The sequence below is a fragment of the Gleimia hominis genome, assembly GCF_032085515.1.
Classification (GTDB): domain Bacteria; phylum Actinomycetota; class Actinomycetes; order Actinomycetales; family Actinomycetaceae; genus Gleimia; species Gleimia hominis.
The window spans coordinates 81229-137938 of sequence record NZ_JASXSX010000001.1; the positions used below are offsets into that span (position 1 = coordinate 81229).

Sequence of the window (56710 nt, forward strand, 5' to 3'; positions counted from 1 at the left end):
CTGTAGTTGACTTAAAGCTTGAGGCGCAGTGCCTTGCGAACCTCTAGTTGCAAACGTTATCAAGATGTTACAAACTTGTTCGTAAGCTGATGAGCTTTAAAAACATAAACGGCCACACGGCAGATTTGTGTGATGGTGTTTTTGCGAAGGATGCTTTTAGCGCTATCGAAAGGATTCCAGATGAAGTGTTAGCTAAAAACGATCCTCAGGCTCTAAAAGCTTGGTATGAGTCGCTCGGTCAAGATCGTGTTAATTGGATTGCTTGTGGATCGGCTATTGGGTTAGCAATCGTCACGAACTTTACGCCAGCAAAAATTGTTAAAATAAAGTCTGCAATTAAGACACTCGGTGGTGCTGTTACTTTCGCAAAGAAAGTATACTCTCTTTACAAAAAAGCACGAGCAGGCGGCCTTACGGCAAAAACTGCCTTAAATGCAGCCATTACTGGAGGAGCTCAAGCGGCTGGGCCAGATGTTAAAGAAGCCTTGCTGGATTTGTTTGGGGTTGGAGCAGTAATAGGTGCGTGTGGTATAGGAGATTAAATGCGTGTAACTAACATAGTGGGCTGGTTGCTTTGCGTCGTGGGTATCGTTCTACTGTGGTTGGATATTTCTCATGCCGAGTTCTTGTGCTTGGCTGGTTTTCTTGTGGCTTTAGCTGAATTGATTTACTCGAAAGCAACATCGAAGAACCGCGATGTTTCTGATAGATGATCTTATTTGTCTAGATTCTTCTGTAGGTTCGATTTTTCATATCCGATGGGCATCTGTCGTGTGGCAGGTGCCCATCTTCATGCTTGCTCTTCTAGGAGGTGAGAAATGGGTTTATTGAATTGGCTGCGTGGCGACACCACCCACACCACTGACGATCATGCGATCAGCTCTGGCTACAGCTTCTTTTTCGGAGCGACGTCGTCTGGTCGTCCGGTGACGGAACGCAGCGCGATACAGATGACGGCCGTCTACTCCTGCGTGCACACTTTGGCCGAGGCGATCGCTGGCCTGCCGTTGCACGTCTACCAGCACAGCGGGGATGGTGCGAAGGTGAAAGCGCTCTATCATCCACTCTACCGGCTTCTTCATGATGAGCCGAACCCGGAGATGACGAGCTTTGTGTTCCGTGAAACCCTGGTGACGCATCTGTTGTTGTGGGGTAATGCGTTTGCTCAAGTACTGCGCAACGGCCGTGATGAGGTGGCTGGCCTTTAACCGTTCATGCCTAACCGCATGACCGTAGGCAGAGACGAGGCTGGACGGCTCTATTACGAGTATCAACGCTCGTGGGATGAGCCCACCGGCAGGTTCGAGACGGTGCGGCTCACACCGCATTAGGTGTTGCATATTCCAGGGCTCGGCTTCGACGGCCTGGTTGGCTATAGCCCGATTGCGATGGCGAAAAACGCTATCGGCCTCGCCCCAGGCCACCGAGGGCTACGGGGCGAGCTTTTTCGCTAATGGTGCGGCTCCGGGTGGTGTGTTGGAACTTCCGGGCACGATCAAGAACCCGGCGCGGGTGCGTGAGTCGTGGCAGTCGACATTCGGTAGTGGGAGGAACGGGAATAAGATCACGGTGTTGGAAGAGGGCATGAAATACACGCCGATCTCTGTTTCCCCGGAGCAGGCGCAGTTTTTGGAGACCCGCAAGTTTCAGATGGGTGAGATTGCCCGTATCTTCCGTATCCCACCCCACATGATCGGTGATCTTGATGCGCTTGAGCTGCTCTACGACTCCGTCGCCGACACGCTCTCCCAGTTGATTCGCACTGCGTTCATCCCTTCTCCCGGTCACAGGTTCATCGTTGCGGACTTTTCTGCGATTGAAGCGCGTGTGATCGCATGGCTCGCCGAATAAACAACCACCCTAGACGCGTTCCGCGATGGCAAAGACCTCTACTGCGAAACCGCGAGCAGAATGTTCGGCGTCCCAGTTGAGAAACACGGCGTTAACGGTGGGCTTCGGCAGAAGGGGAAGGTTGCTACCCTCAGCTTGTTGCTATCAAGGGTCATCTGGCGCGCTCAAAGCCATGGGAGCACTCACCATGGGGCTCGCCGAGCACGAGTTGAAGCCGATTGTGGATGCCTGGCGGGCTGCTCACCCGCCCATCGTCCAACTCTGGGTAGACGTAGAAGAATCAGCCATCGCAGCGATCGTCTCGCGACTTGCTCGTTGCCGGAATGCACGCGGTCGACAAAGCCGGGCATCGGATCGTGATGCATGTGCATGATGAAATCGTCATCGACGAACCCTTGAGCTCGGGCTTTACGGTGGCTGAGGCGTGTGAGTTGATGTCCACGCTCCCCACTTGGGCCCACGGGCTACCACTTGATGCAGACGGGCACGAGTGCGACTACTACCGCAAAGACTAGAATTGTTTGTCCTGATCTTTAGGAATTCCGAGGCTTTCTGGACTGACAAGGGGGCTGGTAAGGAATGATTCTTTGATCAGTTTGGTTATTTTATCTGACCAAGTGGAACCAGGCGAAGTAGTGCGCAGCAAGAAAGCTATCAGGTGTAGGGCTCCGAAGGTTCTCTCACTCTGCCCCTCCGGCAACAACTGTAGAAACTTTATCGTGCGTAGGGATGCGGTAGGAACTGGAATAAAAGATTTGTTCCACAGCCGGCCGTGATGCGCGCAAATATTGCGTATTACAGTTAGTTGCTGCAGCCACCGCACTAAAGGCGGATTCGCTAAGGCCTTACGTCGTTGAGCACGCGAAAGCGCACCATAATCAATACTGATACCGAAACTGTCAGCAATTTCTATCTGGAGTTCCGCTTTCAATCCCGCATAGAGTTTAGAAATATCGGAAAAATCTAACACTTCTGCTAGCACCCAGAACGGATAGAGACCCCGATAGTTTTGGTCGTAGTGGCGGATAAACTCGCTGCGCGTTTTCGCTCTTGCTACGCGTTTGTGGGCGGTGCTCATCCATGCCTTGTAATCGAAATGGGAACGGAATATTTCAGGTCTTTTATACCCCAAAGGGTCGCTGGCACAAATCTGGGCACTAATATGGGCGCGCACCGCCACTTCGACTCGCTCCAGCCCATCCAAGACCAGAGCCCTCAGTTTACGATCCGCCTCATACAAGGCAGCTGCATCACTAAAAGATATGCCTGGCATAAAGTTATCGCCGCGCTTAGCGTCCGTTTGCACCCGGGCGGGATACCAGTAAGCCGACAGACGGTAGTAGCCCACGTTTGCCAGCCACTGCTGTGCCTGCTCTTCATCAACGTCCATGCCTCGCGAACGCAGAATCGCAATCTGCTCCGCGACACTGGCCGCCGGTTTAAGAGGCGAGGTACGCACTACGACCCCTTCCGTAAAAAGAGATCCAGCCCACTCCCAACCAGAAAGGTCGAGGCGGGCTGAACGATTAGCTCCAGCCTAACAGAGATTGAAAATACAAACCATGACGAATCTGGATATTAACCCCAAATCCTCCCTTCCCCGTCCGGATTCACCGGTCCCCGAGGTGACCAGTAGCATCCTGCCTTACTTCCAGGCAGTCAACGCTAATCTGGGTGGAGGGTACCGTGTGGGTATTTACGCTTCGCGTAACATTTGCACTCGGGTAGCTGAGGCAGGATGCAGTGCTGCCTCTTTCGTTTCTGACATGTCTACAGGATTCTCCGGAAACCTAGGCTTCCAATTCCAAACAACTGGGCATTCGACCAATTCCACGAAATCAGTGGCTACCACGGCAGGTGGGATCTCGATCGAGTGACCTACTCAGGACGTTCAACTTCATGTTCAACTGTCGTGAAAAATACCGCAGATCCGGTTCTAGATCCGGACCCGTCATCGCCCAATGATGATCCGTTATTGCGCTGGACCGAAAAGACGGAAAACAAATGCCTAGACGCAATGAGTGGATCCACAAATCCTGCTGCACCACACAAAGGATCCATTGGCCAGTTCATTCACCCTGGGTGTCCTGAGCTCACCCGCACTCGTTTCTGCCAGGCTCATGCTAAGGCTGAGGACAAGCGTTACCGGAAGTATCAGCGTGACCCAGCGATCAACCGTCGCTACGGCACGCGCTGGCGCAAGATCCGCGCTGCCTACGTTGCCCAGCATTCTCTATGCGAAGACTGTCTCGAACAAGGCCGCTACACGCCTGTCCAAGAGGTGCATCATTTTCTCCCGCTCGAGCATGGCGGCACCCACGACTTTGGGAACCTGCGGGCGCTGTGCAAGCCGTGCCACTCTAGGCAGACCGCGCTCGATGACGACCGCTGGAGGCAACAACCTCGGGTCTACACGTATTAACGCCCGCCACGTTCGCGCCTATCGCGTCGATCATCTGGAACCTCAAAGGTGCTCACCTGCGACGCGTTCGTCGATCACGGGGCAACGTCGCGGCTCTGGTGAGGGGTTGGGGGTTCTAGATCTCTACAGGTCTTGGGAAGGTCAGCGGGCGGGGCCAACCGCGCACAAAAACCTTGATTCAAACAAGGTATTACCCCGGGGGTGATTATTTGCCGGCCTTGCGTTGTTTCTTTTTCTTATTTTCTTGTTGGCCGATCAAAACAAAACAGGCAAATCCGGCAAACCACAGCGGCACAGTGAGTAAGAGATTCCTCGTGTAGTTGTCGGTGAAAATAATCAAGACGTCCGCGATGGAGGCTATGCACAACAATCCAATGCCCAGCCACGTCAATATGTCACCGTGTGATGTCTTCTTTTTCTTGCCCACAAGGCAATAGCCTACGTGAGGAGACATCCATATGGCGAAAGATGGAACGAACCGTGGCGGCAGACGTGTGCGCTCAGGTGCGAAGCCAGATGCGTTGAATGAGAAGATCGCTGCCGGACGCCCCGCCACTCGCCTAGAGGATCCGCTCAGTGAGCCGTTCGATTTCGAGGGCAGTGACATCGGCACCGGGGCGGTGCTCACCGGGGAGACCATGCCCGAACCATCCGACTACCTCTCGGAGGTTCAGCGCGATGGTAAGCCACTCGGTGCTGATCTGGTGTACCGGGAAACGTGGCAGTGGCTCGACCAGCGCGGCTGCTCCCAGTTTGTGGCACCCAGATTGATTGAGGCCTATGCGCAGGCGTTCGCGCGGTATGTGCAGTGCGAGCAGGCGATCTCCGAGTTCGGGCTGCTCGGCAAACACCCCACCACAGGTGCAGCCATCGCCTCCCCATTCGTTTCCATGTCCCAGAGCTTTGGGACGCAGAAAAACACGTACTGGTACGAGATTTACGAGATCGTCCAAGCTACCTGCAATACATATTTTCCGGCCCTACTCCGGGCGACGAGGTTATGGAGCACCTCCTGAAAGCCCGCTCCTAAACACCCCTCAATTCCATTTCGCTTCTCTTGCTTCTGCCATGAACTGGGCGGCACGCGTGTTATACACACCCCTTGTCCGCATGTTTGGAAACTCCCACTGCTTTAACTGCTTCAGTAAAGTTGATTCCCTGGTCTAATAAACATCGGTAATACTCCCGCCGTGCTGCGCACATCAGTAAGCGATTTGGATCCCCCACACTTTGATATTCCACAACACCTGAAACATCCTTTCTTAACCCAGCTGCTGGAGCGATACTTAGAATCCGCCCGTAGAGCCTGTTTCTGGCTAAAAAGGCTGAGAGCGAGCTTACGTTAGTACCTTCCTTCAGGGGGCGAATGAGCCATTATCGGATAAAACCAAGTCTGTATGAGCACATAAAGTAGCGGTTCGTCGTTCTTGACTCAAGGTATTCACAGCAGCTTTTTAAAGTGTTCAATACTGTGAAACTACTAAATGTTGATGTCGTAATGATATCGAAAAGTATGAAACGATCATTTCAGATATTTCGCGTAAGCTTAGCCGCTTAAAAAACTGAGTTAGGACACACTACCTATTTAGGCCAGCCAAGCCATACTGCTAAAGCAAGACTAATAAGGCCTAAAAGGCTGACAAATCCCCATTTGCGATCCTGCTTAATTCGCATAAGGCCATAAACCAGTAATGCGATCCCAAGTAAAGCAGAAAAAAGCATAACAATAAAACCCATTATCTACATCTTTCTCTTGACTCCGATTATTCTATCATGTTGCGCAGTGACCGAAGCGTCATGCACTACCGTAACTATTGCACATCCGAATTCTTTATTAAGCCCATTCAAGAGTTTCATCATACTAGCTCAGTTTTCCACGTCCAGCGACGCTGTTGGCTCGTCAGCGAGAACCAATGGTGGACTAAGAATTATTGCGCGAGCAAAAACAGCCCTCGACTCCTCTCCTCCAAAACACCCAAGCGGTCTCTTTTGTAGAATTGATTCGATTCCCAAGGAAGAGGCAATTCGGTCGCACCTTTCCCGCCAGTTTTTTGCTCGAGATCTTGCATAAAAAAACGGTAAAGTAATGTTCTCTGCAACGCTGAGAGCCTCAATGAGTACTGAGTCTTGAAGAACGAAACCGATTTTAACGAGTGTAACCCCAGTTGAACTTAGCGGTATCGAGAATACCAACTAAGGCAAGTGCAACAATCTTCTTCTTTACATTCATGAGAATGTCCTTTTCTATCTGTAACGAACGCAGGTCTGGTCGTGCACACCGAAAGATTATGTGGTTTATATCACTTTTGTCAAATTTATTGGCTTCAATATACATTTCGGGCGTTGGTTACCTACCCTTGGCTGCGGCATCTCTGTTGACGTATTCTGAGCTACTATTTTAGATCCGGTCTTCGCCGCCGGTAGGGCATTGTATCAATAGCAGAGTTCATGGGCTAACTAGGTGGATCTGCGCATGGTTCACACAGAGGAAATCTGAGTGTCGGCTCTTGTTTGCGACTATCCAAGCGGGGGCTAGAACATGAAATAAGACGATGAGAACGCTTCTGGCACGTTGTACCTGATTTCATTGGCTTCTTTGCGGATGGTAACGTTCGAATTTTCGAGCAAGATTGGGTTCAAATATGGTGTGCCCCCGTGGACATGGATAGTTAGACGTCGAAAATGATAAAAGCCGCTTGAGCTCTTGAACCCCTGTTGAGTAGGGGTTTTTGTTGTTTCTGGGGCTGTTCGCTGGGGTGCTGGAGGTTCAGTAATCGGATGCTCGTCCCCGATCTTCCCGTTGGATTGGTGCACGTTTCTGGTTGAGGGGGTCTGCTGGCGGGCTTGCTTTAGCGGATATCTGGCGAGGGGGCGTGCCCTCAATTGTGATTGATAAGACCGTGCCCACCTTCTACCTTGTGGGGCGTTCTCGCTCGCGCGCATGTCTCCATCATCACGAAGAACCACATGCAAAAGTACATGTAGTATCTCGCGCATATTGTGACGATATTTTGCATGTATTTATGGGAAAATGAAGCGTTGACGGTAACTCGTGGTGAAGGAGGCGATGGTGCGGAAACGTACGGCGAAGAAGTCGATGAAGCACATCAACATCGGCGACCTTGGACGTGGTCAGGCATCGAAGCTGCTTAAAGAAGTGGCTGATGGTGACGATGTGGCATACGTGTTGCGTTACGGAAAGCCTCTCGTGGTGGTCATGTCGCATGAGCGTTACGAGCGATTGATGGAAGATGGAGTTGACCCGAATGAGCACTGAGAAAACAACGAACTATGTCAGCTTCATTTGGAAGATTGCGAACCTGCTGCGCGGTGACTACAAGGAGCACGAGTACGGAGACGTGATCTTGCCGTTCACGGTGCTCACCCGACTCGACTCCGTGCTCGTCGACACGAAGGCCGACGTGCTTGCAATCCGTGACCAGAAGGGTGTCCCGGCTGAGGTGAAGCGCATCCAATACGCGAGAGCTACCGGCTACCCGTTCTGGAACACCTCCAGGTTCACGCTGCACACGCTCAAGAACGATCCTGACAACCTGGAGGGCAACCTGCGCTCCTACGTGGAGGGCTTTTCGCGGAACGCCCGCGACGTGCTGAAGTCCTACGACTTCTACACCGTGATCGACCGGCTAGATCGCTCCGATCTGCTCTACCAGATCGTCGACGCTTTCACCGACCCAGCCGTGGACTTCTCACCTGCAGCGGTCTCCAACGCCGACATGGGCACCATTTTCGAAGAGCTTATCCGCCGTTTCAATGAGCTCTCGAACGAAACCGCTGGCGAACACTTCACGCCCCGTGAGGTCATTAACCTCATGGTCAACATCTTGTTTGAATCGGACATGGACGTGATTTGCGAGCCAGGGTTTATGGCCTCGCTGTATGACCCAGGGGTTGGCACCGGTGGCATGCTTTCTGCCGCGATTGAACGGGCCCACGAGCTGAACGAAGGGGCGCGGATTGAGGTGTATGGGCAGGAACTCAACCCGCAGACCTATGCGGTGGCGAAATCGGACACTCTCATCAAGGGTGAGGATGCCGACCGGATCTACTTCGGCAACTCGCTGACCGCTGACAGAACAGCTGGACGAACGTTCAACTACATGCTGTGCAACCCACCCTTCGGCGTGGAATGGAAGAAGTACGCCGACCCGATCAAAGACGAAGCCGAGAAGCGAGGGTGGAAGGGCAGATTCGGTGCCGGCCTGCCACGTATTTCAGACGGGTCGTTCCTGTTCTTGCAACACATGATCTCGAAGATGAAGCCCTACGACCCGGCTGATACCCAGAACGCGCCAGGCACCCGGATCGGGATCGTGTTCAATGGATCACCATTGTTCACCGGCGCGGCAGGCTCGGGTGAGTCGAACATTCGCCGCTGGATTCTTGAAAACGACTGGCTGGAAGCCATCATCGCCCTGCCTGACCAGATGTTCTACAACACCGGTATCCTCACCTACGTTTGGGTGCTCTCCAACCGCAAAGCGTCAATCCGCAAAAACAAGGTGCAACTAATCGACGCCACCGGACTCTTCGCCAGGATGCGCAAACCCCTGGGTGAAAAACGCAAATACTTGACCGAGGACAACATTGCCCAAATCGCGCGCATCTACGGCGACTTTACCGAGGACGAGCACTCTAAGATCTTTGACACCTGCGAGTTCGGCTTCCATGAAGTCACGGTGGAACGTCCACTACGTTTGAACTTCACCGCCACACCCGAACGAATTGAGCGACTGTGGGAACAAACCGCGTTCAAGAACCTTGCCAGCTCGAAGAAACGCAGCGAGCCTGCACGCAGCGCCGAAATCCAAGCAGGCAAGAACGCCCAGACTGCTATCGTCAGTGCGCTCGATAGCCTTGACGGTGAGGCGGTGTGGAAGAACCGCGACGAATTCACGAAGGTCCTCAAAGCCTCTTTCAAGGAGTATGGTTTGACGGTGCGCGCCCCGCTGCTAAAAGCGATCGTGACGGCCCTGGGTGAAACCGACCCGAGTGCTGACATCTGCCGCGACGCCAAGGGCAACCCGGAACCTGACCCGGCGCTACGTGACACCGAGCAAATCCCACTTGCCGAAGACATCGACGCCTACATCCAGCGAGAAGTCATCCCGTACGCCCCAGACGCCTACGTCGACCCCGGCAAGACCAAGATCGGCTACGAGATCCCCTTCACCCGCTACTTCTACCAGTACGAAGAACTCGGTGACCCCACCGAAACCCTGGCCGAAATCCAAACCCTCGGAGCCGAAATCCAAGCCTCCATCGCCAAACTCTTCAACGAGCAGGTGAACTAAATGGAGGTCTACGAACACTACAAAGACAGCGGCGTTCCGTGGATTGGTGAGATTCCGACAGACTGGGCAGTAGAGAAAACGAAATATCAATTTGAGATTCGTAAACGCCAAGTTAAGCATGATGGACAGACCATCCTGTCCATTACCCAGAAGCGTGGCAGATCCAGACGCTTTCGAATATGACAGATGAGAACAAAACGAAGAACAAGGATCTTTCGGAGAGTAATCTCCTGAGCCTTAGCTACGGTTCTATCATTCGCAAGGATATTAATCTGGCTTTGGGCTGTTGCCAGCTTCATTTGATGCTTATCAAATCGTTAATCCTGGGTATGTAGTTCTACGCATGACCGATCTGCAAAATGACAAGAGAAGCCTGCGCAGTGGTTACGTGAGTGAACGTGGAATCATCACAGGAGCATACATTGGGCTTATTCCCAGGGCTCAGATAGATCCGCGATTCCTTGGATGGATGATGCGCGCTTACGATCTAAAGAAGATGTTCTACGGGCTTGGATCTGGTGTGCGCCAGTCGTTGAACTATTCAGAACTAAGGAAACTGCCAACACTTCTTCCGCCGCTTCGCGAGCAGGAAGCTATTGCGGCTCACCTTGACACGAAGACAGCAGAAATTGACGGCTTGATTGGCGATATTGACCGTCAGATTGAGTTGTTGGGGCGGTATCGCAAGCAGGTTATTAATGATGTGGTGACGGGCAAGGTCCGCGTTAGTGAGGAGGCATGATGGATACGTCGGAGCGCAGGTTTGAGTCCGAGATCGAATACTGGCTGACTACCCAGGGATCGGAGTTTGACCGGTTTGAGACGCGTGACCCGCAGGGTTTTGATCGTGAGCTGTGCCTGTATCCAGCTGACCTGATCCGGTTTGTGAAGGTTGCTCAGCCGGATCAGTGGGCGAAGTTGGAGCGCACTTACCGAGGGAACGCGGAGCAGAAGTTTCTGAAGCGTGTCGCTGCGCAGCTTGATCAGCGTGGTGTGATCGATGTGTTGCGCCGTGGCATTGAGGATGTGGGTGCTCGGTTCAAGCTGGTGTATTTCGCGCCCGGCACTGACTTGAACGAGGTGCTTGCTGAGAAGTATTGGGCGAACGAGATGAGCATCGTGCGCCAGCTGCGTTATTCAACGCGCAGTGAGAACTCGGTTGACACGGTGCTGTTGGTGAACGGCATCCCAGTGGTGACACTCGAGTTGAAGAATCTGTTGACCGGCCAGACGTACCGCGACGCGATCGCCCAGTACAAGCGGGATCGCCCGTCCTCGGAGCCGTTGTTTGGGTTGAACCGGCGTGCGGTGGTGCACTTCGCGGTTGACACCGATGAGGTGTGGATGACCACGAAACTTGCCGGCCAAGATACGGTGTTCCTGCCGTTCAACCGGGGCTTCCAGAACGGTGCCGGGAATTCTGCGGTGGAGGGGAAGTTCAAGACCTCGTACTTGTGGGAGCAGGTGCTGGCAAAGGATTCGCTGCTGGACATTTTGCACCGGTTCGTGCAGTTCGTGCCCGGCAAGACACCCGAGGGGCGTCCTGCGAAGTCGAAAGACAAGGTGATCTTCCCGCGCTACCACCAGCTCGATGCGGTCCGCAAACTCATCGCGGACGCGAAGGCGAACGGTGCTGGCCATAACTATTTGGTGCAGCACTCGGCCGGGTCGGGCAAGTCGAACACGATCGCGTGGCTGGCTCACCACCTGTCAAACCTGCATGATGACGAACAGCGGGTGGTGTTCGATTCGATCATTGTGATCACTGACCGGAGGGTGTTGGACAAGCAACTCCAGGACACGGTCTTTTCGATGGATCACACCGCCGGTGTGGTGGTGAAGGTCGACAAGAACGCCCGCCAGCTCACTGATGCGCTGGGTCGGGGTGCTCGGATCATCATTTCGACGTTGCAGAAGTTCCCGTTCGTTGACGTGTCCAACATCGCGACGGCTGGGAAGCGGTTCGCGGTGATTGTGGATGAGGCACACTCGTCGCAGACCGGGCAGGCATCTGAGCGGCTCAAGCAGGTGCTGGCTGACACTGCCCAAGCGGGTCAGGAGTCCGAGGCGGAGCTGCTGGATCGTTACGCTCGAGCTGAGGCTCAGGTAGAGGCCGAGGAGCTCGAGGTTGACGAACAGATCGCGGCGGAGATGGCCACTCACGGCCGTCAGCCGAATCTATCGTTCTTCGCGTTCACGGCCACCCCGAAGCAAAAGACCCTGGAGATTTTCGGAACCCCGGTAGCTGAGGGTACTCCGCGTCCTTTCCATGTGTATTCGATGAAGCAGGCGATCGAGGAAGGTTTCATCCTCGACGTGCTGGCAAATTACACCACCTACCAGACGTACTACAAGGTTGGTAAGGCCACCGCTGACGATCCGGAGTACGCCAAGAAGCAGGCAAACAAGGCGCTGGGCAAGTACTTAGCCCTGCATCCGCACAATCTGCGGCAGAAGGCCGAGATCATCATCGAGCACTTCCGCAGCAACGTGGCGCACAAGATCGGCGGCAAAGCCAAGGCAATGCTGGTGACCGGCTCCCGGTTGCACGCTGTGCGCTACTACTTCGCGTTCGCCAACTACATCAAAGCCAAGGGCTACACCGACCTGGGTGTGCTGGTGGCGTTCTCCGGCACCGTCAAAGACGATGGGCAGGACTACACCGAGGAACAACTCAACGGCTTCCCCGAAGCCGAGCTGCCAGACCGGTTCGACACCGGTGAGTACCAGATTCTGCTGGTGGCCGAGAAATACCAGACCGGATTCGACCAGCCCCTGCTGCAGACCATGTATGTGGACAAGAAGCTCCACGGGGTCAAGGCCGTGCAGACCCTGTCGCGGATCAACCGGATGTGCCCGGGCAAGTCAGATACGTTCGTGTTGGACTTCGTCAACAGCGCTGACGACATTCAGGCGGCGTTCCAAGACTATTACGTGTCGACCTCGATCAGCGAGGAAACCGACCCGAACATCGTCTACGACCTCTACCACCTGATCGCCTCCTACCAGCTGTGGCGAGACGAAGAAATCGACGGATTCGCGACCGTGTTCTTCAGAGAGCAAAAACAGCAGACCAACCTCGACTTCGGCAGGCTCAACGCCTACCTCGACCCTGCGGTCGACCGCTTTGACGCGCTTGACGACGAGGAAAAGCTCGAGGTGCGCTCGGCGTTCAACAAGTTCAACCGCAACTACGAGTTCTTGACCCACATCATCCGCTTCGACGACGAGCAACTGCATAAGTTCGCCGCATACGCGAAGCTGCTGACCCGCAAGCTCCACATCGACGGCGACCCTGCCCCACACCTGGATGATGAGGTCACCTTGCAGTACTACCGGCTCCAGTCGGTCTACGAGGGTTCCATCGACCTACAAGACCAGGTGGGTGAGTTGAACAACTCGCCCAAGCTGAGCATGCCCACCGAAGACGACCGCGAGCGACTCTCCAAGATCCTCGACTCCCTCAACGAACGATGGGGCACCGAGTTCACCAACATGGACAAAGTGCTCGAACAGGTCGCCGACGACCTCGCCCAAGACAACGAGATCCAGCTGCGGGCCCATAACCCGCTCGACCTGTTCAAGATCATCTACGAGGAGAAGATGCCCGACGTCATGCTGGCGCGGATGACCCAGAATCACGACTTCTCCATGAAGTACCTGTCGGACAAAGCCTTCCGCGCCGACGTGGACGCGATCCTGCTCCCGCTCATCCACGACCGCCTCAACCGACCCCGGCACGAGGACAGCCAGCGAGACGGCTCCTGATCCGTAGACTTGCACCAGTTAACTTCACGTGTTAGCTTAGTTGCTAACAGACGTGAGGAGGCTGTTCCAATGACCAAACCAGAAAGCTTCGGTGCCTTCCTGGAAGCACATAGGAAGACGCAGGGCTTAACCATGCGCAAATTCGCGGACGCCATCGGTGTGACCGCTCCGTACCTGAGTGACATCGAGAAAGGGCGCCGGGCTGCCCCGGACGGCAAGCTGGGGGACATCGCCGAGACGTTGCGACTCTCCCGCTCCGAGAGGGAGCGGATGTATGACCTGGCAGCATTGACTCGCGAGAACCAGGTGTCTACCGACCTGTCGGGCTACATTATGCAAACCGACATGGCTCGCGTCGCTCTTCGCCGGGCAAAAGAACATGACCTGAGTGACCAGCAGTGGCGGGACATCATCGACATCATTGAAGGCGGGGAAGCTGACCAGTGAGCCTTGACCCCAAATACCTCAGTAAGGAGCGACTCGAGGCTCGCGCAGAGAAGGAGCTCGAGAAATTCGCCGGTGGCGCTCAACTGGTAGCGCCTATCCCGCTCGACGTCGACAGCTTCGCCGAGTTTCACCTGGGAGCGGCACTGGACTATCAGCGGCTTTCGTCGGACGGCAGCGTGCTTGGAATGTCGATCTTCCAGGAGCTGTCCATCCCCATCTTCGAGTCTACCGGCGCAAGGGTTGACATCGCTTTTCCAGAACGAACAATCGTTATCGACGACGATGCCTTGCGTGACTCCCCGGACAGTCGACTGCGTTTCACGATTGCCCACGAGTGTGCTCACCTCCTTCTGCATCGGCATATCTACTACCGAGACCCTCGGATGAAGTGCAAGGGAGAAACAGGGTATCGCCCGTTCACCACTACCTCGGAGGGCGTTCGCACTGACAAGGTTGATCGCGCCGAGTTCCAAGCCAACTACCTCGGGGCTGCGCTGCTCATGCCCCGCGACCCGTTCTCGCAGGCATTCACCGAGCTTGCCCCCGAAGGCTGGCGATCATTGGATGAGCGACGCAAGCGCCGTGTCGTCCGGGAACTCGCTGGGACTTTCGAGGTTTCTAAGCAGGCTGCCGCAATCCGCATCAAGAACCTGAAGCTCACCGCGTAATTCATTCGCTACGAGTCGGGTTCTCTTTTTTACCCATGTTGTAAGCAACTTAGCTAACTAGTGAATAGGAGGTGTTATGGAAACAGTAAAGAACGCGGGAGGCAAAACGATTTGCCGTGTCGACCTAGAGCGTAGGCAGATCGAGATCGTCCATAAGGGATTCCTCTCCCGGCTCTGGTTCGACGACTGCGGGGGCTTTCATCAATGTCACGAACGACGGCCCCCACCTGAACCGCACTATCGATAACCCACTGAAACACAACTGAATACCGACATAAACAGTTCGATCCGCAGAACCGCTAGACGGGCAAGGATCACGCATTACCTCGACTTTGAGGCGCGTGAACCTGCCCGTCTTGCCGTTTCTGCGGCGTTGCGGACTCCTGCGGATCCCAATCCGACAGGAGATCCCCAATGTCCAAGCGTACGGACGCGCAGGAAACGCAGAACAACAACGCTGCGCTCACAATCCGCTTTAGGCACGAAGCCGACAACAACAAGCATGAATCCGTCACCGACGTCTACGAGATCGACTCTGGTGAGTTTGCCGTGATGGTGGAAACCGACCGGCGTGAACGCGCCGAACAGACAGACCGTCCGGTCGATGAGATCAAGCCGAGGTATCCGCAGCAGATTCTCGATGAACTGGCTCGGCAGGAAGAGGCCGTCTTCCACGAGGCCTATCGGGGTGATCGTGGCCCCAGCGCTCGCAAGTGCAGCTGCGGTGCCGGGTGCGGCCCGCGCCGTGGCTGCCGGGTGCCGAAAAACGCGCCGTGGTCGCTCGACTGGTTCATGGAGATCGACCGTGAACCGGAATTCGTTGTTGACAAGTCCGACGATCCATCTGCGGTTGTCGAGGATATCACCGCGTCGCCCGAAGACCAACTGATCGCCGCTGAAGACACCGCTCGGAAGGCCCGCGAATTCCAAGCGCTGCGGGAGGCGATCGCTGGCCTGGAGGGCAAGCACAAACAAGTGATGGAGCTGATGCTCGCCGACGCGGACATGAAGCAGTCTGACGTTGCCCGCGCCCTGGGCCTGTCGCGAGCCCGAGTCTCACAACTGTTCAAGGAAGCAGCTGCGGTCCTTCGCGCAGCGGTGGAGGCGACGCGATTTAACACTTCCGATGGTGTCGGCAGTGGGGTGAAGGGAGCAGCCACCCGGGCCACTCCCACCAGTAAGGAAGGCAGGTGAAGGAGATGACCCAGCATCGGCTCAAGCTCCATATCGCCAAGCACATCCCCGATGATCCGGGGATCGTCGGCACCCGCACAGTCACCCTGCGCGAACGCATCATGCGCAAGCTCCTGGGCCGCAAGCAGCGCGTCACCATCGTCGTGCCCGGCAACTCGGTCAAACAGATCGACATCGCCGAAACCGACGACGATCTGATGGCGCTGGCCGACGCGGTCGGCGTCACCCACAAAGGCGGTGATGCGGCGTGAATGTCACCGACGCGAACAAGCACATCGCGGCACTCAACCGGATCGCCGAAGGCGTGACCATGCTCGCGGCCGCGATCGAGGAGACCGCGTGGGGCTCATTTGAGGATCATGCCGGGATGCCTGGTGCGCGTCCGATCGCCGCCGCCGGGCTCGCCCAACCCGACCTTGAGCAAGCAGCCGCCGAGCACGAGGCCACCCACCAGCAGGCACCCGAACCGGCACCTGAGCCGGAGCCGGTGTCGCTGGCGCAGGTGCGTGGGGTGCTCGCCGAGCTCTCCAGCCAAGGCTTGACCGAGCAGATACGTGAGCTGATCGTCACCACCGGCGCAGACAAGTTGTCGGTGGTCGACCCGGCCAAATACTCGTGGCTGCTCGCCAAGGCGAAGGAGCTATCCGATGCCTGACCAGCACTCGCTGCTCTCGGCGTCGGGTGCGCACCGTTGGCTGAACTGCCCACCCAGCGCAGTCCTGGAGTCACGCGAGCCGAATGCCTCGTCGGCGGCTGCCGAACAGGGCACCGCAGCACACGCCCTCGCAGAGTGGAAACTGCGGCGCGCCCTCCACCAGGCACCAGCCTTCAAACCGGAATCCGACTGGATCGATACCGAGATGGAACACCTGACCGACGACTACGTCGCCTTTGTCCAGGAACACATCTCGATCGCGCGGGAAACCTGTGGTGATCCGCAGGTGCTGATCGAGCAGCGTCTCGACTTCTCCCACATCGTGCCGGGCGGGTTCGGGACCGGCGACGCCGTTATCATCGCTGAACCCACACTCCAGATCATTGATCTGAAGTACGGGCAAGGTGTGTTGGTTGAAGCCGAGCAGAACCCGCAACTCATGCTTTACGCCCTCGGAGCGCTCCATGCGTTCGGGAGCCTGTACGACATCGAGCGCGTAGCGGTGACGATCTACCAACCACGCCGATCCAACGTCAACACCTGGAGCATCACCGTCGCAGAACTTGAAGCCTGGGCTGAGGCCGAGATGAAACCGAAAGCCGAGCTCGCAGCCGTAGGTGAGGGTGAGTTCTGTCCCGGATCGTGGTGCCAGTTCTGTCGTATCGCGCCAACGTGTCGAGCACGAGCTGAAGCTAATCTGACGCTGGCCAAGTTGGAGTTCGCGCCACCGGCCGAACTGAGTGATGCGGAGATCGCTGACGTGCTTGCCCGGATTCCGCAGCTCAAAACATGGGCGTCGGATGTCGAAGCCTACGCACTCTCAAAAGCCGTCAACCAAGGCGTCACGTTTGAGGGCTTCAAGCTCGTCGCAGGCAGGTCGGTACGCAAATACACCTCCGAGAAAGACGTCGCTGCGGCTGCTGAGGCGGCTGGCTACAAGGACATCTATGACCGCAAGATCATCACCCTCACAGCCATGGAAAAGCTCATGGGCAAACCCGCCTTCAACGAGATCCTCGGTGATCTCGTGACCAAACCTGCAGGCAAACCCACCCTGGTTCCTGCATCCGATAAACGGCCACCGCTCGACCTAGTGAGTGCGGCCACCGATTTTCAACCAAACAAGTAACAAGTAGAAAGCAGAAAAGATTATGACAACGACTAACACAACTCGTATTGTGACCGGCGAAGTTCGCCTATCCTACGCACACGTCTGGGAGCCGAACTCCATCCAAGGCGGCAAACCCAAATACTCCGTCTCCCTGATTATCCCCAAATCCGACACCGCCACCATCGCAGCCATTGAGAAGGCCGTGGATGCCGCCATCGAGGCCGGGATTGGGAAGTTTGGTGGGAAGCGTCCCAATAAGGCCGCCTTGAAGCTTCCGTTGCGTGATGGGGATATTGAGCGTGACGACGAAGCCTACAAGGGCGCCTACTTCCTCAACGCTAACTCGCTGACCGCTCCACAGATTGTTGATATGAACGTCGCCCCGATCCTGGACCGCGCCGAAGTGTACTCGGGCTGCTACGCACGAGTATCCCTGTCCTTCTATGCGTTCAACACAAACGGCAACCGTGGCATCGCTTGCGCACTGGGCAATATCCAAAAGACCCGTGACGGTGAGAGCCTTGGCGGCGGGCGTGTCTCGGCCGAGACCGACTTCGGTGCCTTCGCCGCTGATGAAGACTTCCTGAACTAACCAACTCCAATCGTGGAGGGAACCAGCGTTCATTGTTGGTTCCCTCCACTTTTCCTCTGATGTGAAAGGAACTCCGTCATGCGAACACTCTTCTGCGATATTGAATCTTTCAGCCCCGTCCAACTCGCTAAGACGGGCGTTTACCCGTATTGCGAGCACCCAGACTTCGACCTGCTCTTGTTCGGTTATTCGATTGATGGCGGCCCGGTAGAGGTGGTGGATCTTGCCAGCGGCGAGACCCTGCCCGACGAGGTGCTGGCGGCACTGGTGGATCCGGATGTGGTCAAATGGGCGCATAACGCCGCCTTCGAACGAGTCTGCCTGTCCGCCTGGCTCCGTCTTTACCATCCCGAGCTTCTCGGTGATGGGTTTCTTGACCCAAGACAGTGGCGGTGCACCATGACCTGGTCGGCCTACCTCGGCCTGCCGATGAGCCTCGACGCAGTAGCCACAGTTTTGAAGCTTGACGTCCAAAAAGACACAGTAGGTAAGAAGCTGATCAAGCAGTTCTGCACACCCGCCACACCCTCAGTCTTGAATGGCGGCAACCGCAGGAATCCACCATCAGCTGACCCGACCGGGTGGGCAAGGTTTATCGACTACAACCGGCGCGACGTCGAAGTCGAACAAGCCATCCACGACAGACTGGCGTCTTTTCCGATGCCGGAGTCCGAATGGGACACCTACGCCCTCGACCAACGCATTAATGATGTCGGGATTCTTCTTGACCATACCCTTGTCGATAATGCCGTTGCCGTGGACGAGCACCACCGCAACGCGTCGCTTGCGCGAGCGCAGAAACTCACGGGGTTGGAGAATCCAAATTCGCCGATCCAGCTCAAACAATGGCTCCACAACCACGGCTGCGAACTCGAATCACTAGCGAAAGCCGACGTCGACACTGCACTAAGTGCTGCTACTGGCGCGGTGAAAGAAGTCCTCGAACTGCGCGGCGATCTAGCGAAATCCAGCGTAAAGAAATACCAGGCCATGCAAAACGTTACAGGCAGCGACGGCCGTGCACGCGGTCTTATCCAGTTCTACGGAGCAGGACGTACCGGACGCTTCGCCGGACGCCTCGTCCAAGTCCAAAACCTCCCCAGGAACTATCTACCTGACCTCGACCAAGCACGAACACTCGTCAGAACAGGCAACCTCGACGCACTTGAGTTGCTCTACAACTCCGTGCCCGACACACTTTCACAGTTGATCCGCACCGCCTTCATCCCTAGTACCGGCAATCGGTTTATTGTCGCGGACTTTTCTGCAATCGAAGCGCGCGTCATCGCCTGGCTCGCAGGAGAAACAACCATCCTCCAGGCCTTCCGCGCGGGAAAAGACCTCTACTGCGAAACTGCGAGCCGCATGTTCGGCGTCCCAGTCGAAAAACACGGTATTAATGGCGAGCTTCGCCAAAAAGGGAAGATCGCGGTGCTCGCCTGTGGCTATGGCGGATCGATCGGTGCGCTCAAAGCTATGGGAGCACTCACCATGGGACTCGCTGAGCACGAGCTCAAACCTATCGTCGACGCCTGGCGGCAAGCTAACCCACACATCGCCCAGCTCTGGGCAGACGTCGAAGAAGCCGCGATCGCTGCAATCACGTCGCGCCAGCCGATCCGGCTGCGGAACCTACGCTTTACCGTGGAGTCCGGGATTCTCTTCATCGAACTCCCCTCCGGAAGACGACTTGCGTATGTGCAGCCGCGTTTGGGTGAGAACCAGTGGGGTGGAACGTCTATCACCTACACCGGAACCACCACAGCGCGCCGCTGGGGACAGCTCGAAACCTACGGCGGCAAACTTGTCGAGAATATCGTGCAGGCGATCGCCCGTGATCTGCTCGTCACCGGCATGCACGCAGTCGCCGAGGCAGGGCACCAGATTGTGATGCATGTTCACGACGAGATCGTTATCGACGAACCCACAGATTCGGGCTTCACCGTTGCTGACGCGTGCGAGCTCATGACGACACCGCCCGACTGGGCAGCAGGGCTCCCACTCGACGCCGACGGCTACGAATGCGATTACTACCGCAAGGACTAACTCCTACTCGTCGCCGAGCAGCAGCTTCGGGTCGGTTTCCATGAACTCTCGAAGATACGCGGCGATCTGCTGATTCGCAGCAGAGGGCGCTGGATCGTTGTCAAGATCGTGTAAGTATTCCAAGAACGCAAAGAGACGCATGCGCATTGCCATCGCCCACACCGTTGCTTTATCGATTTCACTCATACCATCCATGCTCGCTCGCGCAGCATTGTTTGTCTGCGGGGTATATCCTGCATGGATTTAACACTTTTAGGTTCGTCGGCAGTGGGGTGAGGCCCTTAACTCCTTGTGCCGCCCGGCACGAGTTTTTCTCGACGGGGTCTCGGGAAGGAACCCCGCCATGGGAAACCAGATTCAAACATTCACCAACGACGTGTTCGGCACCATCCGCACCATCACCAATGATGGCCAGACGCTGTTTTGTGGGAAGGACGTCGCCACTGCGCTCGGCTACGTTAACGCCAGCAAGGCAGTACGCGATCATGCTCGCGCCGATGGGGGTCTAAAACGTTACCCCATCGTCGATGCCATGGGACGCGAACAAGAAGCCACCTTCATTACCGAAGGTGACCTCTACCGCCTCATCATCTCTTCAAAGCTCCCGGCAGCACAGAAGTTCGAAGCCTGGGTGTTCGATGAAGTGCTACCGACGATTCGCCGCCACGGCATGTACGCCTACGACGAACTACTCGCTGACGATGAATTCCTGGAGCATGCCATCGCCACTCTGCGGGCCGAACGGGCCAAACGCCTGGCAGCAGAGCAAGCCCTGCTCGAAGCGGAACCGAAAGTCTCGTACTACGACGTTGTGTTGCAGTCCGATTCGCTGTTGACGACGACCGCGATTGCGAAGGACTACGGACTCTCCGCGAAGAAGCTCAACCGGATCCTGCGAGATGCTCACGTGCAGTTCCATCAGTCGGGCCGGTGGTTCCTGTACGCGAAGTACGCCGAGCAGGGATACACCCAGTCCAAGACCCACGAATACGGCGAAGGCCAGACCCGCACCCACATGTACTGGACCCAGAAGGGACGTCTGTTCATCTACGACCTGCTCAAGAACCAGCTCGGCATCCTCCCGGTGATTGAGCGTGAAAGTCAGGTGCAAGCATGACCGTCGCGACTCTTGATATTGGTTTTTCGAAGAAGAACACCGAAGGCTATCTGGACCTGACGAGCTACCACGCTTTGAAGAAGCTCCAGCGTGAACAGTTCGGCTACCGACCCTTGGTTTATATCTGCTCGCCCTACTCAGGTGACACCGAGGCGAACGTTGAGCTCGCCCGTCAATTCTGTGGGTTTGCAGTAAGCGCGGGCAAGATCCCGTTCGCTCCGCATCTGCACTATCCCCAGTTCATGGATGATGCAGACCCTGATCAGCGTGAGTTGGCGATGTTTTTCAACAGGGTGTTGCTCGCCAAGTGCGAAGCGCTGTGGGCATATGTCGGACGCGTGAGCCCTGGTATGCGCTTAGAGATCGGGTGGGCGCGCGACCTCGAGTTGCCGATTAAGTATTTCGATTCTGATTTCAAGGAGGTCACGCCATGACCACGTCCTTCACTCTGTTTGCTGCCACGGTTACCGGCGTGCAGAACAATAACCACTACCCGCATCGACACGAGGTCACTGATGCGGCTTCGCTGACAGCGGTTGCTGGCTTTGATCACGTGGCAGCCACCTACATGAATGACCGCCGCTCAACTGCAGCGTTCATGTCTTCGGATTGCGTGGTGATGGATATCGATAACGACCACACCGAAACCCACACCGAGTGGATCACGCATGAGAAGCTCGGCGAGTTGATGTCTGGTGTGGAGTTCATGACCGCCACCTCCCGCAACCACATGAAGCCGAAGGGTGTGCTCTCCGCCCGGCCACGTTTCCACGTCTACTTCCCAATCCACACGATCACGAACGCGGACGAATATGCGGGATTCAAGCATCGCCTGGCATCACGGTTTGGTTTCTTCGACCGCAACGCTCTGGACGCAGGCAGGTTCATCTACGGCACCACCAACCCACAGATCACTGTGCATGAGGGCGACCAGTTGCTCGATGCGTGGCTCGATAACGCTGATGAGCAGGACGTGTTCGCCGCCTTCGATCAAAGCACTCTCGTGATTGGTGAAGGCTCGCGCAACGCTACGTTGTCGCGCTTCGCTGGCAGGGTCCTCATCCGCTACGGCGATACCGACCAAGCACGAGACCTCTTCGACCGCAAAGCCAACCTCTGCGAACCACCACTCAGCGAGGGCGAACTGCAGACGATCTGGAACTCGGCATGCAGGTTCGCTTCGAAGGTCGCCTCCGACCCGAGCTATCTGCCGCCAGAGGCTTATGAGGCGTTGGCGGGTTTGCGCCCGGATGATTTTTCCGATGTCGGTCAGGCAGACACATTGGCTGGCGAGTATGCGAACAAGATCCGCTACTCACTGGCTACCAAGTGGCTCGTCTACGACCACGGCGTGTGGGACGAGAACGACTTATCCGCACAAGGCGTCGTTCAAGAGCTAACTTCCCGCCAGCTCGAGGAAGCAGACCGTCTGATCGCGTCCACGTGGGAGACCATGACGGCAACCGGCGCAGATCTCGTGATGGCCTCCGCATCGTCGAAAGCACGCGGCATCGCCAAGCTCACGCCTGTGCAGGCGTCCGCGTTCCGGGCGTGGGATGAGGCAAAAAACTACCACAAGTTTGTTCTCTCCAGGCGTTTATCACGCAACATCACGGCCACGTTGAAAGAAGCCGGGCCAATCTTGCAGGTACGTATCCGCGACCTCGACGTCGACCCCTACCAGCTCAACACCCCGGCAGGTACCTGGGATCTACGCGACGGCACAAGCCACGGGCACAATCCAGCCGATCTGCTGACCAAGCAGACCGCTGTCAGCCCCAGCGATGAGGGCGCACAGATCTGGGCCGACGCCCTGGACGTGTTCTTCCAAACAGATGCCGAGTTGATTGGTTACGTGCAGCGCATTGTCGGCCTGGCAGCTATCGGGCAAGTCTTCGTCGAAGCCCTCGTCATCGCCTACGGGGACGGCCGCAACGGCAAATCCACCTTCTGGAACACTATCGCCCGAGTGTTGGGGACGTATTCGGGCACGATCTCAGCCGACGCGCTCACTGTCGGGGTGCGCCGCAACGTCAAACCCGAACTCGCCGAAGCCAGAGGCAAACGGCTCTTGATCGCGGCTGAAACCGAGGAAGGCATGCGCCTATCAACCTCGAACGTCAAACAGCTTGCCTCGACCGATCAGATCTCGGCAGAGAAAAAGTTCAAGGACCCCTTCGCCTTCACACCCTCCCACACGCTCGTGCTCTACACGAACCATTTACCGCGTGTGGGAGCCATGGACGCAGGCATCTGGCGGCGTCTAATCGTCATCCCGTTCAACGCCACCATCGAAGGCGATACGGACGTGAAGAACTACGCCGACCACCTCTACGAATACGCTGGCGGGGCGATCCTTTCCTGGATCATGGAGGGAGCGCGCCTCATTCACACCGAGGGCTACAAGCTCAAAGCCCCACTTCAGGTCGTTCAAGCCTCACAGGCCTATAAGGAAGACAACGACTGGTTCTCCCAGTTCCTTGAAGACTCATGCGACGTCGAGAACGGCTTATCAGAGCGTGCCGGTGACCTCTACCAGACGTATCGAGCGTGGGCGCAAAACACCTCAGGATGGGCGCGCCCGATGGTCGACTTCAACGCTGCGGTCGAACAAGCCGGATTCGTGCGGAAAAAGACCAAACACGGCATGTACGTCTACGGGCTCGCGATCGCATCCGAGTTCGGCAACTAACCCCATGGTGACGAGCTGTGACGAGCCATTCCCTACCTTACGCATGTGAAATTACATGGTGTTTTTCTCTATATAAAAGGTTAGGAACGACTCGTCACATGCCGTCACCCCTGAATTGAACTCAAGGAGTGACCATGAACGAACACGTAATTGAAACGAAACTCAAGAACGCCGTTGAAGACATCGGTGGCTTGTGCTGGAAGCTTGTCTGCCCTGGAACCACGGGTGTACCTGACCGGATATGCCTGATGAACAGCCGGGCTGTTTTCGTTGAGCTCAAAGCACCAGGCAAACAGCCACGCCCAATCCAATTACGTCGGATGAACCAACTGCGCGACCAGGGATTCCAGACCTTCGTCATCGATTCGGTGGACGGCATCAAGGAGGTGCTTGATGCACTATCAGCCGCATAACTACCAAACACAAGCAACCCAATACATCATCGACCACGACGAGGCCGCGATTCTCCTTGGGATGGGTTTGGGCAAATCAGTGATCACGTTGACGGCGATCTGGCAGCTCATGCTCGACTACTTCACCATCCACCGCGTCCTCGTCATCGCACCACTGCGGGTAGCCCGCGATACGTGGCCAGCCGAAATAGCGAAGTGGGATCACCTTGATGGGCTCACCATCGCGGTCGCTGTTGGAAACAAGCAAGACCGGCTGAACGCTCTCGCGGCGTCTGCGATGGTGACCATCATCAACCGTGAAAACATTCCATGGTTGGTGAACCAATTCGGGGGTAGCTGGCCGTTCGACATGGTCGTCATCGACGAACTCTCCAGCTTCAAAAACCACCGCGCGAAGCGGTTCACGGCGTTGGTGAAAATGCGGCCCTTTGTGAAGCGCTGGGTCGGGCTGACCGGCACGCCAGCGTCGAACGGGCTCATGGATGTCTGGGCGCAATTCCGGCTCCTCGACGGAGGTCAGCGTTTGGGCCGTTTCATTACTCGTTATCGCGATCGTTGGTTCGTACCCGACAAAAGGAACGGGATGCAGGTGTTCACCTATAAGCCACGCGTGGGTGCTGAGGATGAGATCTACGGCGCGATCTCGGATATGACGTTGTCGATGCGAACCACCGACCACCTGCAGCTACCAGAGCTGACGGTGACGACAATGCCTGTGGTGCTGGAGCCGAAAGAACGGTGCGTCTACGAGCAACTCAAGGCAGACCTCGTCCTCGACCTTGATGGGGCGACGATTGATGCTGCGAATGCTGCTGCGTTGTCGGGCAAGTTGCTGCAGTTGGCATCGGGCGCGATCTACACCGGCGACGGTCAGTGGGCTCCCGTGCATGATCGGAAACTTGACGCTCTAGAAGACCTGTATGAGGCAGCCAACGGCAGCCCGTTATTGGTGGCGTATTGGTTCACTCACGACCGCAAGCGCATCACCGCGCGATTCCCACAGGCTCGGGAGCTGAAAACCTCGGCCGATATCGAGGCGTGGAACAGGGGCGAGATTGTGCTTGGGCTGATTCACCCCGCATCTGCGGGTCACGGTCTGAACCTGCAGGCAGGTGGGCATCTGTTGGTGTGGTTTTCGCTGACGTGGAGCCTGGGGCTTTACCAGCAGACGAACGCGCGCCTGTATCGGCAAGGGCAATCCGAACCTGTGACGATCACGCATCTTGTTGTGGAAGGGACGCTCGATGAAGCCGTGCTCAAAGCTCTTGATGCGAAGGACGCTACTCAGGCTGCGTTGATTGACGCGGTCGCACAAGAAATCCACACAACTACTGAAAGGACACGCTCATGCATGTGATGACGAAATACCTCGACACTCGTAAGGCCGCGATCGCCGCTCTGCAGGATTATGCGGTGATGGAACAGATCATCGAGAGTACCGACGAGCAGATCAAGGCGGCTTATGCTGACGCGGTTAGCCCAGCATCACCGCGCATGGACGGCACACCACCCTCGGGCGACCTCCACGCTTCGGAGAACCGGATCGTGGCGAGCATTGAGCGAATAGATGCGTACAAGGCTCGCTACTTGCAGGCTCGCCAGTACATGGACTGGTTCTTGCCTGCGTGGGAGGTCATCGCTGAAGACGACCGCTTCATCCTCGAAGGCTTCTTCCTTAGCGAGGGGACGCAAGATGAGAAGGTGTCGATGATCGCTGATCATTTCTATGTCGAGCGTGACACGGTCTATCGGCGCAAGAACCGGGCCCTCGACAGGTTCGCCACCGCCTTGTATGGACAGCTTTAGCGTTAGCGGGTATCCGAAACATGCGATAGAAAACCGCATATCGGTGTGAGAACATGTAAGTGGTTGAAAACTAGGTGAAGCCCCAAGAACCCACGCGGGAACTTGGGGTTTCACCATGTTCGGGAAGGAGCCAGCGATGCCAGAAAAACCAGCGTCCCCGTGCTCCCACCCCGGCTGCCCCGAACTCACCCACGAACGTTTCTGCGAGCAGCACGCGAAGGCGGAAGACGCACACTATCGGAAGTATCAGCGTGATCCGAAGATCAACCGCCGCTACGGCGCGCGTTGGCGCAAGATTCGCGCCGCCTACATCGCACAACATCCTTTGTGCGAGGACTGCCTAGAGCAAGGCAGGTATACGCCGGTGCAGGAAGTCCACCACGTTCTCCCGCTCGAACACGGCGGCACCCACAACTTCAACAACCTCCGAAGCCTATGCAAGCCCTGCCACTCCAGACAGACCGCGCTCGATGACGACCGATGGCGGCAACAACCTCGGGTCTACACCTACTGACGAGCACACGTTGCCCGCTGGCGCGACGATCATCTGGAACCTCAAAGTTACCCACCTCGATGGTGTTTGCCGAACACGAGCCAACGTCGAAAGCCTGGCGAGGGGTAGGGGGCTCTCGATCTCTACAGCTCTTGGGAAGGTCAGCGGGCGGGGCCAACCGCGCGCAAAATTTCCGAATCAAACAGGGTATTGACCCGCCCCACGAATTCTTCAGCGCCCGCGAGCGCACTTTCGGCCTCCAGTCCAAGGCCACAACGGCCTAGACAAGGAGGCACACCCATGGCGAAAGACGGCACCAACCGGGGCGGACGCCGCGTGCGAGCCGGTGCAAAGCCCGATCCGTTGAATGAGAAGCTCGCAGCTGGCCGCTCAACCACGCGGCTTGATGATCCGCTGAACGAGCCGTTCGATTTCGAAGGCAGCGACATCGGGGACGGTGCGGTACTGGCTGGTGAGATCATGCCCGAACCGTCCGACTACCTGTCCGAGGTTCAACGTGATGGTAAACCGCTGGGCGCTGACCTTGTCTACCGAGAAACGTGGCAATGGCTCGATCAACGTGGCTGTTCCCAGTTCGTCGCCCCACGCCTGATCGAAGCCTATGCGCAGGCGTTCGCTCGGTATGTGCAGTGTGAGCAGGCGATCTCCAAGTTTGGTTTGTTGGGGAAGCACCCGACGACTGGGGCGGCTATCGCGTCCCCGTTTGTGGCCATGTCCCAGTCGTTTGGCAAGCAGGCGAATGTGTATTGGTATGAGATTTTTGAGATTGTTAGGGCTAACTGCACTAGTGACTATTCGGGTGCGGCTCCGGGTGATGACGTGATGGAGCAGCTATTGAAAGCACGCTCGTAGATGCGTCCTAGTTGCTTGCCGGGGTTATTTTGAGCGTTTTGTTGCGCTGAAAGCTGCCCCTAGCGCGATTCCAACTCCTGTGCCGATAGCTAACGCTGAGGCGTTATCGTCCATAATGAACCGAAAGATAATGCTGGTCATTATCCCGGCAATCATTCCATAGGCCACGGCTTTACCATCGCCGGTAGAAGGCTCTGGCGGATTAGGCTTACTCGTTTCGTCTTTCACGTATTCCAGTATCACACACGATTCGGGTTCGCCTGTCTATCTTCGCTCCCCACTCTTGGCTGACAAGGCGGGGAGTTTTTGTTTCTTTTGATTTTTCTACTGAAAGGGCATTCCTATGACTATGGTTCGCAGCGCTGAAGCAGTGTGTATCGGCCATCCCGATAAGCTCTGCGATCTGATCGCTGACACAATCCTTGACGACATCCTCTACGAGGATCCCGCCGCACGCGTCGCAGTAGAAGTGATGGCCTCTGGCCACAGGATCATCGTCACAGGTGAAATCACCACTACCTGCCGGCCGCGTATTCGTGAATCGGTGCGCTATGCGCTGGTCAAGGCGGGTTATGTGCCGTGGAAGTTCCTCGTCTTCGTCTGGACACGCCGCCAGTCCCCAGACATCAACGCAGGAGTCACCCGATCGCTCGAAGCACGGTTCGGTGACGACACCGAATTCGCCCTCCAAGGAGCAGGTGACCAAGGAACCGTTTACGGATACGCCACGGCTGAGACCCCGGAGCGTTTGCCGTTGCCGCTTGTGCTCTCACACGAGATTTGCGCCCGGCTCGACCAGGTACGCAAGCAAGGCACGATCACCGGTATTAAGTCCGATGGTAAGGCACAGGTAACAGTTTGTTACGACGCTGCTGGTAAGCCCGTGGCGATTGAAACCGTGGTGGTGTCGATCCAGCACGATAAAACCAAGGATCTCGATGAGTTGGCGGCGGAGGTGAAAACACTGATCGTCGCACCCGCGTGCAAACCGTATCTGCCGATCAGCGCTGACACCGAGATTCTGGTGAATCCCTCGGGCTTGTTTACGGTTGGTGGGCCGAAGGCGGACACTGGACTGACGGGCCGCAAGCTCATGGTCGACACCTACGGCGGGCTCGCCCCTCACGGCGGCGGAGCATTCTCGGGCAAGGACGCCTCGAAGGTGGACCGCTCGGGTGCATATATGGCGCGCCTGATCGCCAAGACTATCGTCGACGCCCGGTTGGCCGTCGAGTGTCAAGTGAGCATGAGTTATGCGATTGGGAAGGCTGACCCAGTCGCCTTCACCATCGACACCCTCGGAAGCGGTGAGTACTCCGACCAGATCCTTAACCTTGCAGCACGAGAAGTGTTCCCGCTGCGCCCCGGTGGAATCATCGATGCCTTGAACCTTCGCAAGCCTGGCTTTACACAGTATTCAACCTACGGTCACTTCGGCCATGCCGGTCTGCATTGGGAGAACTCTTTCGCTCACGTTAATGCTTTAGGGAAGGCGGTGAAGAAGCATGCTCATGAAAACAATGCCAATAGCTGAGCTGAAGCCCGCTGACTACAATCCGCGTAAAGACCTCCAGCCCGGTGATCCTGAGTATGAGAAGCTCAAGCGATCTTTGACCGAGTTCGGCTACGTCGAACCCGTCATCTGGAACTCCACCACTGGTCATGTCGTGGGTGGGCATCAGCGTTTGAAGGTGCTGGAAGACCTCGGCCACACGGACGTGGACGTGATCGTCGTGGAGCTGGATGAGACGCGCGAGAAAGCCCTCAATATCGCGTTGAATAAGATCAGTGGCGAGTGGGACAACGACAAACTGGCTCTCCTCATCGCCGATCTCGATGCTTCGGATTTCGATGCTGAGCTCACCGGTTTTGACGACGCTGAGATCGCGCAGCTTATCGGCTCGCTCGATGAGGGTGAGGTGGAGGATGATGATTTCGACCTCACTGCCGCACTCGAAGCAGCCGCGTTCGTGGAGCGTGGTGATGTGTGGACGGTCGGCTGCCACCGACTCGTGTGCGGCGACGCCACCTCACAAACCGACGTTGAGGCTTTGATGGGTGGGAAGCGCGCGAACCTCGTACTCACCGATCCGCCCTATAACGTCGCCTTCGAATCAGGGTCGGGTTTGTCGATTAAGAACGACAAGATGGATGGCGATAAGTTCTACGACTTCCTGCTATCGGCGTTTACGAACATGGTGGGCGTGTGTGAGAAAGGCGCATCCGCCTACGTTTTTCACGCTGACACTGAAGGGTTGAATTTCCGTCGCGCCTTCGCAGAGGCCGGATTCTATCTTTCGGGGTGTTGCATCTGGGTCAAAGACTCTCTGGTTCTTGGTCGCTCGCCCTACCAGTGGCAGCACGAGCCAGTGCTCTTTGGTTGGGTGAAGACAGGTAAGCATCGCTGGTATGCGGATCGGAAACAGACCACGATCTGGAATTTCGCTAAGCCACGCCGTAACGCTAACCACCCCACCTCCAAGCCGCTGGATTTGTTGGCGTATCCGATTGGGAACTCCACGCAGGCGAACGCGATCGTGCTCGACACGTTTGCAGGGTCAGGTTCGACGCTGATGGCGTGCGAGGCAACCGACCGCATCTGCTATTGCATGGAGCTTGACGAGAAATACGCGAGCGTTATTCTTCGCCGCTATGCCGAACACACTGGTGATGCCGCAGGTATCACCTGTTTGCGTGAGGGCAAAGAGTATGCGTATTTGGATTTGGTGCGGGATGTTGATCGGGGTGAATCGTGAGTGGTTTGACGTTAGGTTCCTTGTTTGATGGTTCGGGCGGTTTTCCTTTAGCTGCCAAAATGGTTGGTATCAAACCGATGTGGGCATCTGAGGTAGACCCCTTCGCTATCCGGGTAACTAGGAAAAATCTGCCTGAAGTTCGCCATGTTGGCGATATTAATTTGTTAGATGGTGGCCGGTTACAGCCGGTGGATGTGATCACGTTTGGTTCACCTTGTCAGGATTTATCTATCGCAGGTAAGCGGAGCGGGATTGATGGGTCTCGCTCCTCACTGTTTTACCAAGCTGTGCGGATTATTGAAGAAATGAGGCAAGCAACTCATGGTGTCTACCCAAGATATGCTGTGTGGGAAAACGTGCCGGGCGTATTCTCCTCAAACCACGGGGCCGACTTCGCCGCGGTCTTGCAAGCGTTTATCGAGGTGTCCTGCCAGCAAACGCCACGCATTCCTGTTCCTGAAACCAGCTGGGCAACCAGCGGATACGTCTTGGCAGATGGGGCATCACTTGCATGGCGAGTGCTCGATGCTCAATTTTTCGGAGTGCCCCAACGTCGTCGTCGTATCTTCCTTGTCGCAGATTTTGCAGGACAATCCGCACCCGAGATTCTATTTGAGTCCCAAAGCAGCACAAGGAATCCTGACGCGAGCAAAGAAGAAAAACAAAACCCTGCCCGAGCAATTAGCCCAAGCACTACAGGCAACCGGTGCGGGGCGTTAATTCTTCGTATGCGTGCCGGTAAGCCAGGCGGTGGTAAAGGGCCGTTGATTCAGCATGACCTTTCAGGCACATTGGGAACTGGTGCTGACCAAGTCTTATTTGAACCTAGCATGCAGGTGATGCTTGATTACCATCCGAATGATTCACGCATCGAAATTGGCGACCAGGTAACAAGTCAAACCTTAACTTCACGAATGGGAACAGGAGGTGGAAATGTTCCACTCCTACTCGACCAACCTGTATACGGTATAAATTCCGTCCACGACAATCGTAAATATGGTGGCGAATGCGGTTACGAAACCACTGTGGCAAAAACTCTTGATTTAGCTGGCGGTAATCCCGCATGCAATCAAGGCGGAATGGTCATTCTCGAACCGATCTATGCTTCTTCTAAATCTGATCATTTCACGAGGGCAACTACAAATGTTGCTGGTGCACTTTTGGCAAGTGATTCACACCAGCCACCTATTGTCGCTAATACGATGCTTCGCCCACGCAAACTCACACCCCTCGAATGTTCTCGTCTACAAGGCTTCCCGGACTATTGGTGTGACAACCTCACAAACCTCGACCCAGACGAAGACGAAATCAGGTACTGGGAGGGCGTGTGGAAGAACTGGAACCTAGGACGGGGCGTGAAACCGAAAACTCGCAGCCAAATCACTACTTGGCTGAAAACCGCGCCAACTGATTCAGCACAGTACAAACTGTGGGGAAATGGGGTGGCATTACCAGTAGTGAAATACGTCCTCAACAGGCTACAAAAAGCAGCCAATACGACTGGATAAGCGGGCGCACCTATGGCTGTATGTACATGACCAAACAAGATCCCTAACTGGGGAAACACGAATTGGAGGATGGTCATGAGCGAACTACATATTGAACTGACCGAAATGCTAGAAGTAGGCGTCGACCTGTGGAACCGTGCTGAAGCATTCGGGTACGCCTGCGAACACGACTTCGAGCTAGCCACAACCTGCATCAACGACTACCCAGATGACTATCTCGGTTTCATCGCATCTTGGTTCGACCAGGAGGTGGCAGCATGACCCGGATTCCCTTCTCCCCGAACAAGAGAGGGCGCAAGAAACTCGCCGACACCATCGCCTCTCACCTTGGCGTCAGAGCGGAGTATACGGGCACGCCCACGTTCGACTACCAGATCGGGCAAGCCCGGCTAGATCGGGACTGGGTACTCCACCTCCCAGAGGACATCGACGCCGAAGCGCTCATTGAAGCCACACAGAAGGCCGGGTTCGCGCCCACGAGCAGGAGTACGGGCTGACGCTTGCTTTCCCCACGACCGGTTGGGACGAAGCCACAGCCGCGAAGCTCCAAGCCCTGCTCGCCGCCAAGGGAGAACTCATCGCTAAGGCGCTGGGCATTCCGGCCACTCCGATGAATTTGAATGCGGTGGAGGGAACGGTTGAGTTTGCCTGGTTCGAACAACTTCCTGACGCGGAGGTGATCGAGGCGGCCAGTGTGCTCCTTCAGCTCATGATCGAGCAAGCCAAGACCTCCACCCGCATCTCACCGAAACCACCTGAACCAGGGAATGATAAGTATGCGATGCGCTGCTGGCTCCTACGCCTGGGCATGATCGGCGACAGCTACAAGCACGTGCGTCGAGTCCTGCTGACCAACTTGGAAGGGAATGCGGCGTGGAAAACCACGCCCACACAGGCCGAATAAACGGGAAATATGCAAGAGATCAGAATCTCTATTCTTCCTGTGTAAATACGCCGAAAACGGCTGGATAACCGCGCACACCTATGGCTGTATGTACATGACCAAACAAGTACAAAGGAGAAGGTCATGAACAACGAAAAGACCACGATGGAGCAGCTGCAGATGGCAACCGACAGCTACGGCACGGTGATCCCCTACGGAGACTTCGTCCTCGCCTCGGCATACCGGCACCTGGGCAAAGGCCGGATCGGAAACGACGCCCGCGTCTACAAGCTCGCCGAGCAGCCCATCCCTAGCTGGGGATCGGATGCCCGTGGCTTCATTGAATGCGAACTCGACCTGGTCGCCGAAGCCGACAACCTCTTTGAGGACGCCGGGCATGCCATCGCCTGGGCGCTTGCCCACACCAACTAACCAGCACAGGAAGGAGCCTGAAGGGTGTGATGCGCACTCTCGACACCTACACGCCGACCCGATTCATGGCCACAGGCTCACGCTACGACAAGCGTAAAGCCGACTTCGCGGTCGCGTTCATCCAAGCCCTGAAACACACCAAAGGCCGCTGGTCAGGCAAACCCTTCCAGCTCATCGACTGGCAAGAGCAAATCATCCGCGACCTATTCGGCACCGTCAAAGAAGACGGATACCGCCAATTCACCACGGCCTATGTTGAGATCCCTAAGAAGATGGGCAAGTCGGAACTCGCCGCCGCCGTCGCGCTGCTTCTGACGTGTGGGGATGGTGAGGAACGTGCTGAGGTTTATGGGTGCGCGGCGGATCGTCAGCAGGCTTCGATCGTGTTTGAGGTGGCGGCCGACATGGTGCGCATGAGCCCAGCGCTGTCCAAGCGGGTGAAGATCCTCGCCAGCCAGAAGCGGATTTTTTACAAGCCCACCAACTCCTTCTACCAAGTGTTGAGCGCTGAGGCGTATTCGAAGCACGGGTTCAACATCTCCGGTGTCGTCTTCGACGAGCTACATACCCAACCCAACCGTGCCTTGTTCGATGTGATGACGAAAGGCTCAGGTGATGCGCGAACCCAGCCGTTGTACTTCCTCATCACGACAGCGGGTACCGATACGCATTCGATTTGTTATGAGCAGCATGAGAAAGCTGAAGACATCCTCGCAGGCAAAAAGCACGATCCCACGTTCTACCCAGTGATTTACGGGGCCGGCCGTGAGGACGACTGGACCGACGAGGACGTGTGGCATAAGGCTAATCCGAGCTTAGGAATCACGGTTCCGATCGAGAAAGTCCGCCAAGCCTGCACGAGCGCGAAGCAGAACCCTGCTGAAGAAAACACTTTCCGACAGTTACGTTTGAATCAGTGGGTGAAGCAGTCTGTGCGGTGGATGCCCATGCACGTCTGGAACCAAAACAACGCACCTGTTGATCTGTCCGATCTGGAGGGGCGGGTGTGTTACGGCGGGCTGGATCTTGCGTCAACGACGGATATCACGGCATTCGTGCTCGTCTTCCCACCCGAGTCTGGCGACGAGCCCTATGTGTTAGCGCCGTGGTTCTGGATACCCGAAGACAACCTCAAACTGCGCGTTAACCGTGACCACGTGCCCTACGACCTGTGGCAACAGCAAGGCTTCCTACAAACCACGGAAGGCAACGTCGTCCACTACGGAGCAATCGAAACCTTCATTGAGCAACTCGGGCAGCGCTTCGACATTAGGGAGATTGCGTTCGACCGGTGGGGCGCGGTTCAAATGAGCCAAAACCTCGAAGGGCTCGGTTTCACCGTTGTACCGTTCGGACAAGGGTTTAAGGACATGAGCCCGCCGTCAAAAGAGCTGATGAAGCTCGCACTCGAAGGTCGGCTTGCCCACGGCGGACATCCAGTCCTGTCGTGGATGGTCGATAACATTCACGTGCGTACTGACCCTGCCGGCAACATTAAACCCGACAAGCAAAAGAGCACCGAGAAGATTGACGGCGTGGTCGCCACGATCATGGCTCTTGACCGCGCTATCCGAAACGGCAGCGGGCACGTCAGTGGCAGTGTTTATGACGAACGCGGCCTACTCGTGCTGTGAGCACGCGCATGGATGAACGCGCCGATGCCTGTGCCGATCAGTCCCAAGATCGAGTAGGCGAAGCCGTAGATGAGGGCTGAATCGTTGTAGTACACGAACAGTGTGGTCAAGAACCCTGCGAACGGGGCCAGTAGCCACCACCAGCCGAACCCGTGGTGTGCCCCATCGATAACGCTCAAAACGATGGTGAGTAGTGGAAACGCGATGAACCACTTGGCGTTGGGATCGCTCAGCCTGCTGATCCACATGGAGATGAGCGGCAACAACCAAAATGCCGCTAGCAGGACACTCATCAGTGCCCACGACTGTTTTGAGGGCGCTTTCATATTCCAATTCTACATGTGAAAGGACACCGCATGGGTTTTCTGAATTGGCTGCGTGGCGACACCACTCGCACCGCTGACGATCATGCGATCAGCTCTGGTTATAGCTTTTTCTTTGGGGCGACGTCATCGGGTCGTCCGGTGACGGAACGTAGCGCGATGCAGATGACTGCCGTTTACAGTTGCGTGCGGATCTTGGCCGAAGCAATCGCTGGTTTGCCATTGCACGTCTACCAGCAGAGCAGTGATGGTGCGAAGGTGAAGGCGCTCGACCATCCGCTCTACAGGTTGTTGCATGATGAGCCGAATCCAGAGATGACGAGCTTCGTGTTCCGCGAAACCCTCATGACCCACCTTCTCCTGTGGGGTAATGCGTTTGCTCAGGTGATCCGCAACGGCCGTGATGAGGTCATCGGCTTGTATCCGCTCATGCCAAACAGGATGACGGTCGGACGTGACGAGGCTGGACGGTTGTATTACGAGTATGAGCGTACGTGGGATGAACCGTCCGGGCGCTTCGAAACCGTCACGTTGGCCGCGCGCGACGTGCTCCATATTCCAGGACTCGGCTTCGACGGCCTGGTTGGTTATAGCCCGATTGCGATGGCGAAGAACGCCATCGGTTTGGCGCAGGCTACCGAGGACTACGGGGCGAGCTTTTTCGCTAATGGTGCTGCTCCTGGTGGGGTGTTGGAGCATCCGGGCACGATCAAAGACCCCGCGCGCGTCAGGGAATCGTGGCAGTCCACCTTCGGTGGCGCTCGTAACGGCAACAAAGTTGCGGTACTTGAGGAGGGCATGAAATACACGCCCATCTCCGTCAGCCCAGAACAAGCTCAATTCCTTGAAACGAGGAAGTTTCAGATCAATGAGATCGCCCGCATTTTCCGTATCCCGCCGCACATGATCGGTGACCTCGAAAAGAGCTCATTTTCGAACATTGAGCAGCAGAGTCTCGAGTTTGTGAAGTACACGCTTGATCCGTGGGTGATCCGCTTCGAACAAGCCATCACCAAAACCCTCCTCAGCCCGCGTGAGAAGCCGCAGATCTACGTGAAGTTCAACCTCGAAGGCTTACTGCGAGGGGACTACAAGTCACGGATGGATGGATATGCGGTGGCACGCCAGAACGGGTGGATGAGCGCCAACGACATCCGCGAACTAGAAAACCTCGACAAGACCCCTGCCGAGGCTGGCGGCGACCTCTACCTGGTAAACGGGAACATGCTCCCGCTCGGTCTTGCGGGGGCTTACGCCGCCACCCACCAGGAATCAGAACCTGAACCGTCGTTGGCCCAGGAACCGACGAGTGAATCTTCTGTAAGGAGGAGGATATGAGACGTTTTTGGAACTGGCTCACACCCGAGCCACACAACACTGACCCGGACGCAGATGCAGTCCGGGTCTTGCGCATTAGCGGCACAATCGCTGAAGAATCCTGGTTCGATGACGATGTCACGCCGAGAATCTTCGCTAGTGAGTTGAATGCTGGGTCTGGGCCGGTGACGATCTGGCTCAACAGCCCCGGAGGGGACGTGGTTGCTGCCGCGCAGATCTACAACATGCTCATCGACTACCCAGGCACAGTCACCGTCAATATCGACGGCATCGCCGCATCCGCCGCGTCCGTGATCGCCATGGCCGCCACGAAGGTCGCCATGAGCCCCGTGTCGATGTTGATGATTCACAACCCGGCCACCATGGCGGTCGGTGACAAGGACGAACTCGCACGTGCGATGAGCATGCTTGATTCGGTTAAAGAATCGATCCTGAATGCATATCAGGAGAAGACGGGCATGAGTCGGGCGAAGCTGTCCAAGCTCATGGACGCTGAGACCTGGATGGACGCGAGGGCTGCGATCGACATGGGTTTCGCCGACGAACTCCTCACCAACCAACGCAACCCAATGTTTGCGGTCTCGCCTGAGAAGCCCGACGATGAGCCGGATGACGATGATGACCCGGTCGAGTCTCCCAACGAACCTGACAAGGACGACGGCGAGGAGTCGAAGCGCCCTCCGTTCCCACTCACAAAGAACGAGCGTCTGGGTGTGGTGTTTTCCCGCCGCGCCAGCGAACAAAAGCTCGTCGCGCATTTGACCGCCACATCACCGCCGAGACCGGTGCGACCACCACGCCCCACTGTTCAGCCCGCTGCACCTGTTGGTCGGCGGGTTTGTGATTTGTACGCCGAACTGATCAATCAACCCCACTGAAAGGACTAATATCCATGTCTACTTCACTTTCTGTTTCTGACCTTCGTACCAAGCGCTCCGACGTCTGGGAGAAGGCGAAGGCCTTCCTCGATGAGCGCCGCGATGCTACATCGGGCTGCTTGTCGGCTGAAGATGATCAGGCTTACGCGAAGATGGAAGCCGAAATCGATCGACTCACCAACGAGATCGCACGCTCCGAACGAGCCCTGCGCCGCGACGCCGACCTCGCCAAGGCAACCAACACACCGCTGACCTCAATGCCAGGCATCAACCCTGACGATGAAGCCAAACCCACGACCCCACGCGCTTCAGCCTCCTACAAACGAGCCTTCTGGGACGTGATGCGGCTCAACGCTTCTCCGATGGAAGTACGCAACGCACTCTCCGAAGGCGTCGATACTGAAGGCGGATACTTGGTGCCGGATGAGTTTGAACGCACACTGATCTCATCACTTGAAGACCAGAACATCATGCGCTCCCTAGCGAAGGTCATTCAAACCACCAGTGGGGATCGCAAGATCCCAGTCGTTTCCACGCATGGCACTGCCGGGTGGCTCGATGAAGGCAAGCCGTACACCGAGTCGGACGAATCCTTCACCCAAGTGACGCTGTCGGCATTTAAGCTCGGCACCTTCCTCAAAATTTCAGAGGAACTCTTGAACGATAGCGCGTTTAATGTCGAGCAGTATTTGGCGGCGGAGTTTGCTCGCCGTATCGGTGCTGCTGAAGAAGAAGCCTTCCTCACCGGGGACGGTAAGAACAAGCCCACCGGTATTTTCGCAGCCACTGGTGGTGGCGAGAAGGCGGTGACCACAGGCAAGGCCACCGACATTACGGCTGATGAGCTCATCGACCTGCACTACGCCCTGCGTGGCCCGTATCGGAAGACCGCGGTGTGGCTGATGAACGACTCGACCGTGAAAACCATCCGGAAGCTCAAGGATGGTAACGGCCAGTATTTGTGGCAGCCAGCCCTGACCGCAGGAACACCGGATCTGGTTCTCGGCCGCCCCGTGCACACGAGCACGTTTGTTCCGGAGATTAAGGCTGGTGCGTCCACGGTTGCTTTCGGTGACTTGTCGTATTACTGGATCGCCGATCGGCAGGGTCGCTCGTTTAAGCGGCTGAACGAACTGTTCGCCACCACCGGGCAGGTCGGGTTCCTCGCTTCGCAGCGTCTGGATGGCAAGCTCGTCCTGCCCGAAGCAGTCAAACTGTTGACCCAGAAGACCGGAGCATAACCAAGGAGAGGAGGTGGCCGCAATGACCACGGTTGATTTGGTTGCGCAGGTGAAGGCGAATCTGCTCATCACCTTCGACAATGACGACAAGCTGATCGGCGCGCTGATCAATGCGGCCACCTCCTACGCCTGCTCCTTCCAGCACCTGCCCGAAAACCACTACGAAACACACGAGATGTCTGGGGCAACCAGGCAAGGCATTGTCATGCTCGCCTCCCATTTCTATGAGTCTCGTGATGGTTCCACGGCAGGTTTCTGGGCAGATAAGCCCGATGCCGCTAAAGCGGTATGGAACGCGGTGAACAATCTGCTGCGTCTGGATCGGGATTGGAAAGTCTAAGGAGAACAACTCATGGCTTCTTTGGGATCCATGCGCACCACAATCGACCTTATACAGCCGACGGTTGTTCGGGATAAGGCGGGGTTCACCACCACACGCTACGAGATCAAAGCGACCATACGGGCGCAGATCGAGGTGCGGCACGCCAGCGGAGCGTGGGTGAACCGCGCAGCATACTCACAGGCCGACGTCCTCTTCCGTATCCGCACCGTCCCCGGACTATCCGTGACCGCTGATATGGAGATCAGTGGCCCGGATGGGCGGTATGTGATTGACGCAGTTGAGGTGATCGGCAGGTATGTCGAGATTCTTGCCCACCAGACCACACCCGAAGGAAGAAACTGATGGCTCGAGTGCAGATTCGCTTGCCGAACGCGTTTATTGATTCCCTCGACGCTGCCAGCCGTGTGCTCGAAACATCTGCTGATGAGGTTCTGCAAGCTGGGGCTGCGGTGGTTGAGCCGCGTATGCGAGCCAACCTCACGGGCGCGATCGGACGGGCCACCAAGCAGCCCTCACGCTCAACCGGGCAACTACTCGCAGCGTTGGGCACAACCTCGGTGAAAGTAAACAGTCGAGGTGATTACAACATTAAGGTCGGCTTCGCTGAGAACCGCCGAGACGGACGGTCGAATGCGTTGATCGCCAACGTCCTCGAACACGGCCGTAGTGATCAGCCTGCACGTCCATTTCTTGCACCCACACGGTCACAAACAAGGCGGGGCGCTATCGAGGCTATGAAAACAGCGCTCACAGCGCGGATTGAGCAGGTGGGGCCATGACCGCACTCCTCGAACAGCTCACGACGATCGCTGACGAGCTTGGTTTGCCGTTCGAAGTCAGCCTCTACACGACCACGCCAGCGCCGCAGACGTATCTCGTGGCAACCCCACTGACAGACATGTTCGACGTGTTCGCAGATAATCAACCCAGTATCGAGGTTGAGGAAGTTCGCCTCGCACTTTTCACGAAATCTAACTATCTCGACCTGCGCAACCTCATTACCCGCGCCCTGCTCGACGCAGGATTAACGATCACTGCCCGCAGCTATGTCGGCTTCGAAGCTGATACCGGATTTCACCATTACGCGATAGACGTCGCAACCCACCACGCACTCTGAAAGGACACTCCCCATGGCAACGATTGGTTTAGACAAGCTCTACTACGCCACCATCACTGAAAACCCTGACACGGGTGAGGAAACCTACGCGAAACCCAAACCGCTGGCCAAAGCCATCTCCGCAGAACTGAGCGTCGAAGTGGCCGAAGCAATTCTGTATGCCGATGACGGCCCTTCTGAGATCGTCAAGGAATTCAAATCCGGAACCCTCACTTTGGGGATTGATGATCTTGGTGGTGAAGCAGCCGCAGCCCTCACTGGCGCGACCGTGGATTCCAACGGCGTGCTCATCTCCGCCTCAGAAGATGGCGGGGCTCCGGTGGCGATCGGGTTCCGAGCAGCACGCTCCAACGGTAAGTATCAGTATTTTTGGCTCTACCGGGTCAAGTTCGCCCTGCCAACCGAAACGCTGGCCACCAAAGCCGACTCGATCACGTTCTCCACTCCGAGCATTGAGGGCACGATTTTGCGGCGTAACAAGCCAGATGAGAAGGGGCGGCATCCGTGGAAGGCCGAAGTGCTAGAGGGCGGCACCGGGGTCAAGCCTGAGACGATTACCGGCTGGTACGCCCAAGTCTACGAACCCGCTACAAGCTAACGAGCAAGGAGTACCAAGCGATGACCAGCAAGAAGAAAGATCCTGTTGTTGAACCTGGCCGTTCCGCCACTGTCACCATTGGCGGGGAGGACTACGAGCTCGTGCTCACCACGAAAGCCACGCGTCTGATTGCCGAGCATTATGGCGGACTCGAACATCTGGGCAACGCCCTCGAAACGTCTGATGATTTGGGCAAGACACTGGGTGAGGTGATTTGGTTGATCACGCTACTGGCCAACCAGTCCATCCAGATCCATAATCACCGCCACCCAGACGACAAGCGCCCAGAGCTGAGTGAGGACGAGGTTGAACTACTGACTGTGCCTGCTGATCTGGCGGATTATCGTGGCGCGATTGCCGAAGCTCTCCAGCGCGGCACACGCCGAGACATCCTGACCGAGCCAGCCCCAAAAGCACCAGAAGCGGACGGATAGTCGACAACGATCAGGCTGTGTTCACGCGGCTGACCTACATTGGAATGGCCCACCTCCACCTATCACGGGTAGAGGTGGGCTTAACCGTGTTCGGGGAACTGTTGGATCTGGTCGACTGCTGGCGGCTAGAAACCGGCAGAGCCCAGCCGCTACGTCACTGGTTCATCGACGACATCATCCCCGCAGGGATCTAAATGGGTCGATGTGACATGGGTGATTCACTCACGAGACGATCAAATTCCTTACGTGCAGCTTTTTCGACCTTTTCCCAGTTAAATACGCCCTTCGCTATTTCCACAAGGGTATTCAAGTCGCATTCGCCTTTATCGAGCTCCGCATGCAGGAGATCAGAGAGTGCCTTTGCTTCCTCTTGTAGGCCTAAAGCTTCAAGAATCCAAAGATACATCTCTGGCCGTTTCATTCCCCTCCAAGTCTTACTTGCAATTAGCAAGTGCTTATTGCGCTTATCGCAGGCATCTACTTGAACGGGTTTAGAAACAAAAAATCCAGCGCAATGCATCCGGGTGGTAAACCACCAGCGGTCGTTGTCGTTTTGAGGATAACGAGCTTCGAATATGTCAGATAAGGGTGTTGGAACGATTAGTTCGCCAAGAACTGCACCGAAATCTTCCGAGCTCATGTCCATAGCGTCCCCCTTCGCTTAGCAATTTGATCCCTTTTCATTATCCCTTCGAGGAGGTGACTTTGTCATGGCTGACTCCAGTTTTGGTTTGAAGATTGGGCTTGAGGGCGAGCGCGAGTTCAAGCGCGCGATCACGGATATTAACCGTGAGATGCGGGTGCTCGGCAGTGAGATGAAGCTTGTTGCATCCTCGTTTGATAAGAACGACAAGTCCGCCGAAGCCCTCACCGCCCGTAACCAAGTGCTCGGTAAAGAGATCGAGGCGCAGAAAGCCAAGATCGAGACCCTGCGCGCCGCACTCGAAAACTCCGCCACGAGCTTTGGTGAGAATGATTCGCGGACGAAGAATTGGCAGATCCAGCTCAACAACGCAGGCGCTGAGCTCAACCGTCTCGAGAGCGAACTCAAATCGAATAACGACGCCCTGTCCGATTTCGGGAACGAGGCAGACGGCGCGGGAGATGATGCGAAGGGCGCTGCCAAAGATGCGGGCAAACTCGAGGGTGCGGTGGATGACCTCGGCGACGAGATGGACACCACCAGCTCCAAGACCCGCATTTTCGGCGACGTGCTCAAAGCCAATCTCGCCTCCGAAGCCATCATCGCAGGAGTCAAAGGAATCGGGCATGCGATCGCCTCGATTGGTCGCGGCATGGCCGGAGCCCTCAAAGAAGGCGTGGAATACAACGCGCGTATGGAGCAATACTCCACGTCGTTTACGACGATGCTGGGTGACCAAGCCAAAGCTCAGAAGCTTGTGAATGATTTGAAGGTTGAGGCGGCGAAGACTCCGTTTGGTATGGAGGACCTCGCGGGCAACATGCAAACCCTCCTGAGCTTCGGAATGAGCCTTGAGGATGCGAAAAAGCACCTGAACGAAATCGGCGACATCTCCCAAGGTGATGCGGTGAAGATGGAGTCCTTGACACTTGCGTTCGCGCAGATGTCCTCGACCGGCAAGCTCACGGGTCAGGACTTGCTGCAGATGATCAACGCCGGATTCAACCCCCTGGAGGAAATATCCCGCAAGACCGGCAAAAGCATTGGTGAGCTCAAGGAGGATATGGCCAAGGGCGCAATCAGCGCTGACATGGTAGCTGACGCCTTCGCCAGTGCTACTGCTGAAGGCGGGCGTTTCTACGGGGCCATGGACGCCCAATCACAGACCTTTAGCGGCCAGTTGGCGACGATGCAGGATGGGGTTGAAAATCTCAAGGGGTTGTTGGCTGGTGGTCTGTCGGAGGCGTTGGCTGGGTCGGTGTTGCCGATGGTCAACGGGTGGATCGATGAGCTCACGGCAGCGTTTGAAGAAGGCGGCGCACCCGCCTTGATCGACACCCTCGGCACCGTCTTACAGGAAGCTCTCGGGTTTATTGCTGAGCAGTTGCCGATGGTCGTTGAAACCGGCATGTCCATTCTCACCGCATTGTTAGAGGGCATCATCGAGGTGCTCCCGCAGGTCGCGGAAACAGCGGTGACGCTGATTATCACGCTGGTGGAAGCGATCATCGAAGCGTTGCCGTCGCTGTTGGAGGCTGCGATTCAGATCATCGCCACCCTAGTTTCTGGTATCGGTGAAGCCTTGCCAGAACTGGTTCCGGCTGCGGTGGAGATGCTCATGGCTTTGGTGCAGGGCCTGGTCGATAACCTGCCATTGCTTCTTGATGCGGCGTTGCAGCTCATCACCGGACTTACCGAAGGCCTCATCGCAGCGATCCCTGTCGTCATCGAAGCCCTCCCACAAATCATCACCGGCATCGTCACGTTCCTTGTGGGTGCGATCCCGCAAATCATCGAAGCAGGAATCCAACTCTTAACGGCTCTGATCGGTGCGTTGCCGCAGATCATCACAGCGATTGTGGCGGCTTTGCCGCAGATTATTACCGCGATCGTGGGCGGCGTGGTCGGCGCAATCCCGCAACTCATCCAAGCAGGGATCCAGCTACTGACGGCGTTGATTGGTGACCTGCCGCAAATCATTACAACGATCGTGGCAGCACTGCCGCAGATTATCGCCAGTATTGTGTCGGCGATTGGTGGGGCTATCCCGCAACTCATCCAAGCAGGCATCCAACTCCTCACGGCACTCGTGCGGGCGTTGCCCCAGATCATCACGACGATCGTCGCAGCAATCCCACAGATCATTACCGGCATCGTCTCTGCCGTTGGCCAGGGTGTTTCAGCGATGGCTGAAGCGGGTAAGAACCTCGTCTATGGCCTGTGGAATGGCATCCAAGGCTTGGCGGGCTGGTTGTGGAATCGGGTCTCGAATTGGGCGAGCGGGATTTGGGATTCGATCACCGGCTTCTTCGGCATCCACTCACCGTCACGCAAGATGGCGTGGGCAGGACGGATGCTCGTCGAAGGCCTCGCAGGATCCATCCGCACCGACGGCAACAAGGCCGTCACCGCCGCTTCTGGGCTCGCGCGTGACACGATGGACGCCTTCAGCGACCTTGAAGACGGGCTTCATGTACCGATCGAGACGATGGCAGACCTGCAGGTACCTGCCGTTGATCTCACCCCGCAACCCGTGACTGTATCTCAGCGAAGCACCGATGAAGTAGCGGAGCGTGTGGATGTGGCAAGCATTGTTGATGCGACGGCGAAGCGAATCCTGTCCTCGCTGGACATTAGCGTGACGCTCTCGGATGGGACGCTGGTGGGCAAACTCGCACCCGCCCTCGATAAACAACTCGCGCGCCTGGACCGCAGGCAGACCGTGATGGCAGGAGGCTACTGATCATGTTTGGCTTCACCCTCAACAGCGCGGTGACCTCTACGTCGCTTGGGCTGCGACTCACGGCACCGGTTGCGATTCCAGCAGCTGTCCGTGCGGTGGATGATATTGAGGTCGAGGGCAGAGCAGGCACCCTGACCCGGTACACGGGCTGGGAGGATGCCGAGATTGAGCTTGACCTCGCCGTTCCTATCCGTGGCGGTCTCGACCAGTATCGAAGAGCCGCCCACCACCTCACGGACGCGTCCACGATCGCGTTCACTGGTGAGTCGGGTGTGTATCGGAAGGTTAAGCACTGCGAAGTCTCGGAATTGCGTCGGGAGCTGTCGGGGTGGGGGCTGTTCACCGCGCGGCTCACCTGCCAACCCTTCGCTTACCTTACGAGTGGGCTCGCACCGGTGACGATGTTGGAGTCGGGGACGATCACTAACCCAGGACTTCTTGATGCGGCTCCGATCATCACTGTTACAGGCACGGGCATGCTCTCGCTGACGATCAATGCGCGCGTCTATCACGTGAACTCACCAGCAGGCTCCGTCACGCTCGACAGCGAACGCCTCGTCGCACACGCCCACGGGAAAGTCCAGACCGACGCACTCAGTGAAGCATTCCCAGTCTTCAAGCCTGGGGTCAATCGGATCACGCTCGGCGCTGGTATCTCGAAAGTGGTCATTGTGCCGAATTGGCGCAACCCCTAACACCCAACTCACGCAAGTTCCGATGGTCATCCCTTCGTGGGGTGGCCAAATTGTTTTGTTTGGAAGGCACCCTCATGATTACGGTTCACGACCGCACCGCCACCACATTCACCGCCACCGGGCTAGGAGTCTTGGATCGGGAGATCATCAGCCCGATCGTGGTCGAAGAACTAGGTGGCGAATTCTCCCTGACCTTCACCTACCCGGCAGACGACCCTTCAGCCGCGTACCTCGTAGTGGAAAACATTGTGGCAGCGCCCGTGCCAGGGCTGGAGCAACGTCAGGGGTTCCGTATTAGCGAGGTTGTCACCACCCTTGACGGCTTTCTCGAAGTGAGCGCGTTTCATGTCTTCTATGATCTGGCTGCGAACCTCATCGCCGACACCTACGTGGTCAACAAGACCGCCAAGGCTGCACTCGACCAGCTGCTGGGTGCTGCGAACACGCCCCACAGGTTCACCGCCACCAGCTCCGACACCACGACTCGGGCGAGTGCTCGGGTGGTGCGCATGCCCATCGCCGCCGCTCTCATGGATACCGGCGAGGACAACACGCTCATCTCGCGTTGGGGCGGGGAACTGGCCCGCGATAATTTCCATATCCATCACGCGCCCATGCGCGGAGCCAACCATGGGGTGGTCATTCGTGACCGCAAGAACCTCACTGGCTTCGAATCATCTATTGATTTTTCGACGGTGGTGACGCGGATTTTGCCGGTCGGCTACGACGGTCTACTCTTGCCTGAGCTCTATGTGGATTCGCCGAAGTTGGGTGATTATGTGGTGCCGCGTATCCGCGTCATCCGCTACGGACAAGTCAAAGCCATCACTGATAAAGACAACCCACGTGAAGGCGAGCTTCCGCTCGATCAAGCACACGCGCAGTTGCGACGTCTGGCGGCAGCGGAATTCAGTGCGAGACATGTGGATGAGCCGTCTGGCTCGTACAAGATCCGCTTCACTGACCTTTCACAAACCCGTGAATACGCTGATCTTGCGCGGCTAGAGACCGTGGAGATTGGCGATACCGTGACCGTCCGCCACGCTGATCTTGGTGTTGCGCTCACGGCACGGGTGGTCGCTTACGAATACAACCCACTCTCAGGTCAATACATCTCGCTCGAACTTGGAACCGTAGCTCGGAAGTTCACGTCCGTCACCCGGCAGGTGAAGTCTGCGATGAGTACGGCGGTGGCTGCGTCGGATGCGGCCGGGTTCGCGTTGGCTAGTGCGGATGGGAAGAACACCAACCACTACGGCAGCACCCAACCCGCCACCGCGCAGCTGGGTGACACATGGTTTAAAAGCAACGGCGAAACAACCGAAATCTGGATCTACCGGCTCACCGACACCGGGCAACCGGGCTGGGTGGCACTCGCTACTGATCTGAACCATGCCCAGGTGCAGGCCGAACTCGACGCCGCCCGCGCAGAGGTCGACCAAGCCCTCGCCGCCGCACAAGACGCACAAACCGCCGTCGATGCTGTCGCCACTCAGATGGCGTCGGCGCAGGTCGAGATCGACCAGGCCAAGACCGCAGCCGCTGGTGCTACCCAGTTGGCGCAGGATGCCCACGACGTTGCGGTTACCTCGGATGGGCGGCTCACGGTTGCCGTTGTTGACCCGAGCGTAGCGGACGCGGCTGGCAGGCCGGAGGGCGCGCTGTGGCAAGTGCGCGCCGATGGCGTGATCGCCCGCCAATACATCCTCACCAACAACCAATGGGAACCAACACCGGTGGGTGGCGCGATGATCGGGTCGAAAGCGATCAGCCAAGCACACATCGCAGATGCCGCCATCGGCACCGCACACATCGCTGATGCCGCGATCACCAACGCGAAAATCAGCTCACTGTCGGCAGACAAGATCACCTCGGGCTATCTCGCTGCTGGACGGATTGCTGCCGGCTCGATCACTTCGGACGAGCTGACGATCGCCAATGGGTTTATTACGAATGCGATGATCTCGAATGCGGCGATCACGGATGCGAAGGTTGGCAGCCTATCCGCGAACAAGATTACGACCGGTACCTTATCGGCTGCACGCATCGCAGCCGGTTCAATCACCTCCGACAAGCTCACAGTCGCCAACGGATACATCACTAACGCGATGATCAAAGACGCTGCGGTCACATCGGCCAAGATTGCTTCGCTGGATGCTGTGAAGATCACTACCGGCTACCTCAGCGCAGGCAGGATCGCCGCGCGGTCGATTACGGCGGACAAGCTCGCCACCAACGCCATCCAAGTAGGCCTGGCAGGCTGGACGCAATCTATCCGCATCACCCCGTATCAGATCGCTTGGTATGACGGGACCACCCTGGAGGGCAAGATTACGAGCGCTGGTATGCAGTTTTGGTACGGCACTAGGTATATCGGTGAGTTTGCTCGGCGGGCTCATAAGGACAAGCCGAATGTGCAAGGCATCGTGAACCAGCTTGCTTACAAAGGCGACTACGTGGCCTGGACCTACCAGAAGGCAGACGGCGGCACCTACTACACCTGTCTCACCCTTGACCCGAAAGGCCTGTTTTACGGGCAGGCAGGTATCCACCTCGGCTCCGATCTGCGAACAGGTGGCTACAAGTTCTACACGACGGGCTCACGGTATGTGACCTTGCAGGACTGCACGCTGACGGGCAAGGGAACCTATTCGGGCTGGGTGGGGCCAAGCGGGCTGTCGAAGATCGTGTTTCACACCTATGACCTGATGGTGGTCACTAACGGCTCGTATTACAACATGACCCGCCTATTCGACCGCACCAAAGATTTGATGTCGCGAATGAACGCGATCCTCAGCCTGCTCAATCAAGGCTGGATCACATCCATCTCCGGAACCGGGTCGAACATCACGTGGCGGTACTTCTCCAACACTGGCTTATCGGCCATGTCCACCAACCTCGCATAGAAAAGGAAACACTGATGAAGATCATGCTCGCCAACCAGTATTTGCAACCCATCGCAGACCTACTCACCAATATGCCGCTCAAAGCCACTCAATCCAGGGCGCGCTCGAAACTCCTCACGCTAGTGAAGGAAGCGATTGCACGGTTCGGGGAAGACGAATACGACCTCGTCACTCACTACGCGACCCTCGGCGAGAACGGCCGCCCCGTCTTTGCGGACGATGGCACGTTCGTCCTCGCTGACCCTGACAAGGCCAGTGAATTCCTTGACGCACGTACCGAGTTGCTGGCCTCGGTTGCGGAAGTCTCCGGCCCAACCTACGACGGCCACGAAGCAGACATCCGCCAGCTTCTTGATGGCTATGAGGGTGAGCTTTCTGGCGAAGCGGCTGAAGCCTATGACGTCCTTTACGACGCGATCACCAAGGGTGGCCAATGACCACCGAAGACGAGAACAAAGAACTCACCGAAGTCTCCGCTGATGAGTCAACGTCTAGCGAAGAAGTGCAGCTACCGATCGTCCCAGTTGAGTCCGATGCCACGCCTGCACCACCAGCAGAGGCTATCGAAGTCCAAGAACTCCCAGCACCACAGGTAGCTTCGTTCGACTTGAGCCTGCCGATCTTGGAGGTCTTGACTGACCCAACCATGTAGTCCAGTGCTACACCGATTTTTTTGATGCCTTCACCCCAGATGGGTGTGGGCAATTTTTTATGCCCACGAAAGGAATACCCATGTCTATACACGCCATCTGGCACGCCATCCAAACCGGAATCGCCGGTGTCGGTGCTTGGCTCGCCGCCTACCTCGGCGGCTTAGACGGTTTGGTTTACGCGTTGATCGTCTTCGCTATCGCCGACTACATCACCGGCGTGTTGGCCGCCATCAACGAACGCCGCCTCAGTTCATCCGTCGGTTTTAGAGGTATCAGCCGCAAAATCCTCATCTTCACTCTCGTCGGCCTCGCCCATTTGATCGACGTCCACGTCCTCGGAGCACCCGGCGTGCTTCGCGCGGCGGTCATTTTCTTCTACCTGTCCAACGAAGGCATCTCGCTGGTGGAGAACGCCACCCGCCTCGGCCTGCCCGTCCCATCCCAAATGCGTGGGGCGCTTGATGCGATCGCTAACCGCGCCGACAAACGACCACCCCTGACCGAAACGACAATTGAAAACACAACAGATAAGGAGATTCACTGATGAAGAATTGGCTCGCGCTTGAGGCCGATATCGACCTCATCATGAACAAGCACTACACGCCCGGCAGGAACGGTAGGCGGATCGATAAGGTCATCATCCACCACAACGCAGGCAACCTCACCATCAGGGGCTGCTACGACGTGTGGCAAACCCGTCCTGCTTCCGCCCACTACCAAGTCCAAACCGACGGACGCATAGGCCAGCTCGTATGGGACCGGGATACCGCCTGGCATGCAGGAAACTTTGCCGCCAACACCACCAGTATTGGCATCGAACACGCCGACATGACCAGTGATCCATGGACTGTATCCGAGGCGTGCCTTGATAACGGTGCACACCTCGTCGCGGCCGTTTGCAAGTTCTACGGTCTCGGCCGACCTCAGTGGGGGAAGAACGTGTTCGGGCACAAGGACTTCTCTGCTACGGCCTGTCCGGCATCTCTTGCTGGCTCCCAGCACGCCGCATACATGGCTCGCGCCCAGTCTTGGTATGACCAGATGATCGGCACAGCCCCGGCACCAGCTCCTGTTCCTGCAGCGCCGAACATCGACGCATTGGCTGACGCTGTCATTCGTGGCGAGTACGGGAACGGTGATGAGCGTAAGCGTTGCCTCGGAGCCAACTACGCGGCTGTCCAACAGCGAGTCAATGAGAAGCTTTCTGGCAACGCGCCAGCGAAGCCTGCTGGGCCCAACATTGATGCCCTCGCTGACGCCGTGATCCGTGGCGAGTACGGCAATGGTGAGGAACGTAAGCGCCGCTTGGGCAACCTCTACAACGCGGTCCAAGCGCGAGTGAATGCCAAGCTCGGCTACTAACAGCTAGAGGTCAACGAACTTAGCCCCGTCAGCACTGTGACTTCCCAACTTTCGGGGAGCCGGTGGTGGCGGGGCTTTTCGTCATTTTACGGACGGATTTAACAATCGGGGGTTTGTCGGCAGTGGGGTGAAGGGAGTGACCCCACTGTGAATGATCTTGATGAACAACGTATCCGTAACCTGCGCACGGCGGGCTGGGGGTATAAAGCGATTGCCGAGTTTTGCGGCCTGACCCGTGACCAGGTCCGTTCATACTGCACCAGCCGAAACCTTGAGGCTGGGTTGGTGGTGGCCTGGTGCGTGTGCCACTGGTGTGCCAGCCCTATACAGGGAGCAGCTCGGGCTAGGTTTTGCTCGCCCGCCTGCAGGCATAAAGCGTGGCGGGAACGGCAGAAAACCGAGCCTGTGCGCGAGCAGACCTGTACGCACTGCGGACGCCGCTTCGCGATCGTGGACAAGCCAGGTCAAAAGTTTTGCTGTCACGCCTGCTATGTGCGTGCCCGATTCGGCACACGTGGCGGACGACCATGAGCACGCTCGCCGCTCGGGTTGATCAGATGACACAGCCTGAGGTGTTCGCCCGAGAACTCGCCTTCATCACGGACGCTCACGTCTTAAGCATGCTGGCAGATCGGGGCATGCTCACACCTTCAGAGTATCGACATGCCTATCGGCTGTTGTGGGAGGACTGGAGCCCGATCTATCAACCACAGATTGTGGGCGAAACGACTGGATAAACACCTGGTTTAGAGCGTGTATAGACCTAACGCGAAAGGAGAAAACGTGGCACAAGTTAGTGTGGTGACACCAGTTCGGCCGCCTGCCCCGAAACTGGTCAACGTAGCAGCATACGCTAGGGTCTCAACCAACGCCGTCGAGCAGTTAGCATCCCTATCGGCGCAGGTTTCGTATTATTCGCGCCTGATCCAATCCACACCCAGATGGGCCTATGTAGGGGTGTTTACCGACGAGGGTATAACCGGCACGTCAACAAAATCCCGGCAAGGCCTGGCCGACCTGATGGACGCAGCCAGGAGTGGGGGTGTCGATCTTGTGTTGTGTAAATCAATCTCACGCCTGGCCCGCAACACTGTCGACCTGCTCGCTACGGTCCGTGAGCTCAAAGACCTTGGCGTGGCCGTACGATTCGAACGCGAACGCATCGACACCCTTAGCGCTGACGGGGAACTGCTGCTAACCTTGCTGGCCTCGTTCGCCCAAGAAGAATCCCGCTCGCTATCCCACAACGTCAAATGGGCAATCCGCAACCGATACAAGAACGGTGGCACGAACTCCTTCGTTGTCTATGGCTACCACTGGGCAAACGGCCAGTTCACCATCATCGACGAAGAAGCCAAGATCGTGCGCTTACTGTTTGCCAATTATCTCGATGGGATCAGCCCGGAAAAGACCGCTGGCATGCTCAACTCCGAAGGTAAACGCTCTCGGGGAGGGGGACGGTTCTACGGATCCGTGTTTCGTCGCATGCTCGAAAATGAGCGTTACAAGGGCTGCCAAATGCTACAGAAAATGTACCGCCCCACAATCCAAGCACCCACACGCTCCTTCAATGACGGGGAGTTGCCGCGATACTGGGTTGAGCAAGCCCTCCCAGCGATCATTGACGAGGCGATGTTTGACGCGGTGCAAGCAGAAATCGCGTACAGGCGTGAGGTGGGTCCGGCGGCGACCCCGTCAAAGAACACGGGCGTATTCACCGGGCGGATCTGTTGCGGCGTGTGCGGGAAGAACTATCAACGCAAAACCCGCACCTACAAGTCTGGAACCTCATATAAGTTTTGGCGCTGCTGGAGTGCCTGCACCGGGAACGGAAACCCCTGTAGGGGGCACAACCTGCGCGAAACACTCCTCGAACACGCCTGCGCAGACATGCTCGGCACCAAAAGTTTCGACCCCGTCCAGGTTGGCGAGCAGATCGTGATGATTGAAGCCTTCGAGCATCAGCTCACATTCCACCTCGCGGATGGAACCATGGCATCAGTGGGGTTAACCAGTGAGGGGAGGTTGGCATGAGTCGCACCGTCACAGCGATACCCGCAACAAAGAAGCTTCGATCTGCCGCGGCCTCATCTGGTGTACCGGCACGCAGACGGGTGGCCGCGTATGCGCGAGTTTCCACCGAGATGGAAGAGCAAACCTCCTCGTATGAGGCGCAAATCGACTACTACACCACCTATATTCGCTCACGTTCTGATTGGCGGTTCGCGGGCATGTATTCCGATGAGGGCATCTCTGGCACCTCCATGAAGCGCCGTGAGGGATTCCAAACCATGATCGATGACGCCCTGGCAGGCAAAATCGACCTGATCCTCACCAAGAGTGTGTCCCGGTTCGCACGCAACACCGTCGACTCGCTGACCACCGTGCGTAAGCTCAAGGATGCAGGCGTCGAGGTCTATTTTGAGAAGGAGAATATTTACACCTTTGACGCCAAAGGCGAGCTATTGATCACGATCATGAGTTCACTGGCGCAAGAAGAATCCCGCTCTATCTCTGAGAACGTCACCTGGGGGCACAGGAAGCGTTTTCAAGATGGGAAAGTCATGGTTCCCTACAAATCCCTACTCGGATATAAGAAAGGCGAGGGTGGCAGCCTCGTCATTGACGAAACCCAGGCTCCGACCGTGCGGTTGATCTACCAGCTTTTCCTTGACGGGATGGCGATCAGTGAGATTAAAACCGAACTCGCTGCCCGCAAGATTCTCACCCCGCGCGGGAAAGAAGTGTGGTCAACGTCGACAGTGCGCTCGATCCTGTCGAATGAAAAATACAAGGGCGATGCCCTGCTTCAAAAGACGTTTACCACGGATTTCTTAACCAAACGTATGAAGGTCAACGAGGGTGAAGTGCCCCAATACTATGTGTCGGGTAATCACGAGCCGATTATTGCTCCGCGTATCTGGGATCAGGTGCAATACGAGCTCACCACCCGACACGGCAACATATCCTCATCGAAGGTCGGCTTGTTCTCCACCCGGCTCAAGTGTTCGCAGTGTGGTGCATGGTATGGGCGTAAAACGTGGGCGTCGAACACGAAATATAAGTACACAGTTTGGCAATGCAACCACAAATACGCAGGCGGACACCCTTGCAGCAGCGCGACTGTGAAGGACGAACATATCAAGAACGCTTTCGTCCAAGCACTCAACCAACTGATCGCCCGCCAGCCACGACAAAGCCACCTACTGCAAATCTTTGATTCCATGTTTGATACGAGCCGTATGGAAGAACAAGCCGCCGCCTGCCAGGCGAAAATCGTGGAGCTCACTGAGCAGATCGAAGCACTGATAGCGGAAAACCAGCAACGCGCGCTCGACCAAGACGCCTACCAAAACAAGTACACCGAACTCGATACTGCCTACCGAAAGACACTCGCACGCAAAACAAGCCTCGAAGCCGACATCACAGCAAAGACAGCCAAACATGCGGCCGTGACTACAGCCCTAAGCGATCTGGCGGGCGAACCTGTGAGCGAGTTCCGCCCCTCACAGTGGAGCGCACTCATTGATCACGCCATCGTAGGCGAGGATACGATCCGGTTCGTATTCCGCACCGGTGAACAGGTGAGCATGACCCTGCAAGGGTGATGTTGTAGCGGTTGACGTGCACGGTTAGGTACATCTCCCAGAAATTAGATAAGGTTAGCCTTACTTAATAAGGATGGTGTTTGCATGGACGATAGTGCAATGGATCAGGGTGTTGACGGTGAGTATGGGTCCGCGAAGGAAAAATCTGTCGCTGGCCAGAACGCGATCCGTCAGCTATCGCAGCCGGTGAAAGGCAAGCTGTTCGTCGCGCAGGTTTTGGCTTTTCTCTCTGGTGTGTTGGCTATTGCCCCGTATGTGGCTTTGGTGGAGCTTGGCAGAGAACTTATGCAAGACCAGGTGGACCCGGCGCGGGTGAACTGGATTGTCATGCTCCTCGTCAGCGCATACATGACCCGGTTGACCTTATATTTTGTTGCATTGGGCGTGACGCATTTTATTGACCTGTCGTTGCGTAATCAGATGCGTCGGCAAATTGCCGCCCGAATGTCGACTGCTCCGCTGTCGTGGTTTACCCGCGAGGGTGAGGGGAAGATCCGCAAGACCATTCAGGATGATACGGCCACGGTGCACACAGTGATCGCGCACGGGCCGATCGAGAAACTGAACGCGATCGTATCCCCGCTCGCTTTGTTGGCCTATGCGTTTGTGGTGGATTGGCGACTCGCGTTGCTGTCGATTGCGACGATTCCGATTTATGTGGGCATGTATGGCATGTCGATGCGTGGGATGAATGAGAAGACCGCGCAAATGGATACCAAGCTCGCTCAGGTTTCGGCAACGATGGCCGAGTTCGTTGCCGGTATCTCAGTGGTGAAAGCGTTCGGCAAGGTCGGCCAAGCACATAAAGCCTATTTAGATGCAGCTAACGAGTTTTCTAAGTTCTACCGGGCGTGGTGTATGCCGCTGGTGTCGATGTCGGTCGCCTCATTTTCGTGGGTGTCGATCCCGGTGTTGTTGATCGTGAACCTTGGCGGTGGCGCGTTGATGATGAACGCCGGTTGGGTGAGCATCTACGAAGTGGTAACGACGACGTTGATCGCCTTGGTGCTGCCGGGAGCGTTGATGGCAGTCGCAACCATCGCCTGGTCGTACCAGCTCGCAGGGTCTGCGGCAGTGAGGCTGGTGAACGTCATGGAGCTACCGGCGTTGAGTCAGCCCGATGCGCCACAGACACCAAACGGTCATGATATTGAGATTCGGGGTGTGTCGTATGCCTATGACGACACCCAGGCATTAGACGAGGTGAGCCTGAGCATTCCGGAGGGGACGGTGACTGCGCTGGTTGGCCCGTCGGGTGCGGGGAAGTCGACATTGGCGAGTTTGATGGCCCGCTTCGATGACCCGGACGCTGGCACGATCACTATCGGCGGGGTTGATCTAAAGAGCATTTCCCAGGACGTGTTGTATTCGACGGTCGCATTCGTCCTGCAAGATGCACAACTTATTCGCGACACCATCCACAACAACATTTCCCTGGGCGCGCCAGACGCAACCTTGGATCAGGTGCGTCAGGCGGCGAGAGCAGCGCAGATCGACGAGTTCATCATGAGCCTGCCAGATGGTTACGACACCGTGTTGGGGGAGGACACCCACGTTTCGGGCGGGCAGGCAGCCCGTATCGCGATCGCCCGGGCGCTCATGGTTGATGCCCCAGTATTGGTGCTGGACGAGGCGACGGCGATGGCGGACCCGGAATCGGAATCGAAAATCCAACAAGCTCTCTCGACTCTTGCCAAAGGCAGAACCGTGATTGTGATCGCTCACCGACTGGCCTCGATCAGAGGGGCAGACCAAATCGTCGTCATGGAACGCGGGCGCATTGCTGTGGTCGGTAAACACGACGAGCTGTTGGGTAATGCGCACTATCAGGCACTTCTTGCCCAAGGTGCATGCGAGGAGATGACACGATGAATCAACTATTGCTGCCACGCTTTAAGCGTTTGATGGAACCCGCCTCGTGGCGAGACCTCTCGGTCGGTCAAGCGTGGGGTGCGGTCTCAGGACTGTGTCACGGCTTTGCCCTGCTGACTCTGCTTCCCGCAGCAAGTGCCCTAGCGACCGGAATGCCGGTGTGGGGGTTATCGTTTTGGGGCTGGCTCATCGCCTTGGCGGTGATCTCGGTAGCGGGTGTAGGCACCGAGTTTTATGGCATGCGCACCGGCTATATCGGCGCGCTCGGATTCATTCACGACGTACACCAGGCAGTAGGTAACAAAGTAGCCCGCCTACCGTTGGGAGTGTTCGATTCGGGTAGCTCTGGCCGACTGTCGCGCATGGTCACCCAGGAAATGATGAACTTGGGCGAGTCGGCGGCACATTTCATTTTCTCCCTCGTCCAAAAACTCTCAGCCGTGCTCGTAGTCACTGTGGGAACCTGGTTCTGGGATTGGCGGCTGGGACTGACCTTGACAATTGCGTTCCCGATCATGCTTGCCTTCCTCCATATTTCCCGTGTGCTTCTTGATAAAGGTAAGCAGGTTTCCGAACCAGCCGAATCGGAGCTGGCGGCTCGCATGGTCGAATTCGCCACCTGCCAAGGCGCGCTGCGTTCCTGCCATGTCGCCGACGACTACCCGGCCCTTGATCGGGCATTCAAACAGGCTGACCGCAAAAGTCGCAAAGCATTGTGGATCGAAACATTAGCGAACCTGATTAATGGAATGTTCGTCCAAGCGCTTGTCGTGGTAATGATTTGGCTGACCGCCCAACTCGCCCTCGGCGGGCAGATGAATGCGCTGAACGCCGTGGTCACAATCGGCATGTGCCTGCGGTTCACTACCATGCTCCAAGACATCGGTGGCTGCATGACCGGGCTGGAAGAACGCCGCCAGCAGATGAACCACGTCGACAAGGTCATGGACGCTCCCGAACTGTCCGAACCTGTCACCTCCACACCGGTGAGCGCTCCTGGTGATGTTCGCTTCGATGATGTGACCTTCGGCTACGATCCGGACACCCCGGTTCTTTGTAATATTTCCTTCCATGTCCCGCAAGGCGGCATGTGTGCCCTGGTTGGTCCATCTGGGTGCGGGAAGACGACGATCGCCCGGTTGGTTGCACGTTTCTGGGATGTGCAGTCCGGCAGCGTGCGCGTTGGCGGGGTTGATGTGCGCGAGCAAACCATCGAAGACCTGATGCGCCAGGTGTCTCTCGTCTTCCAAGACGTCTACTTATTCAATGACACGCTCGAG

Annotated in this window: 61 protein-coding genes and 3 pseudogenes (2 of these 64 running past the window's edge); 56 read left to right on the forward strand and 8 right to left on the reverse strand. The window is 56.7% G+C overall.

Annotated elements, in window-relative coordinates; translation table 11 throughout:
- The 3 genes and pseudogenes from QS713_RS00360 to QS713_RS09180 form a co-directional block, all read left to right on the forward strand.
- Positions 1-6, forward strand: a pseudogene (locus tag QS713_RS00360) (terminase TerL endonuclease subunit); its annotated part reaches 265 nt to the left of the window's first position; the annotation flags it as partial.
- A gap of 83 nt (positions 7-89) precedes the next feature.
- A complete protein-coding gene (locus tag QS713_RS00365) occupies positions 90-542 on the forward strand; it encodes a hypothetical protein (protein ID WP_313271510.1) in 453 nt (150 codons plus the stop codon).
- A 276-nt stretch (positions 543-818) separates the two neighbouring features.
- Positions 819-2366 (forward strand): annotated as a pseudogene (locus QS713_RS09180) (phage portal protein).
- Here QS713_RS09180 and QS713_RS00380 read toward each other — a convergent pair.
- Positions 2363-3241: an Abi family protein gene (locus QS713_RS00380; RefSeq protein ID WP_313271514.1), complete on the reverse strand. Its 879-nt coding sequence runs from the start codon at positions 3239-3241 to the stop codon at positions 2363-2365. The pseudogene QS713_RS09180 and the gene QS713_RS00380 overlap by 4 nt on opposite strands.
- 172 nt (positions 3242-3413) lie before the next feature.
- Between QS713_RS00380 and QS713_RS00385 the strand changes: the two genes are divergently transcribed.
- Together QS713_RS00385 and QS713_RS00390 are read left to right on the forward strand one after the other, a co-directional pair.
- The gene (locus QS713_RS00385; protein ID WP_313271516.1) at positions 3414-3728 is read left to right on the forward strand and encodes a glycoside hydrolase domain-containing protein; all 315 of its coding nucleotides are present in this window, start codon (positions 3414-3416) and stop codon (positions 3726-3728) included.
- 140 nt (positions 3729-3868) lie between these two features.
- The gene (locus QS713_RS00390; RefSeq protein WP_313271518.1) at positions 3869-4273 is read left to right on the forward strand and encodes an HNH endonuclease; all 405 of its coding nucleotides are present in this window, start codon (positions 3869-3871) and stop codon (positions 4271-4273) included.
- 205 nt (positions 4274-4478) lie between these two features.
- Here QS713_RS00390 and QS713_RS00395 read toward each other — a convergent pair whose 3' ends face one another.
- A complete protein-coding gene (locus tag QS713_RS00395) occupies positions 4479-4700 on the reverse strand; it encodes a hypothetical protein (RefSeq protein ID WP_313271520.1) in 222 nt (73 codons plus the stop codon).
- Between the two features lie 31 nt (positions 4701-4731).
- On the opposite strand from QS713_RS00395, the pseudogene QS713_RS00400 reads away from it, so the two are divergent.
- A pseudogene (locus QS713_RS00400) lies at positions 4732-5303 on the forward strand (P27 family phage terminase small subunit).
- Positions 5304-5854: 551 nt separating this feature from the next.
- Here QS713_RS00400 and QS713_RS00405 read toward each other — a convergent pair.
- Both QS713_RS00405 and QS713_RS09080 read right to left on the reverse strand, forming a co-directional pair.
- Complete coding sequence (locus QS713_RS00405; RefSeq protein WP_313271522.1) at positions 5855-6010, reverse strand: hypothetical protein; 156 nt, start codon at positions 6008-6010, stop codon at positions 5855-5857.
- 129 nt (positions 6011-6139) lie between these two features.
- Positions 6140-6466, reverse strand: coding sequence for an ATP-binding cassette domain-containing protein (locus QS713_RS09080; RefSeq protein ID WP_376779536.1), 327 nt, complete (start codon positions 6464-6466; stop codon positions 6140-6142).
- 874 nt (positions 6467-7340) lie between these two features.
- Here QS713_RS09080 and QS713_RS00410 point away from each other — a divergent pair.
- The 12 genes from QS713_RS00410 (at position 7341) to QS713_RS00465 (ending at position 20069) form a co-directional block, all read left to right on the forward strand.
- Entirely contained in the window at positions 7341-7550 is a 210-nt protein-coding gene (locus tag QS713_RS00410) for a type II toxin-antitoxin system Phd/YefM family antitoxin (protein WP_006548061.1), read from the forward strand.
- Positions 7525-9588: a type I restriction-modification system subunit M gene (locus QS713_RS00415; RefSeq protein WP_313271526.1), complete on the forward strand. Its 2064-nt coding sequence runs from the start codon at positions 7525-7527 to the stop codon at positions 9586-9588. The genes QS713_RS00410 and QS713_RS00415 overlap by 26 nt, the downstream gene beginning before the upstream one ends.
- Before the next feature lie 343 nt (positions 9589-9931).
- The gene (locus QS713_RS00420; protein ID WP_313271528.1) at positions 9932-10330 is read left to right on the forward strand and encodes a restriction endonuclease subunit S domain-containing protein; all 399 of its coding nucleotides are present in this window, start codon (positions 9932-9934) and stop codon (positions 10328-10330) included.
- Positions 10327-13356, forward strand: coding sequence for a type I restriction endonuclease subunit R (locus QS713_RS00425; protein ID WP_313271530.1), 3030 nt, complete (start codon positions 10327-10329; stop codon positions 13354-13356). The genes QS713_RS00420 and QS713_RS00425 overlap by 4 nt, the downstream gene beginning before the upstream one ends.
- A 69-nt stretch (positions 13357-13425) precedes the next feature.
- Entirely contained in the window at positions 13426-13803 is a 378-nt protein-coding gene (locus QS713_RS00430) for a helix-turn-helix domain-containing protein (protein ID WP_313271532.1), read from the forward strand.
- A complete protein-coding gene (locus tag QS713_RS00435; protein WP_313271533.1) occupies positions 13800-14471 on the forward strand; it encodes an ImmA/IrrE family metallo-endopeptidase in 672 nt (223 codons plus the stop codon). Before QS713_RS00430 ends, QS713_RS00435 begins: the two co-directional genes overlap by 4 nt.
- A 414-nt stretch (positions 14472-14885) precedes the next feature.
- Entirely contained in the window at positions 14886-15665 is a 780-nt protein-coding gene (locus QS713_RS00440; protein ID WP_313271534.1) for a sigma factor-like helix-turn-helix DNA-binding protein, read from the forward strand.
- Positions 15666-15670: 5 nt separating this feature from the next.
- The gene (locus QS713_RS00445; RefSeq protein WP_036324516.1) at positions 15671-15916 is read left to right on the forward strand and encodes a hypothetical protein; all 246 of its coding nucleotides are present in this window, start codon (positions 15671-15673) and stop codon (positions 15914-15916) included.
- Positions 15913-16320: a hypothetical protein gene (locus QS713_RS00450; protein ID WP_313271536.1), complete on the forward strand. Its 408-nt coding sequence runs from the start codon at positions 15913-15915 to the stop codon at positions 16318-16320. The genes QS713_RS00445 and QS713_RS00450 overlap by 4 nt, the downstream gene beginning before the upstream one ends.
- The gene (locus QS713_RS00455) at positions 16313-17449 is read left to right on the forward strand and encodes a DUF2800 domain-containing protein (protein ID WP_313271538.1); all 1137 of its coding nucleotides are present in this window, start codon (positions 16313-16315) and stop codon (positions 17447-17449) included. Before QS713_RS00450 ends, QS713_RS00455 begins: the two co-directional genes overlap by 8 nt.
- Before the next feature lie 22 nt (positions 17450-17471).
- Complete coding sequence (locus tag QS713_RS00460) at positions 17472-18023, forward strand: DUF2815 family protein (RefSeq protein WP_313271539.1); 552 nt, start codon at positions 17472-17474, stop codon at positions 18021-18023.
- A 78-nt stretch (positions 18024-18101) separates the two neighbouring features.
- Positions 18102-20069, forward strand: coding sequence for a DNA polymerase (locus tag QS713_RS00465; RefSeq protein ID WP_313271541.1), 1968 nt, complete (start codon positions 18102-18104; stop codon positions 20067-20069).
- 3 nt (positions 20070-20072) lie between these two features.
- On the opposite strand, the gene QS713_RS00470 is transcribed toward QS713_RS00465, so the two are convergent.
- Positions 20073-20255 carry a hypothetical protein gene (locus tag QS713_RS00470; protein WP_313271542.1) on the reverse strand — a complete coding sequence of 61 codons (183 nt, stop codon included), beginning with the start codon at positions 20253-20255 and terminating at the stop codon, positions 20073-20075.
- Positions 20256-20412: 157 nt separating this feature from the next.
- Here QS713_RS00470 and QS713_RS00475 point away from each other — a divergent pair, with 157 nt between their 5' ends.
- From QS713_RS00475 to QS713_RS00510, 8 genes are all read left to right on the forward strand, one after another.
- The gene (locus QS713_RS00475) at positions 20413-21186 is read left to right on the forward strand and encodes a phage antirepressor (protein ID WP_219585261.1); all 774 of its coding nucleotides are present in this window, start codon (positions 20413-20415) and stop codon (positions 21184-21186) included.
- The gene (locus tag QS713_RS00480) at positions 21183-21620 is read left to right on the forward strand and encodes a DUF7768 domain-containing protein (RefSeq protein ID WP_219585262.1); all 438 of its coding nucleotides are present in this window, start codon (positions 21183-21185) and stop codon (positions 21618-21620) included. Before QS713_RS00475 ends, QS713_RS00480 begins: the two co-directional genes overlap by 4 nt.
- A complete protein-coding gene (locus QS713_RS00485; RefSeq protein WP_313271546.1) occupies positions 21617-23878 on the forward strand; it encodes a phage/plasmid primase, P4 family in 2262 nt (753 codons plus the stop codon). The genes QS713_RS00480 and QS713_RS00485 overlap by 4 nt, the downstream gene beginning before the upstream one ends.
- Positions 23879-24012: 134 nt before the next feature.
- The gene (locus QS713_RS00490; RefSeq protein ID WP_313271548.1) at positions 24013-24291 is read left to right on the forward strand and encodes a VRR-NUC domain-containing protein; all 279 of its coding nucleotides are present in this window, start codon (positions 24013-24015) and stop codon (positions 24289-24291) included.
- On the forward strand, positions 24272-25648 hold the full coding sequence (locus QS713_RS00495) for an SNF2-related protein (RefSeq protein WP_313271550.1): 1377 nt from the start codon (positions 24272-24274) through the stop codon (positions 25646-25648). The genes QS713_RS00490 and QS713_RS00495 overlap by 20 nt, the downstream gene beginning before the upstream one ends.
- Positions 25639-26097, forward strand: a complete 459-nt coding sequence (locus QS713_RS00500; protein WP_313271551.1) for a hypothetical protein — start codon at positions 25639-25641, stop codon at positions 26095-26097. The genes QS713_RS00495 and QS713_RS00500 overlap by 10 nt, the downstream gene beginning before the upstream one ends.
- 136 nt (positions 26098-26233) lie before the next feature.
- Complete coding sequence (locus QS713_RS00505; protein WP_313271553.1) at positions 26234-26611, forward strand: HNH endonuclease; 378 nt, start codon at positions 26234-26236, stop codon at positions 26609-26611.
- A 279-nt stretch (positions 26612-26890) separates the two neighbouring features.
- Entirely contained in the window at positions 26891-27463 is a 573-nt protein-coding gene (locus QS713_RS00510; protein ID WP_313271556.1) for a P27 family phage terminase small subunit, read from the forward strand.
- A 24-nt stretch (positions 27464-27487) separates the two neighbouring features.
- On the opposite strand, the gene QS713_RS00515 is transcribed toward QS713_RS00510, so the two are convergent.
- Positions 27488-27691 (reverse strand): hypothetical protein, encoded by a 204-nt coding sequence (locus tag QS713_RS00515; RefSeq protein WP_313271558.1) that lies wholly within the window; start codon positions 27689-27691, stop codon positions 27488-27490.
- A gap of 115 nt (positions 27692-27806) precedes the next feature.
- On the opposite strand from QS713_RS00515, the gene metK reads away from it, so the two are divergent.
- The 8 genes from metK to QS713_RS00550 all read left to right on the forward strand — a co-directional run bounded on the left by metK (position 27807) and on the right by QS713_RS00550 (position 34676).
- Positions 27807-28997, forward strand: a complete 1191-nt coding sequence (gene metK, locus QS713_RS00520) for a methionine adenosyltransferase (protein ID WP_313271560.1) — start codon at positions 27807-27809, stop codon at positions 28995-28997.
- Positions 28969-30219, forward strand: coding sequence for a site-specific DNA-methyltransferase (locus QS713_RS00525; protein WP_313271562.1), 1251 nt, complete (start codon positions 28969-28971; stop codon positions 30217-30219). The genes metK and QS713_RS00525 overlap by 29 nt, the downstream gene beginning before the upstream one ends.
- A complete protein-coding gene (locus QS713_RS00530) occupies positions 30216-31727 on the forward strand; it encodes a DNA cytosine methyltransferase (RefSeq protein ID WP_313271564.1) in 1512 nt (503 codons plus the stop codon). The genes QS713_RS00525 and QS713_RS00530 overlap by 4 nt, the downstream gene beginning before the upstream one ends.
- Positions 31728-31802: 75 nt before the next feature.
- A complete protein-coding gene (locus tag QS713_RS00535; RefSeq protein ID WP_313271566.1) occupies positions 31803-31988 on the forward strand; it encodes a cell division protein in 186 nt (61 codons plus the stop codon).
- The gene (locus QS713_RS09085) at positions 31985-32224 is read left to right on the forward strand and encodes a hypothetical protein (protein ID WP_376779537.1); all 240 of its coding nucleotides are present in this window, start codon (positions 31985-31987) and stop codon (positions 32222-32224) included. The genes QS713_RS00535 and QS713_RS09085 overlap by 4 nt, the downstream gene beginning before the upstream one ends.
- Before the next feature lie 113 nt (positions 32225-32337).
- Positions 32338-32631 (forward strand): hypothetical protein, encoded by a 294-nt coding sequence (locus QS713_RS09090; protein ID WP_376779538.1) that lies wholly within the window; start codon positions 32338-32340, stop codon positions 32629-32631.
- Positions 32632-32754: 123 nt separating this feature from the next.
- Positions 32755-33042 (forward strand): Nmad4 family putative nucleotide modification protein, encoded by a 288-nt coding sequence (locus tag QS713_RS00545; protein WP_313271568.1) that lies wholly within the window; start codon positions 32755-32757, stop codon positions 33040-33042.
- Positions 33043-33071: 29 nt separating this feature from the next.
- Positions 33072-34676 carry a terminase large subunit gene (locus tag QS713_RS00550; protein WP_313271569.1) on the forward strand — a complete coding sequence of 535 codons (1605 nt, stop codon included), beginning with the start codon at positions 33072-33074 and terminating at the stop codon, positions 34674-34676.
- Here QS713_RS00550 and QS713_RS00555 read toward each other — a convergent pair.
- Positions 34646-35002, reverse strand: a complete 357-nt coding sequence (locus QS713_RS00555; RefSeq protein ID WP_313271571.1) for a DUF2651 family protein — start codon at positions 35000-35002, stop codon at positions 34646-34648. The two genes, QS713_RS00550 and QS713_RS00555, sit on opposite strands and share 31 nt — an antisense overlap.
- A 30-nt stretch (positions 35003-35032) precedes the next feature.
- Here QS713_RS00555 and QS713_RS00560 point away from each other — a divergent pair, with 30 nt between their 5' ends.
- Genes QS713_RS00560 through QS713_RS00605 form a run of 10 tightly spaced genes read left to right on the forward strand, consistent with a single transcriptional unit; the run spans position 35033 to position 41142 of the window.
- Positions 35033-36337 carry a phage portal protein gene (locus tag QS713_RS00560; protein WP_313271573.1) on the forward strand — a complete coding sequence of 435 codons (1305 nt, stop codon included), beginning with the start codon at positions 35033-35035 and terminating at the stop codon, positions 36335-36337.
- Positions 36334-37215: a head maturation protease, ClpP-related gene (locus QS713_RS00565; RefSeq protein WP_313271574.1), complete on the forward strand. Its 882-nt coding sequence runs from the start codon at positions 36334-36336 to the stop codon at positions 37213-37215. Before QS713_RS00560 ends, QS713_RS00565 begins: the two co-directional genes overlap by 4 nt.
- 14 nt (positions 37216-37229) lie before the next feature.
- Positions 37230-38456 carry a phage major capsid protein gene (locus QS713_RS00570; protein ID WP_313271576.1) on the forward strand — a complete coding sequence of 409 codons (1227 nt, stop codon included), beginning with the start codon at positions 37230-37232 and terminating at the stop codon, positions 38454-38456.
- Positions 38457-38478: 22 nt separating this feature from the next.
- Positions 38479-38796 (forward strand): head-tail connector protein, encoded by a 318-nt coding sequence (locus tag QS713_RS00575; RefSeq protein WP_313271578.1) that lies wholly within the window; start codon positions 38479-38481, stop codon positions 38794-38796.
- Positions 38797-38808: 12 nt separating this feature from the next.
- Positions 38809-39141, forward strand: coding sequence for a phage head completion protein (locus tag QS713_RS00580; RefSeq protein ID WP_313271580.1), 333 nt, complete (start codon positions 38809-38811; stop codon positions 39139-39141).
- Positions 39141-39578 (forward strand): HK97-gp10 family putative phage morphogenesis protein, encoded by a 438-nt coding sequence (locus tag QS713_RS00585; protein WP_313271582.1) that lies wholly within the window; start codon positions 39141-39143, stop codon positions 39576-39578. The genes QS713_RS00580 and QS713_RS00585 overlap by 1 nt, the downstream gene beginning before the upstream one ends.
- Positions 39575-39916 (forward strand): hypothetical protein, encoded by a 342-nt coding sequence (locus tag QS713_RS00590; protein WP_313271584.1) that lies wholly within the window; start codon positions 39575-39577, stop codon positions 39914-39916. The genes QS713_RS00585 and QS713_RS00590 overlap by 4 nt, the downstream gene beginning before the upstream one ends.
- A 13-nt stretch (positions 39917-39929) precedes the next feature.
- Complete coding sequence (locus tag QS713_RS00595; RefSeq protein ID WP_313271587.1) at positions 39930-40514, forward strand: major tail protein; 585 nt, start codon at positions 39930-39932, stop codon at positions 40512-40514.
- Positions 40515-40534: 20 nt separating this feature from the next.
- Complete coding sequence (locus QS713_RS00600; RefSeq protein ID WP_313271588.1) at positions 40535-40948, forward strand: hypothetical protein; 414 nt, start codon at positions 40535-40537, stop codon at positions 40946-40948.
- A 17-nt stretch (positions 40949-40965) separates the two neighbouring features.
- Positions 40966-41142, forward strand: coding sequence for a hypothetical protein (locus QS713_RS00605; protein ID WP_313273810.1), 177 nt, complete (start codon positions 40966-40968; stop codon positions 41140-41142).
- Here the strand turns inward: QS713_RS00605 and QS713_RS00610 are convergent.
- Positions 41139-41588 (reverse strand): hypothetical protein, encoded by a 450-nt coding sequence (locus QS713_RS00610; protein WP_313271590.1) that lies wholly within the window; start codon positions 41586-41588, stop codon positions 41139-41141. The two genes, QS713_RS00605 and QS713_RS00610, sit on opposite strands and share 4 nt — an antisense overlap.
- 70 nt (positions 41589-41658) lie before the next feature.
- Here QS713_RS00610 and QS713_RS00615 point away from each other — a divergent pair, with 70 nt between their 5' ends.
- From QS713_RS00615 to QS713_RS00670, 12 genes are all read left to right on the forward strand, one after another.
- Positions 41659-44334, forward strand: coding sequence for a phage tail protein (locus tag QS713_RS00615; RefSeq protein ID WP_313271592.1), 2676 nt, complete (start codon positions 41659-41661; stop codon positions 44332-44334).
- Positions 44335-44336: 2 nt separating this feature from the next.
- A complete protein-coding gene (locus QS713_RS00620) occupies positions 44337-45029 on the forward strand; it encodes a hypothetical protein (protein ID WP_313271594.1) in 693 nt (230 codons plus the stop codon).
- A gap of 74 nt (positions 45030-45103) precedes the next feature.
- Positions 45104-47935 (forward strand): phage tail spike protein, encoded by a 2832-nt coding sequence (locus QS713_RS00625; RefSeq protein WP_313271595.1) that lies wholly within the window; start codon positions 45104-45106, stop codon positions 47933-47935.
- A gap of 14 nt (positions 47936-47949) precedes the next feature.
- Positions 47950-48372, forward strand: coding sequence for a DUF1617 family protein (locus QS713_RS00630; RefSeq protein ID WP_313271597.1), 423 nt, complete (start codon positions 47950-47952; stop codon positions 48370-48372).
- The gene (locus QS713_RS00635) at positions 48369-48587 is read left to right on the forward strand and encodes an acetyl-CoA carboxylase (protein WP_313271598.1); all 219 of its coding nucleotides are present in this window, start codon (positions 48369-48371) and stop codon (positions 48585-48587) included. Before QS713_RS00630 ends, QS713_RS00635 begins: the two co-directional genes overlap by 4 nt.
- Positions 48588-48667: 80 nt before the next feature.
- The gene (locus QS713_RS00640; protein ID WP_313271600.1) at positions 48668-49132 is read left to right on the forward strand and encodes a phage holin family protein; all 465 of its coding nucleotides are present in this window, start codon (positions 48668-48670) and stop codon (positions 49130-49132) included.
- Positions 49132-49950, forward strand: coding sequence for an N-acetylmuramoyl-L-alanine amidase (locus QS713_RS00645; protein ID WP_219585294.1), 819 nt, complete (start codon positions 49132-49134; stop codon positions 49948-49950). Before QS713_RS00640 ends, QS713_RS00645 begins: the two co-directional genes overlap by 1 nt.
- A 377-nt stretch (positions 49951-50327) precedes the next feature.
- Complete coding sequence (locus QS713_RS00650; RefSeq protein WP_313271601.1) at positions 50328-50687, forward strand: hypothetical protein; 360 nt, start codon at positions 50328-50330, stop codon at positions 50685-50687.
- A 46-nt stretch (positions 50688-50733) separates the two neighbouring features.
- Positions 50734-51984 carry a recombinase family protein gene (locus tag QS713_RS00655; protein WP_313271603.1) on the forward strand — a complete coding sequence of 417 codons (1251 nt, stop codon included), beginning with the start codon at positions 50734-50736 and terminating at the stop codon, positions 51982-51984.
- On the forward strand, positions 51981-53558 hold the full coding sequence (locus tag QS713_RS00660) for a recombinase family protein (protein ID WP_313271605.1): 1578 nt from the start codon (positions 51981-51983) through the stop codon (positions 53556-53558). The genes QS713_RS00655 and QS713_RS00660 overlap by 4 nt, the downstream gene beginning before the upstream one ends.
- Positions 53559-53642: 84 nt before the next feature.
- Positions 53643-55430, forward strand: coding sequence for an ABC transporter ATP-binding protein (locus QS713_RS00665; RefSeq protein WP_313271607.1), 1788 nt, complete (start codon positions 53643-53645; stop codon positions 55428-55430).
- Positions 55427-56710 carry the 5' portion of an ABC transporter ATP-binding protein gene (locus QS713_RS00670; protein WP_285470745.1) on the forward strand. It continues 465 nt past the right edge of the window, so only the first 1284 of its 1749 coding nucleotides appear in the window; its start codon is at positions 55427-55429; the stop codon falls past the right edge of the window. Before QS713_RS00665 ends, QS713_RS00670 begins: the two co-directional genes overlap by 4 nt.

Coding starts and splice junctions, on each gene's coding strand:
- QS713_RS00595 (WP_313271587.1), top strand. CDS start 39,930: ATGGCAACGATTGGTTTAGACAAGCTCTACTACGCCACCATCACTGAA.
- QS713_RS00420 (WP_313271528.1), top strand. CDS start 9,932: ATGACCGATCTGCAAAATGACAAGAGAAGCCTGCGCAGTGGTTACGTG.
- QS713_RS00615 (WP_313271592.1), top strand. CDS start 41,659: ATGGCTGACTCCAGTTTTGGTTTGAAGATTGGGCTTGAGGGCGAGCGC.
- QS713_RS00610 (WP_313271590.1), bottom strand. CDS start 41,588: ATGAGCTCGGAAGATTTCGGTGCAGTTCTTGGCGAACTAATCGTTCCA.
- QS713_RS00575 (WP_313271578.1), top strand. CDS start 38,479: ATGACCACGGTTGATTTGGTTGCGCAGGTGAAGGCGAATCTGCTCATC.
- QS713_RS00525 (WP_313271562.1), top strand. CDS start 28,969: ATGCTCATGAAAACAATGCCAATAGCTGAGCTGAAGCCCGCTGACTAC.
- QS713_RS00660 (WP_313271605.1), top strand. CDS start 51,981: ATGAGTCGCACCGTCACAGCGATACCCGCAACAAAGAAGCTTCGATCT.
- QS713_RS00465 (WP_313271541.1), top strand. CDS start 18,102: ATGCGAACACTCTTCTGCGATATTGAATCTTTCAGCCCCGTCCAACTC.
- QS713_RS00455 (WP_313271538.1), top strand. CDS start 16,313: ATGCCTGACCAGCACTCGCTGCTCTCGGCGTCGGGTGCGCACCGTTGG.
- QS713_RS00635 (WP_313271598.1), top strand. CDS start 48,369: ATGACCACCGAAGACGAGAACAAAGAACTCACCGAAGTCTCCGCTGAT.
- QS713_RS00620 (WP_313271594.1), top strand. CDS start 44,337: ATGTTTGGCTTCACCCTCAACAGCGCGGTGACCTCTACGTCGCTTGGG.
- QS713_RS00625 (WP_313271595.1), top strand. CDS start 45,104: ATGATTACGGTTCACGACCGCACCGCCACCACATTCACCGCCACCGGG.
- QS713_RS00535 (WP_313271566.1), top strand. CDS start 31,803: ATGAGCGAACTACATATTGAACTGACCGAAATGCTAGAAGTAGGCGTC.
- QS713_RS00580 (WP_313271580.1), top strand. CDS start 38,809: ATGGCTTCTTTGGGATCCATGCGCACCACAATCGACCTTATACAGCCG.
- QS713_RS00645 (WP_219585294.1), top strand. CDS start 49,132: ATGAAGAATTGGCTCGCGCTTGAGGCCGATATCGACCTCATCATGAAC.
- metK (WP_313271560.1), top strand. CDS start 27,807: ATGACTATGGTTCGCAGCGCTGAAGCAGTGTGTATCGGCCATCCCGAT.
- QS713_RS00490 (WP_313271548.1), top strand. CDS start 24,013: ATGAACGAACACGTAATTGAAACGAAACTCAAGAACGCCGTTGAAGAC.
- QS713_RS00565 (WP_313271574.1), top strand. CDS start 36,334: ATGAGACGTTTTTGGAACTGGCTCACACCCGAGCCACACAACACTGAC.
- QS713_RS00665 (WP_313271607.1), top strand. CDS start 53,643: ATGGACGATAGTGCAATGGATCAGGGTGTTGACGGTGAGTATGGGTCC.
- QS713_RS00410 (WP_006548061.1), top strand. CDS start 7,341: ATGGTGCGGAAACGTACGGCGAAGAAGTCGATGAAGCACATCAACATC.
- QS713_RS00510 (WP_313271556.1), top strand. CDS start 26,891: ATGGCGAAAGACGGCACCAACCGGGGCGGACGCCGCGTGCGAGCCGGT.
- QS713_RS00405 (WP_313271522.1), bottom strand. CDS start 6,010: ATGGGTTTTATTGTTATGCTTTTTTCTGCTTTACTTGGGATCGCATTA.
- QS713_RS00485 (WP_313271546.1), top strand. CDS start 21,617: ATGACCACGTCCTTCACTCTGTTTGCTGCCACGGTTACCGGCGTGCAG.
- QS713_RS00385 (WP_313271516.1), top strand. CDS start 3,414: ATGACGAATCTGGATATTAACCCCAAATCCTCCCTTCCCCGTCCGGAT.
- QS713_RS00390 (WP_313271518.1), top strand. CDS start 3,869: ATGAGTGGATCCACAAATCCTGCTGCACCACACAAAGGATCCATTGGC.
- QS713_RS00430 (WP_313271532.1), top strand. CDS start 13,426: ATGACCAAACCAGAAAGCTTCGGTGCCTTCCTGGAAGCACATAGGAAG.
- QS713_RS00480 (WP_219585262.1), top strand. CDS start 21,183: ATGACCGTCGCGACTCTTGATATTGGTTTTTCGAAGAAGAACACCGAA.
- QS713_RS09085 (WP_376779537.1), top strand. CDS start 31,985: ATGACCCGGATTCCCTTCTCCCCGAACAAGAGAGGGCGCAAGAAACTC.
- QS713_RS00425 (WP_313271530.1), top strand. CDS start 10,327: ATGATGGATACGTCGGAGCGCAGGTTTGAGTCCGAGATCGAATACTGG.
- QS713_RS00545 (WP_313271568.1), top strand. CDS start 32,755: ATGAACAACGAAAAGACCACGATGGAGCAGCTGCAGATGGCAACCGAC.
- QS713_RS00495 (WP_313271550.1), top strand. CDS start 24,272: ATGCACTATCAGCCGCATAACTACCAAACACAAGCAACCCAATACATC.
- QS713_RS00440 (WP_313271534.1), top strand. CDS start 14,886: ATGTCCAAGCGTACGGACGCGCAGGAAACGCAGAACAACAACGCTGCG.
- QS713_RS00415 (WP_313271526.1), top strand. CDS start 7,525: ATGGAGTTGACCCGAATGAGCACTGAGAAAACAACGAACTATGTCAGC.
- QS713_RS00570 (WP_313271576.1), top strand. CDS start 37,230: ATGTCTACTTCACTTTCTGTTTCTGACCTTCGTACCAAGCGCTCCGAC.
- QS713_RS00500 (WP_313271551.1), top strand. CDS start 25,639: ATGCATGTGATGACGAAATACCTCGACACTCGTAAGGCCGCGATCGCC.
- QS713_RS09090 (WP_376779538.1), top strand. CDS start 32,338: ATGAATTTGAATGCGGTGGAGGGAACGGTTGAGTTTGCCTGGTTCGAA.
- QS713_RS00460 (WP_313271539.1), top strand. CDS start 17,472: ATGACAACGACTAACACAACTCGTATTGTGACCGGCGAAGTTCGCCTA.
- QS713_RS00505 (WP_313271553.1), top strand. CDS start 26,234: ATGCCAGAAAAACCAGCGTCCCCGTGCTCCCACCCCGGCTGCCCCGAA.
- QS713_RS00365 (WP_313271510.1), top strand. CDS start 90: ATGAGCTTTAAAAACATAAACGGCCACACGGCAGATTTGTGTGATGGT.
- QS713_RS00555 (WP_313271571.1), bottom strand. CDS start 35,002: ATGAAAGCGCCCTCAAAACAGTCGTGGGCACTGATGAGTGTCCTGCTA.
- QS713_RS00380 (WP_313271514.1), bottom strand. CDS start 3,241: ATGGACGTTGATGAAGAGCAGGCACAGCAGTGGCTGGCAAACGTGGGC.
- QS713_RS00585 (WP_313271582.1), top strand. CDS start 39,141: ATGGCTCGAGTGCAGATTCGCTTGCCGAACGCGTTTATTGATTCCCTC.
- QS713_RS00560 (WP_313271573.1), top strand. CDS start 35,033: ATGGGTTTTCTGAATTGGCTGCGTGGCGACACCACTCGCACCGCTGAC.
- QS713_RS00640 (WP_313271600.1), top strand. CDS start 48,668: ATGTCTATACACGCCATCTGGCACGCCATCCAAACCGGAATCGCCGGT.
- QS713_RS00630 (WP_313271597.1), top strand. CDS start 47,950: ATGAAGATCATGCTCGCCAACCAGTATTTGCAACCCATCGCAGACCTA.
- QS713_RS00550 (WP_313271569.1), top strand. CDS start 33,072: ATGCGCACTCTCGACACCTACACGCCGACCCGATTCATGGCCACAGGC.
- QS713_RS00470 (WP_313271542.1), bottom strand. CDS start 20,255: ATGAGTGAAATCGATAAAGCAACGGTGTGGGCGATGGCAATGCGCATG.
- QS713_RS00475 (WP_219585261.1), top strand. CDS start 20,413: ATGGGAAACCAGATTCAAACATTCACCAACGACGTGTTCGGCACCATC.
- QS713_RS00445 (WP_036324516.1), top strand. CDS start 15,671: ATGACCCAGCATCGGCTCAAGCTCCATATCGCCAAGCACATCCCCGAT.
- QS713_RS00600 (WP_313271588.1), top strand. CDS start 40,535: ATGACCAGCAAGAAGAAAGATCCTGTTGTTGAACCTGGCCGTTCCGCC.
- QS713_RS00590 (WP_313271584.1), top strand. CDS start 39,575: ATGACCGCACTCCTCGAACAGCTCACGACGATCGCTGACGAGCTTGGT.